The organism is Bradyrhizobium icense, from assembly GCF_001693385.1.
Lineage (GTDB): Bacteria > Pseudomonadota > Alphaproteobacteria > Rhizobiales > Xanthobacteraceae > Bradyrhizobium > Bradyrhizobium icense.
Genome location: NZ_CP016428.1, coordinates 3,954,299 through 4,010,177 on the forward strand (window position 1 = coordinate 3,954,299; position 55,879 = coordinate 4,010,177).

53 protein-coding genes, 3 tRNA genes and 1 pseudogene (2 of these 57 cut by a window edge) are annotated in these 55,879 nt (G+C 62.5%); 46 read left to right on the forward strand and 11 right to left on the reverse strand.

The genetic code is table 11. The features are described 5' to 3' along the window. Positions 1-1,062 carry the 5' portion of a multicopper oxidase family protein gene (locus tag LMTR13_RS18645; protein WP_236843431.1) on the reverse strand. It extends 282 nt beyond the left edge of the window, so only the first 1,062 of its 1,344 coding nucleotides appear in the window; the start codon lies at positions 1,060-1,062; its stop codon lies off the left edge, out of view. 121 nt (positions 1,063-1,183) lie between these two features. Between LMTR13_RS18645 and LMTR13_RS18650 the strand changes: the two genes are divergently transcribed. The 9 genes from LMTR13_RS18650 to LMTR13_RS18690 all read left to right on the forward strand — a co-directional run bounded on the left by LMTR13_RS18650 (position 1,184) and on the right by LMTR13_RS18690 (position 10,520). Further along, positions 1,184-1,268: transfer RNA gene (locus LMTR13_RS18650), tRNA-Leu, on the forward strand. 171 nt (positions 1,269-1,439) lie between these two features. Then, entirely contained in the window at positions 1,440-2,804 is a 1,365-nt protein-coding gene (gene tig, locus LMTR13_RS18655) for a trigger factor (protein ID WP_065732798.1), read from the forward strand. Positions 2,805-3,101: 297 nt separating this feature from the next. Continuing rightward, entirely contained in the window at positions 3,102-3,737 is a 636-nt protein-coding gene (locus LMTR13_RS18660; protein ID WP_065729103.1) for an ATP-dependent Clp protease proteolytic subunit, read from the forward strand. A gap of 426 nt (positions 3,738-4,163) precedes the next feature. Next, a complete protein-coding gene (gene clpX / locus LMTR13_RS18665) occupies positions 4,164-5,438 on the forward strand; it encodes an ATP-dependent Clp protease ATP-binding subunit ClpX (protein WP_028345767.1) in 1,275 nt (424 codons plus the stop codon). A 310-nt stretch (positions 5,439-5,748) separates the two neighbouring features. Further along, positions 5,749-8,175: an endopeptidase La gene (gene lon / locus LMTR13_RS18670; RefSeq protein WP_065729104.1), complete on the forward strand. Its 2,427-nt coding sequence runs from the start codon at positions 5,749-5,751 to the stop codon at positions 8,173-8,175. Between the two features lie 126 nt (positions 8,176-8,301). Further along, positions 8,302-8,706 (forward strand): GFA family protein, encoded by a 405-nt coding sequence (locus LMTR13_RS18675; RefSeq protein WP_065729105.1) that lies wholly within the window; start codon positions 8,302-8,304, stop codon positions 8,704-8,706. A gap of 67 nt (positions 8,707-8,773) precedes the next feature. Next, positions 8,774-8,850: transfer RNA gene (locus tag LMTR13_RS18680), tRNA-Val, on the forward strand. 65 nt (positions 8,851-8,915) lie between these two features. Next, on the forward strand, positions 8,916-9,233 hold the full coding sequence (locus LMTR13_RS18685) for a c-type cytochrome (RefSeq protein ID WP_065729106.1): 318 nt from the start codon (positions 8,916-8,918) through the stop codon (positions 9,231-9,233). Between the two features lie 426 nt (positions 9,234-9,659). Then, complete coding sequence (locus LMTR13_RS18690) at positions 9,660-10,520, forward strand: class I SAM-dependent methyltransferase (RefSeq protein WP_065729107.1); 861 nt, start codon at positions 9,660-9,662, stop codon at positions 10,518-10,520. 134 nt (positions 10,521-10,654) lie between these two features. On the opposite strand, the gene pepT is transcribed toward LMTR13_RS18690, so the two are convergent. Further along, complete coding sequence (gene pepT, locus LMTR13_RS18695; RefSeq protein WP_065729108.1) at positions 10,655-11,914, reverse strand: peptidase T; 1,260 nt, start codon at positions 11,912-11,914, stop codon at positions 10,655-10,657. Between the two features lie 102 nt (positions 11,915-12,016). Then, complete coding sequence (locus LMTR13_RS18700) at positions 12,017-12,316, reverse strand: HU family DNA-binding protein (protein WP_065729109.1); 300 nt, start codon at positions 12,314-12,316, stop codon at positions 12,017-12,019. Positions 12,317-12,635: 319 nt separating this feature from the next. Between LMTR13_RS18700 and LMTR13_RS18705 the strand changes: the two genes are divergently transcribed. Beyond that, positions 12,636-12,712 (forward strand) — tRNA-Asp (locus tag LMTR13_RS18705). 95 nt (positions 12,713-12,807) lie between these two features. Here the strand turns inward: LMTR13_RS18705 and LMTR13_RS18710 are convergent. Both LMTR13_RS18710 and LMTR13_RS40850 read right to left on the reverse strand, forming a co-directional pair. After that, complete coding sequence (locus tag LMTR13_RS18710) at positions 12,808-13,002, reverse strand: hypothetical protein (protein ID WP_065729110.1); 195 nt, start codon at positions 13,000-13,002, stop codon at positions 12,808-12,810. Between the two features lie 370 nt (positions 13,003-13,372). Further along, positions 13,373-13,495, reverse strand: a pseudogene (locus tag LMTR13_RS40850) (aromatic ring-hydroxylating dioxygenase subunit alpha); the annotation flags it as partial. Positions 13,496-13,667: 172 nt separating this feature from the next. Here LMTR13_RS40850 and LMTR13_RS18720 point away from each other — a divergent pair. The 25 genes from LMTR13_RS18720 to LMTR13_RS18840 all read left to right on the forward strand — a co-directional run bounded on the left by LMTR13_RS18720 (position 13,668) and on the right by LMTR13_RS18840 (position 38,108). Next, positions 13,668-14,183, forward strand: coding sequence for a MarR family winged helix-turn-helix transcriptional regulator (locus LMTR13_RS18720; RefSeq protein ID WP_065729112.1), 516 nt, complete (start codon positions 13,668-13,670; stop codon positions 14,181-14,183). Between the two features lie 198 nt (positions 14,184-14,381). Beyond that, the gene (locus LMTR13_RS18725; RefSeq protein ID WP_065729113.1) at positions 14,382-14,747 is read left to right on the forward strand and encodes an NADH-quinone oxidoreductase subunit A; all 366 of its coding nucleotides are present in this window, start codon (positions 14,382-14,384) and stop codon (positions 14,745-14,747) included. Beyond that, positions 14,738-15,328 (forward strand): NuoB/complex I 20 kDa subunit family protein, encoded by a 591-nt coding sequence (locus tag LMTR13_RS18730; RefSeq protein WP_065729114.1) that lies wholly within the window; start codon positions 14,738-14,740, stop codon positions 15,326-15,328. The genes LMTR13_RS18725 and LMTR13_RS18730 overlap by 10 nt, the downstream gene beginning before the upstream one ends. 10 nt (positions 15,329-15,338) lie before the next feature. Beyond that, positions 15,339-15,950, forward strand: coding sequence for an NADH-quinone oxidoreductase subunit C (locus LMTR13_RS18735; RefSeq protein ID WP_065729115.1), 612 nt, complete (start codon positions 15,339-15,341; stop codon positions 15,948-15,950). A 2-nt stretch (positions 15,951-15,952) separates the two neighbouring features. Then, the gene (locus LMTR13_RS18740; protein WP_065729116.1) at positions 15,953-17,149 is read left to right on the forward strand and encodes an NADH-quinone oxidoreductase subunit D; all 1,197 of its coding nucleotides are present in this window, start codon (positions 15,953-15,955) and stop codon (positions 17,147-17,149) included. Next, positions 17,149-18,108, forward strand: coding sequence for an FkbM family methyltransferase (locus LMTR13_RS18745; RefSeq protein ID WP_065729117.1), 960 nt, complete (start codon positions 17,149-17,151; stop codon positions 18,106-18,108). Before LMTR13_RS18740 ends, LMTR13_RS18745 begins: the two co-directional genes overlap by 1 nt. 11 nt (positions 18,109-18,119) lie before the next feature. Further along, positions 18,120-18,731, forward strand: coding sequence for an NADH-quinone oxidoreductase subunit NuoE (nuoE, locus tag LMTR13_RS18750; protein ID WP_057844282.1), 612 nt, complete (start codon positions 18,120-18,122; stop codon positions 18,729-18,731). Positions 18,732-18,849: 118 nt separating this feature from the next. Then, positions 18,850-20,175, forward strand: coding sequence for an NADH-quinone oxidoreductase subunit NuoF (nuoF, locus tag LMTR13_RS18755; protein ID WP_065729118.1), 1,326 nt, complete (start codon positions 18,850-18,852; stop codon positions 20,173-20,175). A 5-nt stretch (positions 20,176-20,180) separates the two neighbouring features. Next, the gene (locus LMTR13_RS18760) at positions 20,181-20,669 is read left to right on the forward strand and encodes a hypothetical protein (protein WP_156795673.1); all 489 of its coding nucleotides are present in this window, start codon (positions 20,181-20,183) and stop codon (positions 20,667-20,669) included. Positions 20,670-20,676: 7 nt separating this feature from the next. Further along, the gene (gene nuoG / locus LMTR13_RS18765) at positions 20,677-22,755 is read left to right on the forward strand and encodes an NADH-quinone oxidoreductase subunit NuoG (protein WP_065729120.1); all 2,079 of its coding nucleotides are present in this window, start codon (positions 20,677-20,679) and stop codon (positions 22,753-22,755) included. Positions 22,756-22,765: 10 nt separating this feature from the next. Beyond that, positions 22,766-23,836 (forward strand): NADH-quinone oxidoreductase subunit NuoH, encoded by a 1,071-nt coding sequence (nuoH, locus tag LMTR13_RS18770; protein WP_065729121.1) that lies wholly within the window; start codon positions 22,766-22,768, stop codon positions 23,834-23,836. A 7-nt stretch (positions 23,837-23,843) separates the two neighbouring features. After that, positions 23,844-24,338: an NADH-quinone oxidoreductase subunit NuoI gene (nuoI, locus tag LMTR13_RS18775; RefSeq protein WP_028345787.1), complete on the forward strand. Its 495-nt coding sequence runs from the start codon at positions 23,844-23,846 to the stop codon at positions 24,336-24,338. Between the two features lie 9 nt (positions 24,339-24,347). Further along, on the forward strand, positions 24,348-24,986 hold the full coding sequence (locus LMTR13_RS18780) for an NADH-quinone oxidoreductase subunit J (RefSeq protein WP_065729122.1): 639 nt from the start codon (positions 24,348-24,350) through the stop codon (positions 24,984-24,986). Beyond that, positions 24,983-25,291 carry an NADH-quinone oxidoreductase subunit NuoK gene (gene nuoK, locus LMTR13_RS18785; protein ID WP_065729123.1) on the forward strand — a complete coding sequence of 103 codons (309 nt, stop codon included), beginning with the start codon at positions 24,983-24,985 and terminating at the stop codon, positions 25,289-25,291. The genes LMTR13_RS18780 and nuoK overlap by 4 nt, the downstream gene beginning before the upstream one ends. A 9-nt stretch (positions 25,292-25,300) precedes the next feature. Then, on the forward strand, positions 25,301-27,373 hold the full coding sequence (nuoL, locus tag LMTR13_RS18790) for an NADH-quinone oxidoreductase subunit L (RefSeq protein WP_065729124.1): 2,073 nt from the start codon (positions 25,301-25,303) through the stop codon (positions 27,371-27,373). Beyond that, positions 27,373-28,884: an NADH-quinone oxidoreductase subunit M gene (locus LMTR13_RS18795; RefSeq protein WP_065729125.1), complete on the forward strand. Its 1,512-nt coding sequence runs from the start codon at positions 27,373-27,375 to the stop codon at positions 28,882-28,884. The genes nuoL and LMTR13_RS18795 overlap by 1 nt, the downstream gene beginning before the upstream one ends. 68 nt (positions 28,885-28,952) lie before the next feature. Further along, entirely contained in the window at positions 28,953-30,389 is a 1,437-nt protein-coding gene (gene nuoN, locus LMTR13_RS18800; RefSeq protein ID WP_065729126.1) for an NADH-quinone oxidoreductase subunit NuoN, read from the forward strand. Then, positions 30,390-31,202 (forward strand): biotin--[acetyl-CoA-carboxylase] ligase, encoded by an 813-nt coding sequence (locus tag LMTR13_RS18805; protein WP_065729127.1) that lies wholly within the window; start codon positions 30,390-30,392, stop codon positions 31,200-31,202. Further along, positions 31,202-32,872, forward strand: coding sequence for a ribonuclease J (locus LMTR13_RS18810; protein ID WP_065729128.1), 1,671 nt, complete (start codon positions 31,202-31,204; stop codon positions 32,870-32,872). Before LMTR13_RS18805 ends, LMTR13_RS18810 begins: the two co-directional genes overlap by 1 nt. A 67-nt stretch (positions 32,873-32,939) precedes the next feature. Then, on the forward strand, positions 32,940-33,344 hold the full coding sequence (mce, locus tag LMTR13_RS18815; protein WP_065729129.1) for a methylmalonyl-CoA epimerase: 405 nt from the start codon (positions 32,940-32,942) through the stop codon (positions 33,342-33,344). A gap of 6 nt (positions 33,345-33,350) precedes the next feature. Beyond that, positions 33,351-33,626, forward strand: a complete 276-nt coding sequence (locus LMTR13_RS18820; protein WP_065729130.1) for a DUF1467 family protein — start codon at positions 33,351-33,353, stop codon at positions 33,624-33,626. A gap of 193 nt (positions 33,627-33,819) precedes the next feature. Continuing rightward, positions 33,820-34,428 (forward strand): class I SAM-dependent methyltransferase, encoded by a 609-nt coding sequence (locus LMTR13_RS18825; RefSeq protein ID WP_065729131.1) that lies wholly within the window; start codon positions 33,820-33,822, stop codon positions 34,426-34,428. 144 nt (positions 34,429-34,572) lie between these two features. Beyond that, a complete protein-coding gene (mtnK, locus tag LMTR13_RS18830) occupies positions 34,573-35,880 on the forward strand; it encodes an S-methyl-5-thioribose kinase (RefSeq protein ID WP_065729132.1) in 1,308 nt (435 codons plus the stop codon). A 122-nt stretch (positions 35,881-36,002) separates the two neighbouring features. Further along, positions 36,003-37,202 (forward strand): adenylate/guanylate cyclase domain-containing protein, encoded by a 1,200-nt coding sequence (locus LMTR13_RS18835; RefSeq protein WP_065729133.1) that lies wholly within the window; start codon positions 36,003-36,005, stop codon positions 37,200-37,202. Between the two features lie 366 nt (positions 37,203-37,568). Further along, positions 37,569-38,108, forward strand: a complete 540-nt coding sequence (locus tag LMTR13_RS18840) for a hypothetical protein (protein WP_065729134.1) — start codon at positions 37,569-37,571, stop codon at positions 38,106-38,108. Here the strand turns inward: LMTR13_RS18840 and LMTR13_RS18845 are convergent. From LMTR13_RS18845 to LMTR13_RS18860, 4 genes are all read right to left on the reverse strand, one after another. Beyond that, positions 38,065-39,102, reverse strand: coding sequence for an ABC transporter permease (locus tag LMTR13_RS18845; RefSeq protein WP_065729135.1), 1,038 nt, complete (start codon positions 39,100-39,102; stop codon positions 38,065-38,067). The genes LMTR13_RS18840 and LMTR13_RS18845 overlap by 44 nt on opposite strands. A 10-nt stretch (positions 39,103-39,112) precedes the next feature. Beyond that, entirely contained in the window at positions 39,113-40,615 is a 1,503-nt protein-coding gene (locus LMTR13_RS18850) for a sugar ABC transporter ATP-binding protein (protein ID WP_065729136.1), read from the reverse strand. Between the two features lie 6 nt (positions 40,616-40,621). After that, entirely contained in the window at positions 40,622-41,641 is a 1,020-nt protein-coding gene (locus tag LMTR13_RS18855; protein WP_065729137.1) for a sugar ABC transporter substrate-binding protein, read from the reverse strand. Between the two features lie 151 nt (positions 41,642-41,792). Beyond that, positions 41,793-42,194, reverse strand: a complete 402-nt coding sequence (locus tag LMTR13_RS18860) for a globin (protein ID WP_065729138.1) — start codon at positions 42,192-42,194, stop codon at positions 41,793-41,795. Between the two features lie 465 nt (positions 42,195-42,659). On the opposite strand from LMTR13_RS18860, the gene LMTR13_RS18870 reads away from it, so the two are divergent. From LMTR13_RS18870 to LMTR13_RS18905, 8 genes are all read left to right on the forward strand, one after another. Further along, complete coding sequence (locus LMTR13_RS18870; protein ID WP_083219474.1) at positions 42,660-43,034, forward strand: DUF2946 domain-containing protein; 375 nt, start codon at positions 42,660-42,662, stop codon at positions 43,032-43,034. 93 nt (positions 43,035-43,127) lie between these two features. After that, positions 43,128-45,515 carry a TonB-dependent receptor family protein gene (locus LMTR13_RS18875; protein ID WP_065729141.1) on the forward strand — a complete coding sequence of 796 codons (2,388 nt, stop codon included), beginning with the start codon at positions 43,128-43,130 and terminating at the stop codon, positions 45,513-45,515. Between the two features lie 29 nt (positions 45,516-45,544). Beyond that, positions 45,545-46,759, forward strand: coding sequence for a sialidase family protein (locus LMTR13_RS18880; protein WP_065729142.1), 1,215 nt, complete (start codon positions 45,545-45,547; stop codon positions 46,757-46,759). Continuing rightward, entirely contained in the window at positions 46,756-47,265 is a 510-nt protein-coding gene (locus LMTR13_RS18885; RefSeq protein WP_065729143.1) for a TlpA disulfide reductase family protein, read from the forward strand. The genes LMTR13_RS18880 and LMTR13_RS18885 overlap by 4 nt, the downstream gene beginning before the upstream one ends. A 112-nt stretch (positions 47,266-47,377) precedes the next feature. Beyond that, positions 47,378-47,902, forward strand: a complete 525-nt coding sequence (locus LMTR13_RS18890) for a copper chaperone PCu(A)C (protein ID WP_065729144.1) — start codon at positions 47,378-47,380, stop codon at positions 47,900-47,902. 286 nt (positions 47,903-48,188) lie between these two features. Next, positions 48,189-49,508 (forward strand): proline--tRNA ligase, encoded by a 1,320-nt coding sequence (gene proS / locus LMTR13_RS18895; protein ID WP_065729145.1) that lies wholly within the window; start codon positions 48,189-48,191, stop codon positions 49,506-49,508. Between the two features lie 69 nt (positions 49,509-49,577). Next, positions 49,578-50,858: a lipoprotein-releasing ABC transporter permease subunit gene (locus LMTR13_RS18900; RefSeq protein WP_065729146.1), complete on the forward strand. Its 1,281-nt coding sequence runs from the start codon at positions 49,578-49,580 to the stop codon at positions 50,856-50,858. Between the two features lie 7 nt (positions 50,859-50,865). Next, on the forward strand, positions 50,866-51,564 hold the full coding sequence (locus LMTR13_RS18905; RefSeq protein WP_065729147.1) for an ABC transporter ATP-binding protein: 699 nt from the start codon (positions 50,866-50,868) through the stop codon (positions 51,562-51,564). 6 nt (positions 51,565-51,570) lie between these two features. On the opposite strand, the gene LMTR13_RS18910 is transcribed toward LMTR13_RS18905, so the two are convergent. Further along, positions 51,571-51,834 carry a DUF3551 domain-containing protein gene (locus LMTR13_RS18910; RefSeq protein ID WP_065732799.1) on the reverse strand — a complete coding sequence of 88 codons (264 nt, stop codon included), beginning with the start codon at positions 51,832-51,834 and terminating at the stop codon, positions 51,571-51,573. Between the two features lie 167 nt (positions 51,835-52,001). Further along, entirely contained in the window at positions 52,002-52,295 is a 294-nt protein-coding gene (locus LMTR13_RS18915; protein ID WP_065729148.1) for a DUF3551 domain-containing protein, read from the reverse strand. A gap of 299 nt (positions 52,296-52,594) precedes the next feature. On the opposite strand from LMTR13_RS18915, the gene LMTR13_RS18920 reads away from it, so the two are divergent. The 3 genes from LMTR13_RS18920 to dnaE all read left to right on the forward strand — a co-directional run. Then, the gene (locus LMTR13_RS18920; RefSeq protein WP_065729149.1) at positions 52,595-53,341 is read left to right on the forward strand and encodes an outer membrane protein; all 747 of its coding nucleotides are present in this window, start codon (positions 52,595-52,597) and stop codon (positions 53,339-53,341) included. Between the two features lie 160 nt (positions 53,342-53,501). Next, on the forward strand, positions 53,502-53,753 hold the full coding sequence (locus LMTR13_RS18925; RefSeq protein ID WP_065729150.1) for a hypothetical protein: 252 nt from the start codon (positions 53,502-53,504) through the stop codon (positions 53,751-53,753). A gap of 580 nt (positions 53,754-54,333) precedes the next feature. Next, on the forward strand, positions 54,334-55,879 hold the beginning of the coding sequence (dnaE, locus tag LMTR13_RS18930; RefSeq protein ID WP_065729151.1) for a DNA polymerase III subunit alpha. The gene runs 1,964 nt beyond the window's last position; 1,546 of the gene's 3,510 nt are visible here — the first part of the coding sequence; it begins with the start codon at positions 54,334-54,336; its stop codon lies off the right edge, out of view.

The window sequence follows — 55,879 nt, forward strand, 5'->3', positions numbered from 1 at the left end:
ACTCAAGACAAAATTGGCCGGCGTCACCCAATCAGCGGAAGGTCCGCCCAGCACAACATCGATCCGGGTTGCCCCCTTGAGGTCGAGCCGCTCGGGCAGGCCGTTGGAGGGTAGCGGCGGGGCGGGTGGCAGCGGGGCCGCGCGGACCGGTGGTTCGCTTGAGACGATAAGCTTGCCGATCGGGCGGGCTTCCTTGCCATCATGCAGCAGGATCGCATTGGTCGTGCCCGCCGGAGCGGTCAAATCGATGAAGGCGTCGACCCGCCCGCCCGGCGCCAGCACCAGCGCTCCATTGCGGGCCAGGAACGGCTCCGATGGCTGGCTGTCGATGGCCATGACCCGGACGTCGAGCCCTTCCAGTTTGACAGCGATAACAGAGCGTTGGCAGCCGCTGATGATGCGGAGCCTGATCCGTTCGTTGGTCTGCCCTGAGAGTTCGAACGAAGTCCGGCCGTTAATCGTATGGAGGGACACGGTGTCCTTCGGATCGATGCCCGGGGGCATCGCTGTTCCATCGGGCCTTGCCTGCCAGTCCTCGATCAGGAGGACCTCGTCGCGGCCGACAGCGACCGGCTCGGTTTCGCGAACGATCAGCGGCCGTGCCCGCGTTGGTAGTGCCTGCAGGTCGCCAAGCAGCCCGGAGTCGCAGAGGAAGGTCCCGGCGTGGCGCAGGGGAAGCTGCAAGGTGGCCTTGCCGCCGCTTGCGAGGGCTGAGCGGGCCGTGAGCGGGGCGTCAGCCGGAATGCCATCTATGCCCCGCCAGTTGAGGACGACCGGCACCGGCAGCTCATTGGCAAAGGCGATTTGGGCCGTCTCGCCACGCTTGAAGATGAGGTCGGGTCCTTGCAGCGACCAGACCGGCGCGGCCGCGCCGCCCGGCCGGAGTGCGAGGGTCTCCGGTGTGGCCTGTAACGTCAGCGGGGGACGCCCTTGGGCTGTGCCGGAAACCGGCCATATCGGGGCCAGCGCTGCGGCGCCCAGCCCGGTCATCAGCTCGCGCCTGTTCAGCGGAAATTTGGGGCTTGCCATCGGACCGATGCGGACCATTTCTGATGTATCCATGCTAGCTGTGACGCCTTGCCCCGGTGCTGTCAAAAAAGGCCATTTTTTTGCTGCGGAGGTGTAGGCTCATGTTATAAGCCCGCCGCCCGCGGCATCGCGGCCGGGTATGGATGCTTTTCACGCGGGCGTGGCGGAACTGGTAGACGCGCTGGATTTAGGTTCCAGTGACGAAAGTTGTGGGGGTTCGAGTCCCTCCGCCCGCACCAAGCGCTCTATCCAAGCGTTTGCATGACGAATACTGGAAGGCCTGCTTTCCCTATGGGGAGGCCAAGGTCAGCCGAACCACCGGCGCAGGGGCTGCAAGGCTTGCGCGTCGAACATAATTAGACACTGCCGGGGCTATTTTGGTCCGGCGCAAGCGGAAGAAGATTGACACCATGCAGGTCACCGAAACCCTCGCCGAGGGATTGAAGCACGAGTTCAAGGTCAGCGTTCCCGCATCGGATCTCGATGCCAAGGCGGATGCCAAGCTGGTCGACCTCAAGGACAAGGTGAAGCTCAACGGCTTCCGTCCCGGCAAGGTGCCGGTCAGCCATCTGAAGAAGGTGTATGGCCGCTCGGTGATGGCCGAGACCATCGACCAGACCATCCGTGACACCAACACGCAGATCTTCACCGACCGCGGTTTCCGCCTCGCGACCGAGCCCAAGATCACGTTGCCGACCGAGCAGAAAGAGGTCGAGGAGCTGCTCGCCGGCAAGAGCGATCTGACCTACACGGTCGCGATCGAGGTGGTGCCGACGATCCAGCTCGCCGATTTCAAGACCTTCTCGGTGGAGAAACCGGTGGTGGACGTGACCGACGCCGAGGTCGACGAGGCGATCAAGCGCATCGCCGAGCAGAACCGTCCCTATGCGGCGAAGGCCGAGGGCGCCAAGGCTGAGACCGGCGACCGCGTCACCATCAGCTTCAAGGGGACCATCGGCGGCACCCCGTTCGACGGCGGCACCGGCGAGGGCATTCCGGTGGTGATCGGCGCAGGCCAATTCATTCCGGGTTTTGAGGAACAACTCGTCGGCATCGGCGCGGGGGAAACCCGCACGTTGAAGGTGTCGTTCCCGAAGAACTACGCCAGCGAGAAACTGGCCGGCCAGCCGGCCGAGTTCGAGACCACGGCAACCCTGATCGAAGCCCCAGGCGAGACTGAGATCAACGACGAGTTCGCAAAAACGCTCGGCCTGGAATCGCTCGACAAGCTGAAGGAGGCCGCGCGCGAGCGGCTGGTTGCCGAATGCGCCGGCGCCACGCGCCAGCGCGTCAAGCGCGCGTTGCTCGACCGTCTCGACGACAGCCACAAATTCGAGGCACCGCCGTCGCTGATCGAGGAAGAGTTCAATCTGATGTGGAACTCGATCAAGGCGGAGATGGAATCCTCCGGCAAGACCTTTGCCGACGAGAACACCACCGAGGAAGCCGCGAAGGAAGAGTACAAGAAGATCGCCGACCGCCGTGTCCGGCTCGGTCTCGTGCTCTCGGAGATCGGCGAAAAGAACAAGATTACGGTGACCGATGACGAAGTCGGTCGCGCGGTGATCGAGCGGGCGCGTTCGATGCCCGGCCGCGAGAAGGAAGTCTGGGACTACTATCGCAACAATGCCAATGCGCTGGCCCAGCTTCGTGCGCCGATTTATGAAGACAAGGTGGTCGATTTCATCCTCGAACTCGCCAACGTGACCGAGAAGAAGGTTTCGCGCGAGGACCTGTTCAAGGACGACGAGGCCGACGAGAAGAGCGCAGCCTGATCAATTTGGTCAGTCTGACGTTAATGATGAACGGCGATAGCGGCGCGGTGACGGCACCCGCCGCTATGAGATCGGTTGCGAATCAGTTTGAACTTCTCTCATTCGGCCTGCAATTCTCCCGGCCTTGTCGTCGGGAAATTGGCTCATATCTGTGAGCGGCTCGCATACGCGAGTTCTGAGTTGAAGTCTTGCATCACGGGACGTTCGTCCGCGCGCGGCAATCATGCCTGCCTTGTCGATGGATGTTCGCCGCCGTCTGTTCCGTACCTAACCGTCTACGAACCTTTGGGGTAACTAATGCGCGATCCCGTTGAAACCTACATGAACCTCGTTCCGATGGTGGTCGAGCAGACCAACCGCGGCGAACGCGCCTACGACATCTTCTCGCGCCTTCTGAAGGAGCGCATCATCTTCGTGACCGGCCCGGTCGAGGACGGCATGTCGACCCTAACAGTCGCGCAGCTTCTGTTCCTCGAGGCGGAAAATCCCAAGAAGGAAATCTCGATGTACATCAACTCGCCGGGCGGCGTGGTGACATCGGGTCTTGCGATCTACGACACCATGCAATTCATCCGTCCGCCGGTGTCGACGCTGTGCACCGGGCAGGCGGCCTCGATGGGCTCGCTGCTGCTCGCGGCCGGCGAAAAGGACATGCGCTTCTCGCTGCCGAATTCGCGCATCATGGTGCATCAGCCGTCTGGCGGCTTCCAGGGCCAGGCCACCGACATCATGCTGCACGCGCAGGAGATCCTGAATCTCAAGAAGCGCCTCAACGAAATCTACGTGAGGCACACCGGCCAGACCTACAAGGCGATCGAGGACGCGCTCGAGCGCGACAAATTCCTGACCGCCGACATGGCCCGCGACTTCGGGATCGTCGACAAGGTGATCGACAAACGCCCCGAAGAAGTGACGCCGGTGAAAGTCCCGTAAGGTAACGGATAGCGACACTCCGTGTTGACCTTAACGGCTGGTTGAATCGGCAAATCTGGCCGAAAGCCGCGCCTATGCCCCCGCATAGGCCGAAAGTTCCGCTTTCGTGCCGGTCTTGCGGCGTGGCACAAGCGCAACGCTCGGTCGATTTCGTCAACTTCTCCCCGTGCGAAAGCCGCAAATCACGGTATTGTCACGGGTAGCCAATCCGGCCCCGATTAGCGAATTCTTGATAGTCGGGTGTCAGCATGGTTGGCTGTGTGGGTTGGATTAAGATCGCGGGGGATTCGAGCAGCCGTGATTCGCACGGTGTGTAATTGAGTTAGGGTCTTTTCTGGTACGGAATTTGCTCTATCTACCTTCAGGCCGGTGCAGTGCCGGAATGGGTCGATCGGGTAACGGATCGAACGGCGGACGGAGACAGGAATGAGTAAGGTTGGCACGAGCGACTCCAAGAACACGCTGTATTGCTCGTTCTGTGGAAAGAGCCAGCACGAAGTCCGCAAACTCATCGCGGGTCCCACCGTATTCATCTGCGACGAATGCGTCGAACTCTGCATGGACATCATCCGCGAGGAGAACAAGTCTTCGCTGGTGAAGTCGCGCGACGGCATCCCGACGCCGAAGGAAATCTGCAAGGTGCTGGACGACTACGTGATCGGCCAGAGCCATGCCAAGAAGGTGCTCTCGGTTGCCGTCCACAACCACTACAAGCGCCTCAATCACCAGACCAAGCACAACGACGTCGAACTCGCGAAGTCGAACATCCTGCTGATCGGTCCGACCGGTTCGGGCAAGACGCTGCTGGCGCAGACGCTGGCGCGCATTCTCGATGTGCCGTTCACGATGGCGGATGCGACGACGCTGACCGAAGCCGGCTATGTCGGCGAAGACGTCGAGAACATCATCCTGAAGCTGCTGCAGTCGGCCGACTACAATGTCGAGCGCGCGCAGCGTGGCATCGTCTATATCGACGAAATCGACAAGATCAGCCGCAAGTCCGACAACCCGTCAATCACCCGCGACGTCTCGGGTGAGGGCGTGCAGCAGGCGCTTCTGAAGATCATGGAAGGCACGGTCGCCTCCGTTCCGCCGCAGGGCGGCCGCAAGCACCCGCAGCAGGAGTTCTTGCAGGTCGATACCACCAACATCCTGTTCATCTGCGGCGGCGCCTTCTCAGGCCTCGAGAAGATCATTTCCGCGCGCGGACGTTCGACCTCGATCGGTTTCGCCGCCCAGGTTCTGGCGCCGGAAGACCGTCGCACCGGTGAAATCTTCCGCCACGTCGAGCCGGAAGACTTGCTGAAGTACGGCCTGATCCCCGAATTCGTCGGCCGCTTGCCTGTTGTCGCGACGCTGGAGGATCTCGACGAGACCTCTCTGAAGAAGATCCTGACCGATCCGAAGAATGCGCTGGTGAAACAATACCAGCGGCTGTTCGAAATGGAGAACATCGAGCTCACCTTCGCCGACGAGGCGCTTGGCGCGGTTGCCCGCAAGGCGATCGAGCGCAAGACCGGCGCGCGCGGACTGCGTTCGATCCTCGAAAGCATCCTACTGGAGACCATGTTCGATCTGCCGGGCCTGGAAGGCGTCGAAGAGGTCGTGATCTCGCGCGAGGTGGTCGAGGGAACCGCCCGTCCGCTCTACATCTATGCGGACCGTTCGGACCGGGCCGTCGAGAGCAGCGCCAGCGCCTGATCGCGCTCGCCAGAGCTCGCTTGGATTACCCCCAGATAACCGGCTGCCGGATATTCCGGCGGCCGCTGTTGCGTAGCGTTTTCCGCGTGTTAGCCCGAAATAATGGGCATTTTTCCGTGACTTGACACCCCCATACCCGATAGCCACCTTATGCCCATGGTGGCGGAAATCACGTTCGAGATTCGTCGCAAAATCATCCGGTGAGAGGCGGCAGCCAAGGCGGTCGACCGGCCCGGAACTCCCAGCACCTTGTGGCGGTTGCGCAAGCTTGCGGACTGCGTGCAAGGGGGCAAAACAGAAGGAATAGGCCATGACGACCCCAAAAACCCGGCCAACCATCATTCTCGGCGAAAGCCACTCTTATCCGGTGCTGCCGCTCCGTGACATCGTCGTATTTCCGCACATGATCGTGCCGCTGTTCGTCGGCCGCGAGAAGTCGATCCGCGCCCTCGAAGAGGTGATGAAGAACGACGCGCTGATCCTGCTGGCGACGCAGAAGAACGCGTCCGACGACGATCCGAGCCCGGAGTCGATCTACGAGGTCGGTACGCTCGCCAGCGTGCTGCAGCTCCTGAAGCTTCCCGACGGCACCGTGAAGGTGCTGGTCGAAGGGCTCGAGCGCGCGCGCGTGCAGAAATATTCCGACCGCACCGAATATTACGAGGCGACCGCGATCGCGCTCGCCGATACCGACGCCAACTCGGTTGAAGCCGAGGCCCTGGCGCGCTCGGTCGTGTCCGACTTCGAAAGCTACGTGAAGCTGAACAAGAAGATCTCCGCCGAAGTCGTCGGCGTGGTTCAGGCGATCACTGACTTCGCCAAGCTGAGCGATCAGGTGGCCCAGCATCTCGCCGTCAAGATCGCCGATCGTCAGGGCATCCTGGAGACGTTGTCCGTCACGCAGCGCCTGGAGAAGGTGCTGGGCCTGATGGAGAGCGAGATCTCGGTGCTGCAGGTCGAGAAGCGCATCCGCTCGCGCGTCAAGCGCCAGATGGAGAAGACCCAGCGCGAGTATTACCTGAACGAGCAGATGAAGGCGATCCAGAAGGAGCTCGGCGACGACGAAGGCCGCGACGAGCTGGCCGATCTGGAAGAGAAGATTGCCAAGACCAAGCTTTCCAAGGAAGCGCGGGAGAAGGCGCAGCACGAACTCAAGAAGCTGCGCCAGATGTCGCCGATGTCCGCGGAAGCGACCGTCGTGCGCAACTATCTCGACTGGCTGCTGTCGATTCCGTGGAACAAGAAGTCCAAGGTCAAGAAAGACCTCGAGCAGGCCCAGGCCGTGCTGGACTCCGACCACTACGGGCTCGAAAAGGTCAAGGACCGCATCGTCGAGTATCTCGCCGTGCAGTCGCGCGCCAACAAGCTGACCGGACCGATCCTGTGCCTGGTCGGGCCTCCCGGCGTCGGCAAGACCTCGCTCGGCAAGTCGATCGCGAAGGCGACCGGCCGTGAGTTCGTGCGCGTGTCGCTCGGCGGCGTGCGGGATGAAGCGGAAATCCGCGGTCACCGCCGCACCTATATCGGCTCGATGCCCGGCAAGATCATCCAGTCGATGCGCAAGGCCAAGACCTCGAATCCGCTGTTCCTGCTCGACGAGATCGACAAGATGGGCGCCGATTTCCGCGGCGATCCGTCGTCGGCGCTGCTCGAGGTTCTCGACCCCGAGCAGAACTCGACCTTCAACGACCACTACCTGGAGGTCGATTACGACTTGTCGAACGTCATGTTCATCACGACCGCGAATACGCTCAATATTCCCGGCCCGCTGATGGACCGCATGGAGATCATCCGGATCGCCGGCTATACCGAGAACGAGAAGGTCGAGATCGCGCGCAAGCACCTGATCCCGAACGCCATCTCCAAGCATGGCCTCGATTCCAAGGAATGGTCGATCGACGACGATGCGCTGCTGTTGATGATCCGCCGCTACACCCGCGAAGCGGGCGTGCGCAACTTGGAGCGTGAGCTCTCCACACTCGCCCGCAAGGCGGTGAAGGAGCTGATGATCTCCAAGAAGAAGTCGGTCAAGGTCACCGAGAAGACTCTCGAGGACTTCCTCGGCGTGCCGAAATACCGTTTCGGCGAGATCGAGAGCGAGCCGCAAATCGGTATCGTCACCGGCCTGGCCTGGACCGATGTCGGCGGCGAGCTGCTGACCATCGAAGGTGTCATGATGCCCGGCAAGGGCAAGATGACGGTCACGGGCAATTTGCGCGACGTGATGAAGGAGTCGATCTCGGCGGCGGCGTCCTACGTCCGCTCGCGGGCGATCAACTACGGCGTCGAGCCGCCGCTGTTTGACAAGCGCGACATCCACGTCCACGTGCCGGAGGGCGCAACCCCGAAGGACGGACCGTCGGCGGGTGTCGCGATGGCCACCGCGATCATCTCGGTCATGACCGGCATTCCGGTCCGGCACGATGTGGCGATGACCGGCGAAATCACGCTGCGTGGCCGCGTGCTGCCGATCGGCGGTCTGAAGGAGAAGCTGTTGGCTGCCGCCCGCGGCGGCATCAAGACGGTGCTGATCCCCGAGGACAACGCCAAGGATCTCACGGAGATTTCCGATGCGATCAAGGGCGGCATGGAGATCGTCCCGGTTGCTCGGCTCGATGACGTCGTTGGCAAGGCGCTGGTCCGCGCTCCAGTCCCGATCGTCTGGGAAGAAGACACCAAGGTGCCGGTCAAGCAGGATGCCGCGGACGAAGCGGCCGGTGGCCTGACGGCCCACTGAGCCCGATCAGTCACCACTGATCGTCGAACTTGAAACTGACAGAACGGCGCCTTCGGGCGCCGTTTTTGTTCGGTGCAGACGGAAGCTCGGATTGAACTTCGGCCCCGCGGACGGAGTTGATGATGCATGGAAATCGACGGGCAATGCCATTGCGGGCGGGTGACCTATCGAGCCGATATTGACCCGGCGAAAGTCTCGATCTGTCACTGCACCGATTGCCAGAACCTGACGGGATCGCCGTACCGGGTGACGGTGATCTGTTCCGGTGATCAGATCCGGATGACCGGGAAAGCGCCGAAAGTCTATGCCAAGACCGGCGATAACGGCAGCACGCGCTTTCAGCATTTTTGCGACACGTGCGGTTCGCCGCTGTTCACCAGCGGCGAGGGTGGTGGCCCAGACGATTGGGGCATCCGCTGGGGCAGTATACGCCAGCGCGGCGAACTCAAACCGGCGCGGCAAATCTGGTGCAAGTCCGCGGCGCCCTGGATCAACGATGTCAAGGAGTTGCCGGGACGGCCGGGCGATTAGCGCAACCGGGCGCGGCGATATCCCAGCTTGCACCAAGGGGGGCCGCGGGGCTAAACAGGCGGCCTACGGGCGGCTAGCTCAGCTGGTTAGAGCATCTCGTTTACACCGAGAGGGTCGGGAGTTCGAATCTCTCGCCGCCTACCAGCCTTCGCGGCAGGGTGGCCAAGTTGTGCGCCGAGGGCCAGGATCGCTCAGGCGCGCAGACACCGATGGAATCGCCGATGAAGCAGGGCTGCTTGCGCGCGTTCGCCATGCTGCTCACCTGCGTGGCCAGTTCGGCACTTGCAGCCGATCCGAGCCACGGAGAAGCAGTCGTGAAGCGCTGGTGCGCCGGCTGTCATCTGGTGGAGCCCGGACAAAGAAGCTCGACCGAGGCGCCGCCATTCTCTGCCATCGCGAAGCGACCTGACTTCGACGCATCCAAGGTCGCATTTTTCCTCCTCGAGCCTCACCCAAAGATGCCGAACATGCAGTTGACGCGCACCGAGGCGGCCGATATCGCCGCCTATATCGCAACGCTCAAGTAGCTGCCTGATGCGCAGTAACGATCCATCGTTTCTTGCGCAGGATCAATTTGCCTGCACTGCCTTCCTCGTAGTCTCTCGACGTAACCGAACAGCCTGCCATCAGGCTGCTGAGGTTATGGGGTCGGGCTCCTAGGCACTCCGGCCCCGCTTTGTTGAGCATGGCTGTAGACACAGCCTCGCTTTCGCTCCTCTCATGAAGCGAGAGGTTCGCAGGTTGACAGGCTTTCTTTCGCCGAACTTGCCAGCTCTGTTCACGTTGGCCAGCCTGTTTGCATTCGCGTAAAAGGGCGACCGCAGGACAGCCCAAGCGTTTGCTGTTGACGTGTGGTGGTGAAATACTGGCGGCTCCGACGTCCATGATCGCCATCACGCTGGCTGGCGTCGGGTGAATTTATCCGCTGAGCCGGCTGCGAAAGTTCCAGGCACATGAATGCACCTCACTCTCATAATGCAAACGCCGACCAGGTTGCCTACTGGAACGGTCCTGCCGGCCAGCGCTGGGCCGATCGTCAGGCGGCGCAGGACGTGTTGCTCAAGCCGGTGGCCGACCTTGTCGTCGACCGGGCCAGGCTAGCGCCCGGCGAGCGCGTCATCGATGCCGGTTGCGGCAGCGGCGCCACGGCGATTGCGTTTGCACGAAAGGTCGCGCCGTCGGGCCATGTGCTCGGCATCGATGTGTCCGGCCCGATGCTGGAGCGGGCGCGACATGCTGCGCCGAAGGATCTGCCGATCGATTTCGTTCTTGCCGACGCCACCGTCTATCCGTTCGAGCCTAAAAGCTTCGATGTGCTGGCCTCGCGGTTTGGCGTGATGTTCTTTGCCGATCCCGCGCTGTCGTTTGCCAATATGCGGAAGGCGCTGAAGCCTTCGGGGCGCATGGCCTTTGCCTGCTGGCGCGAGCCGCGCGAGAATCCGTTCTTCATGGCGCCGCTGCAGGCCGCCTACAAGCACGTGCCAAAACTGCCGCAGCTTGGGCCGGAAGACCCTGGGCCGTTTGCGTTTGCCTCGGAGGCGCGGGTGCGCCGCATTCTCGACGAGGCTGGCTTTGCCGGAGTCGAGATGGAAGCTTGTCCACTGTTGCTGGACGCTGCGATCGGGCGCGGTCTCGATGGGGCGGTGCAGGGCGCGCTCGAAATCGGCCCGGTGAGCCGTGCGCTGGAAGGGCAACCGGAAGACGCTCGCGCAGCCGTCGCCGCTTCCATTCGCGAGGCGCTGATGCCGTTTGCGAAGGACGATGCCGTCTTGCTGCCGGCGTCGGTTTGGATCGTAACCGCGCGGGCGTCGTAATTGGTGCGCGCGATGCCTGCTACATCGTCATTGCGAGAAGCATAGCGGCGAAGCAATCCATGCTTCCGCGTGCTCTGACAGATGGGTTGCTTCGCTGCGCTCGCAATGACGGGGAGAGAGCGGTGCGACGATTACTAAGCCGCCCGCTCTTCCCAGATCATCGCCAGATGCACGATGGTCTCGGCGGCCTTTTCCATGTCCTGGCGGCTCACCCATTCCAGCCGTGAGTGGAAGGCGTGTTCGCCGGCAAAAATGTTGGGGCAGGGCAGGCCCATGAACGACAGGCGTGAGCCGTCGGTGCCGCCGCGGATCGAGCTTCGCACTGGCGTCAGCCCCGCGCGCTTGATCGCTTCGATGGCGTACTCGACCGTCTCGGGATGGCGGTCGATCACCTGTTTCATGTTGCGGTATTGCGGCCTGACCTCCATCCGATAGGTCGAGCGCGGATAGTCCTTCATCACGTCCTTGACGATGTTTTCGAGCAGCGCTTCCTTTTGCTGCAGGCCCTCGTCAGTGAAATCGCGCACGATGAAGCCGATGGTGGCCTTCTCCAGCGCACCCGAAATGCCGATCGGATGCAGAAAACCTTCTTTGCCTTCCGTCGTCTCGGGCGAGCAGGTGTCCTTCGGCAGGCGGTCGATGATGGCCGCCGCGATCTTGATGGCGTGCTCCATCTTGCCTTTGGCAAAGCCTGGATGGGTCGAGACGCCTTCGATGGTGATGGTGGCGCCGTCGGCTGAAAAGGTTTCATCCTCGATGTGCCCGGCGCTCTCGCCGTCCATCGTATAGGCGAAGTCGGCGCCGAGCTTTTTCAGATCGACCTTGTCGACGCCGCGCCCGATCTCTTCGTCGGGCGTGAACAGGATCTTGATGGCGCCGTGCTTGATTTGCGGGTTCTCGATCATGAATCGCGCCGCATCCATGATCTCGGCGAGGCCGGCCTTGTTGTCGGCGCCGAGCAGCGTGGTGCCGTCGGTCGTGATGATGTCGTGGCCGATCTGGCCGGCGAGCGCGGGGTGATCGGCAAAGCGGATCACCTGCGTCGGATCGGCCGGCAGCACGATGTCGCCGCCACGATAGTTCCTGGCGATCTGCGGCTTGACATTGGCGCCGGTGCAATCCGGTGACGTATCCATGTGCGAGCAGAAGCAGATCAATGGAACCTTCTTCTCGGTGGTCGATGGGATCGTCGCATAGACATAGCCGTGCTCGTCGAGATGGGCGTCCTTCAGCCCCATCGCCTGCAGCTCCGAAGCCAGCAGACGGCCCAAATTCTTTTGCTTCTCGGTAGAAGGACAGGTCGGCGAGGCCGGATCTGACTGGGTGTCGATCACGACATAGCGCAGGAAGCGCTCGGTGACATCGTGGGTGAAGGCTATGGGCGAGGGCGGCATGACGATCCGGAAAAGATGAGCAAGGAACGCGCTCTATAACAGAAAAGCGCCATTCCGGGTCCCCGCCGGAATGACGCTTCTGGTGCGACCAGGGGGCGTCGGTCAGACGGCTTCCTTGAGCTCCTTGGCGGCGCGGAACGCGACCTTCTTGCTGGCCTTGATCTGGATCGGTTCGCCGGTGGCGGGGTTCCGCCCGGTGCGGGCCGCGCGCTTGCGGACCTGAAGGATGCCGAGGCCAACGATCCTGATGCGCTCGCCCTTCTTCAGGTGCTTTGTGATCTTGCCGACCGTGTCGGTCAGGATCGCTTCGGCGGCCTTTTTCGACAAGTCATGTTCCTCGGCGAGAGCTGCTGCCAGATGCTTCAGTGTGATGGTGGCTGGAGCCGCCGCTTTCTTCGCCATGTCTGGCCCTCCTCGTTGGTTGAATGGCTTTGAGCGCGTCGATACCGGTACGCGCCGTGAAAATGCGTTCGTGGTGACCTCGAAACCCGCGGTTCCGGTACAACCGGAGCGGTGAGGATTTCAAGAAACCAAGACGTAGCAGGCCTTAAACGATTCGGATAATCGGCCCGGACGCTGTTTTACCTGAAAACAGGCCGTTATCTGCATCACAATCGTAGAAGTGCCCGTCTGGCGCGGGGATTCGCAACGTCCTTGACTAAGCGGGAGCGGGCCTTTATGCCCTCGGTTCTGCGCGGATCAGGATCTGATTACGGCATCCGCGGGAGTAGCTCAGTTGGTTAGAGCGCCGCCCTGTCACGGCGGAGGCCGCGGGTTCGAGTCCCGTCTCTCGCGCCAGTTTTTTCAATGGCTTGACCGATCCTTAAGAGAACGCCGCAAACAAAAAGGCCGCCCGAGGGCGGCCGTTTTTATTCCAACGATATCGATATCGTTTAACGGACCGTCGAGGTGTTCGAGCTGGTGACGACCACCGGCTTGCCCGCTTTTACGACCTGGGCAGTCTGGCTGTACTCAGAACCGGTCCGAGCCGATATGCCGAAAGCCGCAACCGCGATACCGGCCACCAGCGCGACAACCACGATCTTCAGGTGGGTACTGCGATCCGCCGAGTGAATGGAGTGGTTCATGTGATGCCTCCCGGACGCCTTTGGCGTCCTGTGTTGGGAAGAGACGTACGCCCTGTCTGTTTCAGGATCGTTTCGCGGTTTCGGCAAATGGTTTCATTCGGCCGGTTTGTGGCCGGCTTTTTGCCTATGTATCTGTGATGTATATCACATAAAGCCATGCCGGATCGAACGCGTCTCACGCCGGAGCCGCAACGGGATCGAAACAACAATGAAAATAAAGGGAAGAGCCGGCGGCGAGCAGATCGGATCAGCTCGCCCGCTGGATATCGCCGTGAACCTGCCGCCTCACGCGTCGCGAATGAATTCCCCGCCTCGAATTCGACCGGTGGCGCGGTATCGGCGCGTCGGACGCAAGCCCAATCGGATGTCAGTAGCGCCGCAGCAGTTCGCGCATCGGCGTGCCGCGGCCGACCGCCGTGAGCTCCGTCCGGGTCGTCGACGGCTTCATGGCGTAGCCAGTCCCGAGATCGCGATCCCGCTGCGTAATGGTCATGCCATTTCCTCCCGCCCCGGCTTTGGCGCCGCGGTCATTTGGCTTGTTCTCGGAAGTAAAATGCAGATCGATGACAATGTCGACGATCTGCATTTCGTATTGGCTCATTAAGTTGTTTGATCGCGATTGCCGACGATATTGGCATCGGCCCTTTGTTGGCAGAGCATTGAGGATGAGCCAGAAGCCGGGAAAGCAAACTGCGCCTCCGCCCGTTGCAGTGAGGGATGGGGAGCTGGCGCCGATCACCGCGATGATGTCGTCGCGGCTGATGGTGCTGGCCAATCTGCTCAAGCGCGGCGCGATCCTGCGCTACAAGCGGTTGGCGGGCCTGTCCTCGGTCGAGTTCGGCCTGGTGGCCTCGCTGGGGCGGCGGCCGCCGATGAGCGTTATCCGGCTTGCGGAGGCGGTCGGCATGGACAAGAGCCAGATCAGCCGGGCGCTGGCGGAACTGGTCTCGCGCAAGCTGGTCGCCAAAGCGGTCAACCCGCGGGACAACCGCGAGACGCTGGTTTGCCTGACCAAAGCGGGGCTGGCCGCCCATGATGCAATTGTGGCAGGGGCGCAGGAGCGTAACTGGCGCCTGCAGGAACAGCTGGGCAAGGAAGAGCTGGCGGTGTTGTTCGACCAGATCGATCGCCTGACCGACACGGCCGCCCAAATGCTCGCGGACGAAAAGGATTTGAAGTGAAAATTCGGGCACCATGCGGCCCGGCCCGCGTTGGTCGGCGAGGCAGGAACGCAACACTTTTTCGGGTTCTGCCGACGCGTCCCGCGTGGATGGAGACGTGAAACCGGCTTGTCTTGCGCCCTCTGTTGCGCTGCGCTAAGGCAAGAACAATTCCAATCAACGAATCTGCGGCTAAATCCGCAGCAAAAGGCACCGCCGATGAACGGCATCCTGCAAGATTACCTTCCGCTTGTCGTGTTTATCAGCGTGGCGAGCCTGATCGGTCTGGCGCTTCTGATCGCCCCGTTCCTGGTCGCGTTCCAGCAGCCGGACCCCGAAAAGCTCTCTGCCTATGAATGCGGATTCAACGCATTCGACGACGCCCGCATGAAGTTCGACGTCCGCTTCTACCTGGTCGCGATCCTCTTCATCATCTTCGACCTGGAAGTGGCGTTCCTGTTCCCGTGGGCGGTCGCGTTCGGCAAGTTAGGGGCCACGGGCTTCTGGTCGATGATGGTATTCCTCGCCGTCCTCACGGTCGGCTTTGCTTACGAGTGGAAGAAAGGCGCGCTCGAATGGGATTGAGCCATACAGCTTTAGGCTCTTCGCCTGATATCGCGCAGGCGCCGAAGGGCATTCTCGATCCCTCGACCGGGAAGCCGGTCGGGGCCAATGACCCTTTCTTCCTCGAGGTCAACCACGAGCTTTCCGACAAGGGTTTCTTCGTTGCCGCTGCCGACGACCTGATCACCTGGGCGCGCACCGGCTCGTTGATGTGGATGACGTTCGGTCTCGCCTGCTGCGCGGTCGAGATGATGCAGGTGTCGATGCCGCGTTACGACGTCGAACGCTTCGGCTTTGCGCCGCGCGCTTCGCCGCGGCAGTCGGATGTCATGATCGTCGCCGGCACGCTGACCAACAAGATGGCGCCGGCGCTGCGCAAGGTCTACGATCAGATGCCGGAGCCGCGCTACGTGATCTCGATGGGGTCGTGCGCCAATGGCGGCGGCTACTATCACTATTCCTACTCGGTCGTGCGCGGCTGCGACCGCATCGTGCCGATCGACATCTACGTGCCCGGATGTCCACCGACGGCGGAGGCGCTGCTCTACGGCATATTGCTGCTGCAGAAGAAGATCCGGCGCATCGGGACCATCGAACGCTAAGGTTTAGGTAATGGACGACGGCAAGCTCGACGCCCTTGGGCAGACGATTGTTAGCGCGCTTCCGGGCGCGGCCACTGCCCATGCGGTCGCGTTCAACCAGCTCACCGTCACGGTCGAGGCCGGCAAGATCGTCGAGGTGATGAAGCACCTGCGCGACGATCCCGCGCTGCGCTTTATCAACATCACCGACGTGACGGCGGTTGACTATCCCAGCCGCGAGAAGCGTTTCGATGTGGTATATCATCTGCTGTCGCCGACGCTCAACGAGCGCATCCGCGTCCGCGCCGAAGCCGACGAGACCACGCAGGTGCCCTCGATCATCGACGTGTTTCCCGGCGCCGACTGGTTCGAGCGCGAAACCTACGACCTCTACGGCGTGATCTTCACCGGCCATCCCGACATGCGCCGGCTGCTGACCGACTACGGCTTCGACGGCCACCCGCTGCGCAAGGATTTCCCGCTCACCGGCTTCGTCGAGGTCCGCTACGACGACCAGGAGAAGCGGGTGCTCTACGAGCCCGTCCGCCTCAACCAGGAATTCCGCAAATTCGATTTCCTCTCGCCCTGGGAAGGCGCGGACTATCCGCTGCCCGGCGATGAGAAGGCTGAGCCGAAGGCCTGACCATGAAAGAGCAAAGCCAGAACCTCCGTAACTTCACGATCAACTTTGGGCCGCAGCATCCGGCGGCGCATGGCGTGCTTCGTTTGGTCCTTGAATTGGACGGCGAGGTTGTCGAGCGTGTCGATCCGCATATTGGCTTGCTTCATCGCGGCACCGAAAAGCTGATCGAGGCAAAAACCTATCTGCAGGCGATCCCGTATTTCGATCGGCTCGATTACGTCGCGCCGATGAATCAGGAGCACGCGTTCTGTCTCGCGGCGGAAAAGCTGCTCGGCATCACGGTGCCGCGCCGCGGTCAGTTGATCCGCGTCCTCTACTGCGAGATCGGCCGTATCCTGTCGCATTTGCTCAACGTCACCACGCAGGCAATGGACGTCGGCGCGCTGACCCCGCCGCTGTGGGGATTTGAAGAGCGCGAAAAGCTCATGCAATTTTACGAGCGCGCCTCCGGCTCGCGCATGCATGCGGCCTATTTCCGCGTCGGCGGCGTGCACCAGGATCTGCCGCAGAAGCTGATCGACGATATCGATGCCTGGTGCGATCCGTTCCTGCAAGTCGTCGCCGACCTCGACACGCTGCTGACCGGCAATCGCATCTTCAAGCAGCGCAACGTCGATATCGGCGTGGTGACGCTGCAGCAGGCCTGGGAGTGGGGCTTTTCGGGCGTGATGGTGCGCGGCTCCGGCGCGGCCTGGGACCTGCGCAAGTCGCAACCCTATGAGTGCTATGCCGAGATGGATTTCGACATTCCGATCGGCAAGAACGGCGACTGCTACGATCGCTACCTGCTGCGCATGGAAGAGATGCGCCAGTCGGTCCGCATCATGAGGCAGTGCATCGCGAAGCTGAACTCGCCGGACGGCCAGGGGCCCGTCGTGGTCGAAGACAACAAGATCGCGCCGCCTCGCCGCGGCGAGATGAAGCGCTCGATGGAAGCCCTCATCCACCACTTCAAGCTCTACACCGAAGGCGTGCATGTGCCGGCCGGCGAAGTCTATGCCGCCGTCGAAGCGCCCAAGGGCGAGTTCGGCGTCTATCTGGTCTCGGATGGCACCAACAAGCCCTACAAATGCAAGATCCGCGCGCCGGGTTTTGCTCATCTACAGGCGATGGATTTCATCTGCCGCGGCCATCTGCTCGCCGACGTCTCGGCCATTCTCGGCTCGCTCGACATCGTGTTCGGAGAGGTCGATCGGTGATGGCGCAGGCGCCCATCCAGTTTGACCGGGCTTCGGGCGTACTCGAGGGAGCGAACGCGTGGGAGCGTTTGGCTGCGTTGGCGCTGGTGCTGGGGTCGAAGGTGGCGTCCAACTTCTCCCATCGCGGCTACAATATGTGCGCCAACCTGTTGCGCACGACGCTGTCCGAGCGTGGCATCCAGGTCAGACTCAATCCCGACGCCGTGTTCGAGTTTCCCTATGGCGACGGCTACTGGAGCAAGCTGCTCAATCGCAGCTTCCATTACGAGGACGAGCTCGAGCTGTTGTTCCAGGATTCCGCCGACGTCGACTATACGCTGCTCGATTGCGGCGCCAATTACGGCTACTGGTCGGTGTTGGTGTCGAGCAAGCCGTTCGGTTCACGCAAGGCGATCGCAATCGAGCCCTCGGGGCAGAATTTCCCGAAGCTGGCCAACAACGCCAAAATCAACGGCAATCGTTTCGAAGTGATGAAATGCGCGATCGGCGCCGCGCGCGGCACCGCGCGCCTGTCCGGCACCAAGCACGAGGCCTTCAGCATCGCCGGCGAGCAATCGGACGGCGAGGAAGTGCCGGTGATCGCACTCGATAACCTCCTGGATGACGGCAAGATCGCACCTGGCGGAAAGTACCTGGTCAAGCTCGACGTCGAAGGCGTCGAGATCGAGGCCATGAAGGGTGGCGCGCGGCTGATGCAGGGCGACAGCGTGTTGCTCTGTGAGGAGCACGGCAACGATCCCCAGCATACCGTGTCGCGCTACATCCTCGAACAGACCCCGCTGACGCTGATCGTCTACGATCCGCGCAGCAATCGCCTTGAAACCGTGACCGACCTTTCGATCCTGGACCGGATCAAGGTTTCAACCCATGTCGGCTACAACGTGTTTGGCACCGCAAGCGCCTTCTGGCTCGCCCGGATCGATGCGCTCAATGCGAAAGCCGGGCGCCGCGTGCAATGAGAGACTGAACGATGTCCGTCCGCCGCCTTGCACCGAAGGAATTGCAGCCCGCGAGCTTCACGTTCACGGATGAGAATCTTGCCTGGGCCAAGGCGCAGATCGCAAAATATCCGCCGGGTCGTCAGGCCTCCGCTGTGATCGCGATCCTGTGGCGCGCGCAGGAGCAGCATGAGGGATGGGTGTCGGAGGCCGCGATCCGCGTCGTCGCCGATCTGCTCGACATGCCCTACATCCGCGTGCTGGAAGTGGCGACCTTCTATACCATGTTCCAGTTGCAGCCGGTCGGCAAGAAAGCCCATGTGCAGGTGTGCGGTACCACCCCGTGCCGCCTGCGCGGCGCCGGCGACCTGATCGAGGTGTGCCAGAGCCGCATCCATCACGAGCCCTTCCATCTGTCGAAGGACGGCAATTTCAGTTGGGAAGAGGTCGAGTGCCTGGGCGCCTGCGTCAATGCGCCGATGGTGCAGATCTGGAAGGATACTTACGAGGATCTGACCAAGGAAAGCTTCGGCAAGGTGCTGGACGGCTTTGCCTCTGGCAATCCGCCGAAGCCCGGACCGCAGATCGACCGTCAGTTCTCGGCGCCCGTGGGCGGGCCGACGACGCTGAAGGAATCTACATGAGGCGTGACGTTACATTGTCCGTAAACCGGCCGGAGAGGGGCTGCGTGATGGAGAAGTCACGCGGTGCCGGGGCTCGCCTGCGCGCAGTCCAATCGCTGATCTGAGGAAGCTTCAAGTCATGCTCGACGACAAGGATCGCATCTTCAAGAACCTTTACGGCCTCCACGATTGGGGTCTGGAGGGCGCGCGCCGTCGCGGCGCGTGGGACGGCACCAAGGCGATCATCGACAAGGGCCGCGACTGGATCATCAACGAGATGAAGGCGTCAGGCTTGCGCGGGCGCGGCGGGGCGGGTTTCCCGACCGGCCTGAAATGGTCGTTCATGCCGAAGGAGTCCACCGACGGCCGGCCGAGCTATCTCGTGGTCAATGCCGACGAATCCGAGCCAGGCACATGCAAGGACCGCGAGATCATGCGGCACGATCCGCATCTCCTGGTCGAGGGCTGCCTGCTCGCAAGCTTCGCGATGGGCGCGCATGCCTGCTACATCTATGTGCGCGGTGAATTCATCCGGGAGCGCGAGCGCCTACAGGCCGCGATCGACCAGGCCTATGACGCGAAACTGGTCGGCAAGGAAAACGTCAACGGCTGGCCGTTCGACATCTATGTCGCGCACGGCGCCGGCGCCTATATCTGCGGCGAAGAGACCGCGCTGCTGGAAAGCCTCGAAGGCAAGAAGGGTCAGCCGCGGCTGAAGCCGCCATTCCCGGCCAATGTCGGCCTCTATGGCTGCCCGACCACCGTCAACAACGTCGAATCCATCGCGGTGGCGCCCGACATCCTCAGGCGCGGGGCGGCGTGGTTTGCCGCAATCGGCCGGCCCAATAATGTCGGCACTAAACTCTTCTGCGTCTCCGGTCATGTCGAGCGGCCCTGCAACGTCGAAGAGGAAATGGGGATTCCGTTCCGCGAATTGATCGAGCGGCATTGCGGCGGCATTCGTGGCGGCTGGGACAATCTGAAGGCCGTGATCCCCGGCGGCTCGTCGGTGCGCATGGTGCCGGCCGAGCAGATCATCGACACGCCGATGGATTTCGACAGCCTCGGCAAATTGCGCTCCGGCCTCGGTACCGCCGCCGTGATCGTGATGGACAAGTCGACCGACCTGATCCGGGCAATCGCGCGCATCTCCTATTTCTACAAGCACGAGAGCTGCGGCCAGTGCACGCCGTGCCGCGAAGGCACGGGGTGGATGTGGCGGGTGCTGACGCGCATGGCCGAGGGCCGGGCGCACAAGCGCGAAATCGATATGCTGCTGGAGGTGACGAAGCAGGTCGAGGGCCACACCATCTGCGCGCTCGGCGACGCCGCGGCATGGCCGATCCAGGGCCTGATCGCGCATTTCCGTCACGAGATCGAGGCACGCATCGATCAGTATTCGCATAAGGCCGATATCGACGATACCGGCGTGCGCGATCCCGTGAACATGGTGGCGGCGGAGTGATCGCGATGTCGCAACCGAGCTTCTGGTGGCAGAGATACGGGACGCTGGCGCAGATGGCGCAGGCGGCCGTGGCGCTGCTCGGCTTTGTTGCGATCCTGTTCCAGATCAACGAAATCCGCACCAACAACCGCGCTGCCAGCGCGCGTCAGGCGTTTCTGGGCTACACCGATCTCGCGTTCAAGAATCCGAAATTCGCGCAGCCGGACTACGAGAAGATCAAGGCCGCGGGCGGCGACGAACAGGTCCAGTACGAGAGCTTCGTCACGTATTTCCTCTACGCCTGCGAGGAAGCGATCGGCGCCTTCGCGGGAAAGCGCGAGTGGCTGGCCTCTTGCGACTATGACGTGAAGCCGCATCTGCCGTTCCTGTGCGAGAAGAGCGCGGCGCAGCCAGCCTATCTCGCCACCTATGGCGCCGAGACCCAGCGATGGATCAAGGCGTCGATGAAGACCGCCAGCGTTACACCGCCAGACTGCAAGCTGGGAAAGACTTGAGACAGCAATGACCAAACTCATCATCGACGGCAAAGAGATCGATGTGCCCCCAGAGTACACGCTGCTGCAGGCGTGCGAGGCTGCGGGCGCCGAAATTCCGCGCTTCTGTTACCACGAGCGGCTGTCGATCGCCGGCAATTGCCGGATGTGCCTCGTCGAGATCAAGGGCGGCCCGAAGCCGGTCGCAAGCTGCGCCTGGGGCGTGCGCGACTGCCGGCCCGGCCCGAAGGGCGAGCCGCCGGAAATTTCCACGCGTTCGCCGATGGTGAAGAAGGCACGCGAAGGCGTGATGGAATTTTTGCTGATCAACCACCCGCTGGATTGCCCGATCTGCGACCAGGGCGGCGAGTGCGATCTGCAGGACCAGGCGATGGGCTATGGCGTCGACACCTCGCGCTTTGCCGAGAACAAGCGCGCGGTCGAGGACAAATATCTGGGCGCGCTGGTCAAGACCTCGATGAACCGCTGCATCCAGTGCACGCGCTGCGTCCGCTTCTCCGCCGAAGTCTGCGGCACGCCGGAAATGGGCGCGACCGGGCGTGGCGAGGACATGGAGATCACGACCTATCTGGAGCAGGCGCTGACTTCCGAGCTGCAGGGCAACCTCGTCGATATCTGTCCCGTGGGCGCGCTCACCTCCAAGCCGTATGCCTTTGCCGCGCGTCCGTGGGAGCTAGGCAAGACGCAGTCGGTGGACGTCATGGATGGCGTCGGTTCCGCGATCCGCGTCGATACCCGCGGCCGCGAGGTGATGCGGATCCTGCCGCGCATCAACGAGGCGGTGAACGAGGAATGGATTTCCGACAAGACCCGTCACGTCGTCGACGGCCTGCGCACGCAGCGGCTCGACCGGCCCTATATCCGCGAGAACGGCAAGCTTCGCGCCGCGTCGTGGCCGGAGGCTTTCGCGGCGGTCGCCGCCAAGGTCCGGATGAGCGACGGCAAGCGGATGGGGGCCATCGCCGGCGATCTCGCCGCGGTCGAGGAGATGTTTGCGTTCAAGGATCTGTTGGGCCGATACGGCTCCAGCAATCTGGCGGTGCAGGGCGGCGACGCCTTCGATCCCAAGGCGGGACGGGCGACCTACATCTTCAATCCGACCATTGCCGGGATCGAGCAGGCTGATGCGCTCCTGATCATCGGCTCCAATCCGCGCAAGGAAGCCGCCGTTCTCAACGCGCGGATCCGAAAGCGCTGGCGCACGGGCCAGCTCAAGGTCGCTCTCGTTGGCGCCAAGGCCGATCTCACCTATGATTACGACTATCTCGGCGCGGGCACCGATACGCTCGCCGAACTCGCCAGCGGCAAGCATTCCTTCGCCGAGGTGCTGAAGGGCGCCAAGAACCCGATCGTGCTGGTCGGCGCCGGTTCGCTGGCGCGTCATGACGGCGCGGCCGTGCTTTCGCTGGCGGCCAAGGTCGCGGCAGGCGCAGGCGCGCTCAAGGACGGCTGGAACGGCTTTGCCGTTTTGCAGGATACCGCCTCGCGCGCGGGCGCGCTCGATGTCGGCTTTGCGGCAGGCGCAGGTGGCCTCAACCTCGCGCAGATGACGACCTTTGGCACGCTCGACGTGCTGTTCCTGTTGGGGGCGGATGAGGTGAAGGTGCCAGACGGCACGTTCGTGGTCTATATCGGCACCCATGGCGACCGCGGCGCGCACCGCGCCGACGTCATCCTGCCGGGCGCGGCCTATACCGAAAAATCCGGCCTCTACGTCAACACCGAGGGCAGGGCGCAGATCGCCAGCCGCGCGGCGTTTCCGCCCGGCGAGGCGCGCGAGGACTGGGCGATCGTTCGCGCGCTGTCGGACGTGCTCGGCAAGAAGCTGCCCTATGACTCCCTGCAGGCGCTGCGCCAGACGCTGTTCAAAGCCGTCCCGCATCTGATGCGGATCGACCAGATCGAGCCTGGCAAGGCCAGTGACGTCAAGGCGCTCGCGGGCAAGAAGGGCGGCAAGCTCGACAAGACCCCGCTCAAGAGTTCGGTCGAGGATTTCTATCTGACCAACCCCATCGCACGGGCATCAGTGGTGATGGCGGAATGTTCCCGGCTGGCGTCCGGGCGAATGCTGACGGCAGCGGAGTAAGCGTGATCTGATGGCTGATTTGTTCGCAAGCTCGTTCTGGACCGGCTTTCTCTGGCCGCTGATCGTCATGGTCGCGCAGAGCCTGTTGCTGCTCGTCGTGCTGCTGATCGCGATCGCCTACATCCTGCTCGCCGACCGCAAGATCTGGGCGGCGGTGCAGATCCGCCGCGGCCCCAACGTGGTCGGCCCCTGGGGCCTGCTGCAATCCTTCGCGGACCTTTTGAAGTTCGTGCTGAAAGAGCCGATCATCCCGTCCGGCTCCAACAAGGGTGTGTTCCTGCTGGCGCCTTTGGTGTCCTGTGTCCTGGCGCTCGCCGCCTGGGCCGTGATCCCGATGGATCTCGGCTGGGTGATCGCGGACATCAACGTCGGCATTCTCTACATCTTCGCGATCTCGTCGCTGTCGATCTACGGCATCATCATGGCCGGCTGGTCGTCGAACTCGAAATACCCGTTCCTGGCGGCGCTGCGCTCGGCTGCGCAGATGGTGTCCTACGAAGTCTCGATCGGTTTCGTCATCATCACGGTCCTGCTGTGCGCCGGCTCGCTCAACCTCACGGCCGTGGTGGAAGCGCAGAATGCCCGCGGTTTCGCCAGCCTGATCGGGCTGCCGCAGCTCACCATCCTGAACTGGTATGTGTGGCCGCTGTTCCCGATGTTCGTGGTGTTCTACGTGTCGGCACTGGCCGAGACCAACCGTCCGCCGTTCGATCTGGTGGAAGCGGAATCCGAACTGGTCGCCGGCTTCATGGTCGAATACGGCTCGACGCCGTATTTGCTCTTCATGCTCGGCGAATATGTCGCGATCACCACCATGTGCGCGCTGGCGACGATCATGTTCCTCGGCGGCTGGCTGCCGCCGGTGGCGCTGCCGCCGTTCACCTGGATCCCGGGCGTGGTGTGGTTCGCGCTGAAACTGTTCTTCATGTTCTTCCTGTTCGCGATGGCGAAGGCGATCGTGCCGCGCTACCGCTACGATCAACTGATGCGGCTCGGCTGGAAGGTGTTCTTGCCGCTGTCGCTGGCGATGGTGGTGATCGTGGCCGGGGTGCTGCAGTTCGCCGGCATCGCGCCGAAGTGAGGCCATCATGAGTGTCAACGTCAACGCAACAGCCCGAGCGCTTCTCTTGAGCGAATTCGTATCGGCGTTCTTTCTCGCCATGCGCTATTTCTTCAAGCCGAAGCCGACGATCAATTATCCATTCGAGAAGAACCCGATCTCCCCGCGCTTCCGCGGCGAACATGCGCTGCGCCGCTACCCGAACGGCGAAGAGCGCTGCATCGCCTGCAAGCTGTGCGAGGCGATCTGCCCGGCGCAGGCGATCACGATCGAGGCCGGCCCGCGGCGCAACGACGGCACCCGCCGCACGGTGCGCTACGACATCGACATGGTGAAATGCATTTATTGCGGCCTGTGCCAGGAAGCCTGCCCGGTCGATGCCATCGTCGAGGGACCGAATTTCGAATTCGCGACCGAGACCCGCGAGGAACTCTACTATGACAAGGCGAAACTGCTCGCCAATGGCGACCGCTGGGAGCGCGAGATTGCGAAAGCCATCGAACTCGACGCTCCGTACCGGTGAGGTGAGGATATGATCCTTCCCGCACTGTTCTTCTACCTCTTCGCCGGCGTCTGCGTGGCCTCGGCTGTGATGGTGATTGTCTCGCGCAACCCCGTGCACTCGGTGCTGTATCTGATCCTGGCCTTCGTCAACGCGTCCGGCCTGTTCGTGCTGATGGGCGCCGAATTCCTCGGCATGATGCTGATCGTGGTCTATGTCGGCGCGGTCGCGGTGCTGTTCCTGTTCGTGATCATGATGCTCGATGTCGATTTCACCGAGTTGCGCGAGGGCTTCATCGAATATCTGCCGATCGGTCTGGTGATCGGCGGCATCTTCCTCGCCGAGCTGCTGCTGGTTGTCGGCGGTTGGGTCATGAGTCCCGGCACGGCGAAATCGATCACGGCGGCGATCCCGGCCAATGTCAGCAACACCGAGGCGCTCGGGCTGGTGCTGTATACGAAGTACATCCATTACTTCCAGATCGCAGGCCTCGTGCTTCTGGTCGCGATGATCGGCGCCATCGTGCTGACGCTGCGCCACAAGGCCAAGGTCAAGCGGCAGGACATCAACGTGCAGAACGCGCGAACGCCGGAACTCGCGATGGCCGTGCGCAAGGTGGCGTCGGGGCAGGGGCTGCAGGATACGGACGCAGCGGAGTGGGTGAAATGACGATCGGTCTGGGACACTATCTCGCGGTCGGCGCCACCCTGTTCACGCTCGGGATCCTCGGCATCTTCCTGAACCGCAAGAACATCATCGTCATTCTGATGTCGATCGAGCTGATCCTGCTCGCCGTCAACATCAACCTCGTGGCGTTCTCGACCTTCCTCGGCGACATCGTAGGCCAGGTGTTCGCGCTTCTGGTGCTGACGGTTGCAGCCGCAGAGGCGGCGATCGGTCTTGCGGTTCTCGTGGTCTATTTCCGCAACCGCGGTTCGATCGCGGTTGAAGACGTCAATCTGATGAAGGGCTAGGGCTCAGCTATGGTTCAGGCAATCGTCTTTCTGCCGCTGCTGGGCGCCATTCTGGCTGGCCTGATCGCGATCTTCGGGGCGCATGCGCGCAACCCGAGCGGCGATGAGGTCAAGCATCACGACCACGGACATCACGATCAAGGCCTTGGCGATCATGCGCGCGCTGCCGCAGCCCATGACGATCACGGCCACGACGACCATCACGTCTCCGAGCCGCCGGCCCAGGGTTCGCGCGCGGCTGAACTGATCACCACAGGACTTCTGTTCGTGTCCGCCGCGCTTTCCTGGGTGACGCTGGTCGATGTCGGCTTCTTGCACCATGACGCCCGGATTGCGCTGTTCCCCTGGATCAATTCCGGCGATCTGCAGGTGTCGTGGGCGCTGCGCGTCGATACGCTGACCGCCGTGATGCTGGTGGTGGTCAACACCGTCTCCTCGCTCGTGCATCTCTATTCCATCGGCTACATGGACGAGGACCCGTATCGGCCGCGCTTCTTCGCCTATCTGTCCCTGTTCACGTTCGCGATGCTGATGCTGGTGACCGCTGACAACCTGGTCCAGCTCTTCTTCGGCTGGGAGGGCGTCGGTCTGGCGAGTTACCTCCTGATCGGGTTCTGGTACCAGAAGCCGTCGGCGAACGCGGCGGCGATCAAGGCCTTCGTGGTCAACCGCGTCGGCGATTTCGGCTTTGCGCTCGGCATCTTTGCCGTCTTCATGCTGCTCAACACCACCGATTTCGAGACCATCTTTGCCGGCGCGCAGGGGCTCTCGGGCAAGACCATCAATTTCTTCGGCTGGCACGCCGATGCGCTGACGCTGATCTGCCTGCTGTTATTCATGGGCGCGATGGGGAAGTCTGCCCAGTTCCTGCTGCACACCTGGCTGCCGGACGCGATGGAAGGCCCGACGCCGGTCTCGGCGCTGATCCACGCTGCGACCATGGTGACGGCAGGCGTGTTCATGGTGGCGCGGCTGTCGCCACTGTTCGAACTGGCGCCCAACGCGCAGGCCGTCGTGATGTTCTTCGGCGCCACCACCGCGTTCTTTGCGGCGACCGTCGGCCTCGTTCAAAACGACATCAAGCGCATCGTCGCCTATTCGACCTGTTCGCAGCTCGGATACATGTTCGTGGCGATGGGAGCAGGGGCCTATTCGGTCGGCATGTATCATCTGTTCACCCACGCCTTCTTCAAGGCGCTGCTGTTCTTAGGGTCAGGCTCGGTGATCTACGCGATGCACCACGAGCAGGACATCCGCAACATGGGCGGGCTGTGGCGCAAGATACCCTACACCTATGCGGTGATGGTGATCGGCACGCTTGCGCTGACCGGCTTCCCACTGACTGCGGGCTATTTCTCCAAGGACGCGATCATCGAGTCGGCCTATGTCGCGCACAACCCGTTCGCGTATTACGGCTTCGCGATGACGGTGATCGCGGCTGGCCTGACCTCGTTCTATTCGTGGCGCTTGATCTTCAAGACGTTCCACGGCGAGCCGCACGACCAGCACCATTACGAGGCCGCCCATGAGTCGCCGCTGTGGATGCTGATTCCGATCGGCATCCTCGCCGCCGGTTCGATCCTGGCCGGTTTCCCGTTCTACGAACTGTTTGCCGGCCACGGCGTGGGTGAGTTCTTCCGCGAATCGCTGAAGATGCATCCGAACATCATCGACGAGATGCACCATATTCCGAAGACCATCGTCTATCTGCCGACCGTCATGATGGGGATTGGCCTTTATATCGCTTATGTCTTCTACATCCGCCGGCCGTATCTGCCGGTCGAACTCGCCAATCAGCATCAGATGCTCTACCATTTCCTGCTCAACAAATGGTATTTCGACGAGCTCTATGAAATCATCTTCGTTCGCCCGGCGAAGTGGCTCGGCCGCTTCCTGTGGAAGAAGGGCGATGGCTTCGTCATCGACGGCTTCGGTCCGGATGGTGTCTCGGCGCGCGTGCTCGATGTCACCCGCAACGTGGTGAAGATCCAGACCGGCTATCTCTATCACTATGCCTTTGCGATGCTGATCGGGGTCGCAGGGTTGATCACCTGGTTCATGTTCGGCTTGGGAGGCCAGTAATGACAACCTGGCCGATACTCTCCGTCGTCACCTTTCTGCCGCTGCTCGGCGCGCTGGTGGTCTATCTCAGCCGTGGCGACGACGAAGCCGCACAGCGCAATGCGCGCTGGATCGCGCTGTGGACCACGCTGGTCACATTCGCCGTGTCGCTGATCCTCGTCTGGCGTTTCGATGCCGCAAGTGCGGACTTCCAGTTCGTCGAAAAGGCGAACTGGCTCGCCAGCGGCATCAACTATCACATGGGAGTCGACGGCATCTCGCTGCCGTTCGTGATCCTGACCACCGCCTTGATGCCGTTCTGCATCATCGCGAGCTGGAAGTCCGTCACCAACCGCGTGCGCGAATACATGATGGCGTTCCTGCTGCTGGAAACGCTGATGGTCGGCACGTTCTCGGCGCTCGACCTCGTGCTGTTCTATCTGTTCTTCGAAGGCGGCCTGATCCCGATGTTCCTGATCATCGGCGTCTGGGGCGGCCCGCGGCGGGTCTACGCGTCGTTCAAGTTCTTCCTCTACACGCTGCTCGGCTCGGTCTTGATGCTGCTGGCGATCATGGCACTGTACTGGAATGCCGGCACCACCGACATCCCGACCTTGATGCAAACCGCCGTGCCGCGCTCGTTGCAGACCTGGGCCTGGCTGGCATTCTTTGCGTCGTTTGCGGTGAAGATGCCGATGTGGCCGGTGCACACTTGGTTGCCCGACGCGCACGTCGAGGCGCCGACGGCAGGCTCGGTGATCCTGGCCGCGATCCTGTTGAAGATGGGCGGCTACGGCTTCCTGCGCTTCTCGCTGCCGATGTTCCCGCTGGCGTCGCATGACTTTGCGCCGCTGATCTTCTCGCTGTCGGTGATCGCCATCGTCTACACCTCGCTGGTGGCGTTGATGCAGGAAGACATCAAGAAGCTGATCGCCTATTCGTCGGTGGCTCATATGGGCTTCGTCACCATGGGCATCTTCGCCGCGACCACGCAAGGCGTCGCCGGCGGCGTGTTCCAGATGGTGTCGCACGGCATCGTCTCCGGCGCGCTGTTCCTGTGCGTCGGCATCGTCTACGACCGCATGCATACCCGCGAGATCGTGGCCTATGGAGGCCTCGTCAACCGGATGCCGCTCTACGCGCTGGTGTTCATGGTGTTCACCATGGCCAATGTCGGGCTGCCCGGCACGAGCGGCTTCGTCGGCGAGTTCATGACGCTGCTCGGCACCTTCAAGGTCTCGATCCCGACAGCGACCTTTGCCACCCTCGGCGTCATCCTGTCGGCGGGCTATGCGCTGTGGCTCTATCGCAAGGTCGTGTTCGGCGCGCTGACCAAGCCGTCGCTCGCCAGCATCAAGGACCTGACGCCCCGCGAAAGCCTGACGCTGTTCCCGCTGGTCGCGCTGACCATCCTGTTCGGCGTCTATCCGAAGCCGGTGCTCGACATGTCGGCGGCCTCGGTTCAGCAACTCGTCAACAATTACAATGCCGCCGTGACTGCCGTGAAGGCAGCCGCGCTGGTCGCGCAATAACGTAGCGTTTTCAAGCGAAGTGGAGAAGCCGGTTCGCATGAAGAAGACGCGCCAAGGATAAGAACGTCATGAGCTTTTCGAGTGCAGGTTATCAGTTGCTACCGGTATTGCCGGAGCTGGTGCTCGCCATCGGCGCCATGGCGCTGTTGATGCTCGGCGCGTACCGAGGGCAGGAGACGACCCGTCTGGTCACCAGCCTCGCGGTGGTGCTGCTGGTCGTCACCGGCGCGCTGGAACTGATGTTGCCCGCCGGCAAGCTCACGACCTTCGGCGGCAGCTTCATCGTCGACGACTTTGCGCGCTTCCTGAAGATCCTTGCGATCATCGGCTCGGCGGTTACGCTGATCCTGTCGACGGAGTTTCTGTCCGATCCGTCGCGGCGGATTTTCGAATATTCGATCCTGGTGCTGCTCTCCACGCTCGGCATGATGGTGCTGATCTCGGCCGCCGACCTGATCATGCTCTATCTCGGGCTCGAGCTGATGTCGCTCGCGCTTTACGTGGTCGCGGCAAGCAACCGCGACAACGCGAAGTCGACCGAGGCCGGCCTGAAGTATTTCGTGCTCGGCGCGCTGTCCTCCGGCATGCTGCTCTATGGCGCCTCGCTGATCTACGGTTTCACCGGCACGGTCGATTTTGCGGGCATCGCTGCGGCGGTGAAGACCGGCAGCGTCGGCATCGTCTTCGGCCTCGTGTTCCTGCTGGCCGGGCTCTGCTTCAAGGTATCCGCCGTGCCGTTCCATATGTGGACGCCCGATGTGTATGAGGGCGCGCCGACGCCGGTTACGGCGTTCTTTGCCTCGGCGCCGAAGGTCGCAGCCCTTGCGGTGTTCACCCGGGTGACGCTGACCGCTTTCCCGGGCATCGTCCCGCAATGGCAGCAGATCCTGGTGTTCGTCGCGATCGCCTCGATGGCGCTCGGTTCGTTCGCCGCGATCGGGCAGCGGAACATCAAGCGCCTGATGGCCTATTCGTCGATCGGCCATATGGGATTTGCGCTGGTCGGGCTCGCGTCGGGCACGGTGGAAGGCGCGCAGGGCGTGCTGGTCTATATCGCGATCTACGTCGCGATGACGCTGGGCTCGTTTGCCGTCATCCTGACCATGAAGCGCAACGGGCAGGCGGTCGAGCAGATCAGCGATTTCGCAGGCCTGTCGCGCACCAATCCGATGCTGGCGTTCTTCTTTGCGATGCTGCTGTTCTCGCTGGCCGGCATTCCGCCGCTGGCGGGCTTCTTTGCCAAATGGTACGTGTTCGTCGCCGCGATCAAGGCGGGCCTGTTCACGCTCGCCGTCATCGGCGTGCTGACCAGCGTCGTGGGCGCGTTCTACTATCTCACCATCATCAAGGTGATGTATTTCGACGAGCCGGCCGGCCAGGTTGAGCCGATGCGCATCGAACTGCGCACGGTGCTGGCGGTTGCCGGCATCTTCAACATCTTCTTCTTCGTCTACCCGGGGCCGCTGGTCAGCGTCGCCACGGCGGCGGCGAAGTCGTTATTCTAGATGACGTTCACGCTCGGACCGCGAGCCACCGCGGCGGGCTACAAGCTCGCCGCCTTCGACCGGATCGGCTCGACCAATGCCGAGGCCATGGCGCGCGCCCGCGAAGGCGAGCGTGGACCGACGTGGTTCGTCACGACGGAGCAGACGGCGGGGCGCGGCCGCCGGCAGCGCGCCTGGAGCGCGCCGCGCGGCAACCTCGCCAGCAGCATTCTCGAAGTCATGGATGTGTCGCCGGCCGTGGCAGCGACGCTTGGCTTTGCCGCCGGACTTTCGCTGGAAAGCGCGCTGCAGAAACTCAGCCTGGAGGCCAATATGCGCCGGGCCGGCGCGGACCCCCTGAAATTCACCCTGAAATGGCCGAACGACGTGCTGGCGGAGCGGCAGAAGCTCGCCGGCATCCTGCTGGAGGCTGAAGCTGTGGCGGGCAACCGGCTCGCCGTGGTGGTCGGCATCGGCACCAATGTCATTGCCGCGCCCGAGGGCACGCCGACGCCGGCGACCTCGCTCGCCGCGCTCGGCGTCCATGTCGGCGCGGAGGAGCTTTTCACGGCGCTGTCGGAGGCCTGGGTTGAATTCCGCGGCATTTGGGACAACGGCCGCGGCTTCGCCGACATTCGGAAAGCCTGGCTGGAGCATGCCTTCGGTCTCGGCGAGCGGGTCGCGATCAACACGGGAACCGCGACCGTCGAAGGCACGTTCGACACCATCGACGAGAGCGGCTGCCTGATCGTTCGCAATGCCGAGGGCAAGCGCGCAGCCGTCACGGCGGGCGAGGTCTATTTCGGTGCGGCAGCGTCAGTAGGAGCAGCCTGATGGCGCGGCCGGATGAACTGACCTTTGCGCCGCTCGGCGGCGTCGGCGAGATCGGCATGAACCTGTCGATCTATGGGCTCGGCAACCGCCACCAACGGTCCTGGCTCGCGGTCGATCTCGGCGTCTCCTTCGGTGACGAGGAGCATCTGCCGGGCATCGACCTGATCATGCCCGATATCCGCTTCCTGGAGAAAGAGCGCAACAACCTGATGGGCCTGGTGCTGACGCACGCCCATGAGGATCATTTCGGCGCCATCATGGATCTCTGGCCGAAGCTGCAATGCAAGGTCTATGCGACCCAATTCAGCGCTGCGCTGTTCGAGGCCAAATGCGCCGCCGAGCGCAACCCGCCGAAAATCCCGGTAACGGTGGTGCCGTCGGGAGGCCGCGTCGAGCTTGGGCCGTTCACCATCGAGTTCATTCCGGTCGCGCATTCGATTCCGGAATCGCATGCGCTGGCGATCCACACTTCGGTGGGCACCGTGCTCCATACCGGCGACTGGAAGATCGATCCGACGCCGATCATCGGCCTGCCGACCGACGAGCGGCGGCTGCGCGAACTAGGCGATGAGGGCGTGCTGGCGCTGGTCGGCGATTCCACCAACGCGGTGCGGGACGGACGCTCGCCGTCGGAAACCGAGGTCGCCGCCACCATCAAGAAGCTGGTCGGCGCCGCCAAGGGCCGGGTCGCCGTCACCACCTTTGCTTCCAACGTCGCGCGGGTCAAAGCCGTGGCGGACGCCGCCAAGGCCGCCGACCGCGAGGTGGTCGTGGTCGGCCGCGCCATGGAGCGCGTGGTGCAGGTCGCCCGCGAGACCGGCTATCTCGATGGCGTGCAGAACTTTCGCGGCGCCGATTATTACGGCCATTTCCCGCCCGACAAGGTGCTGGCGCTGTGTACCGGCAGCCAGGGCGAGCCACGCGCCGCGCTGGCCCGCATCGCCAACAACGACCATCCGCAGGTGACGCTGAACAAGGGCGACAGCGTGATCTTTTCCTCGCGCACCATTCCCGGCAACGAAAAGGCGGTCGGCTCCATCATCAACGGGCTGATCGTCCAGGGCATCGAGGTAATCACCGACCGCAACGATCTCGTCCACGTCTCCGGCCATCCGCGCCGCGACGAGCTGCGCGACCTGATCTCATGGGTGCGCCCGCAGATACTGATCCCCGTCCATGGCGAGGCGCTGCATCTGTCGGAGCATGCCAAGCTGGCGCGTGCCGCCGGCGTGCCCAAGGTCATGACCTGCCGCAATGGCGACCTGGTCAAGCTCGGGCCCGGCGACCCCGGCATCATCGACGAACTGCCGGCGGGCCGGCTCTACAAGGACGGCGCGATCCTGGAGGATTCCAAATCGCGCGCGGTCGTGGAACGGCGGCGGATGGGATTCGCCGGCTGCGCCTTTGTCGCCATCGCCATGACCGACAAGGGCGAGCTGGCCGACGATCCCGAGGTTGATCTCGTCGGCATCCCCGAGAAGAATGTGGCCGGCGAGCTCATCGACGAGATCGTGTTCGACGTGGTGGTCTCTACCGTTGAAGGCCTGCCGCGGGCGCGGCGGCGCGACGCCGACGCCACGGCGGAGTCGGTGCGCCGCGCGGTGCGGGCGGTCATTGCCGAGAACTGGGGCAAGAAGCCGATTTGCCTCGTTCACGTTCTGGCGGTTTGAGGTAGAGAGCGTTAGCGGACCGCGCGGGGTACGCCGGGAAACGCATCGAAGCAGGGAGTGGAGTGTCATGCTGGGCCGGCTCAATCACGTGGCAATCGCGGTCAAGGATGCGGAAAAGGCCGCAAAAATCTATGGCGGCGCGTTCGGCGCTGAAATTTCCGACGCCGTGCCGCTGCCGGAGCATGGTGTCATCACCGTGTTCGTGACGCTGCCCAACACCAAGATCGAGTTCATCCAGCCGCTCGGCGAAGCCTCGCCGATCGCCAAATTCGTCGAGCGCAATGCCGACGGCGGCATCCATCACATCTGCTACGAGGTGCCCGATATCGTTGCCGCGCGCGATACGTTGATTGCGCAGGGTGCGCGCGTGCTGGGCGACGGCGAGCCGAAGATCGGCGCGCACGGCAAGCCGGTGCTGTTTTTCCACCCCAAGGATTTTTCCGGCGCGCTCGTCGAAATCGAACAGGCTTGAACGCTGATGGCTTACAGCATCTCCACCGCGCTTGCGATCTACTTCGTGCTGTGGTGGGTCGTCCTGTTCACGACGCTGCCGTTCGGCGTCCGCAGCCAGCACGAGGACGGCGAGGGCGCTCCCGGCACCGATCCCGGCGCGCCGGTCATGGCGCGGATGGGCTGGAAGCTGCTCTGGACCACGATCGTTTCGGCCGTGATTTTCGGCATCGGGATGTGGGCGTATCACCAAGGCTATCTGAACATCGAGCGGCTCTCGAAGCTGATGGGGCTGCCGTTCTGACGCTTCGGGCCAGCAGACCGCCGTCATTGGGCTGACCTCGGTCAGGCTCAACACCATCATTCCGGGCTACACCCTGGTCGCCGAAAGCGTCTTTTGCGAATATGACCCCACCAAGATAAAGGCCGATATCGGTTCGAATTTCCTGGGACGGGAAACAGTGTAGGCTCAGCCTATGAGCCGTGTGAGTTCCTGAATGGCATCGGAGGAAGCCGGCCGGATCATCGATCTGTACCAGCGCAAGGCGCAGGACTGGATTGAGAGCCGCGCACGCGCCGGTCTGTTTGAAAAGCCCTGGCTTGAGCGTTTCCGATCGCTGCTTCCGCCCGCTGGCCCGATCCTCGATCTCGGTTGCGGCTCCGCCGAGCCGATGGCCGCGTATCTGATCGGGCTTGGTCATCCCGTCGTGGGCGTCGATTCCTCTCCGGCGATGATCGATGTCTGCCGAAAGCATTTTCCGGGGCAGGAATGGATCGTTGCCGATATGCGAACACTCGCCTTGCGGCGGCAATTTTCCGGCATCCTTGCTTGGGACAGTTTCTTTCACCTCGGCCACGATGACCAGCGCCGGATGTTTCCGTTGTTTCGCGAACACGCAGCGCCCAACGCGGCGCTGATGTTCACAAGCGGCCCCGCGCATGGCGAGGCGATCGGCAGTTTTAGCGGCGAGCCGCTGTATCATGCGAGCCTCGATGCGGCCGAATATCGTTCATTGCTCGATCGAAGCGGGTTTCGCGTGGTCTCGCATATCATGGAAGACCCCGACTGCGGCGGCCACACCGTCTGGCTCGCGCAGCTCATTTGAGACGTTTGGGCAAGTCGGGATGGCGGAGACACTGGCCGTCAGCAACGTCTTTTGGCTATGATCCAGTGAAAGAAAAAAGCCGGCTCCAAATTCCTGAAACGGGAGTGAACCGCGACTCCCGCGCCGGCACGGGGGGAGACCACGATGAGTTCACAGCGTCGACCATTGGCTGATCCGCGGCAGGACGAATATCGAATTCTTCATGAAGCCGACCTGCGGGACTACCTCGCAGGACTTCCCGAAGTCGCGGCCCGTCTTGGCGGCGCCCCGGCCTCGTGGTCCGTCGGCGAGGTCGGCGACGGCAACCTCAACCTCGTGTTCATCGTCAAGGGGACGGCGGCCGGCGTCGCGGTCAAGCAGGCGCTGCCTTACGTGCGGCTTGTCGGCGAGAGCTGGCCGCTGCCGCTATCGCGCTCGCACTACGAATATCTGGCGTTGACGCATCAGGCGCGGCTGGCGCCGGGACTGGTGCCTGATGTGCTGCACCACAACGAGGCGCTCGCGCTCGTCGTCATGGAGCTGCTCGAGCCGCACATCATCATGCGCAAGGGGCTGGTGGCCGGCACCACCTATCCGCGCTTCGTCGACGACATTACGACGTTTCTGGCGCGCACACTGTTCCTTTCATCCGATCTCGCAGTTTCCGCCGCCGAAAAGAAAGAGGGGATCGCCGCGTTCGCCGGCAACCATGCGCTCTGCAAGATCACCGAGGACCTGATCTTCACCGATCCCTACCGCGTGGCCGAGCAGAACCGCTGGACACAGCCCTGGCTGGATGCGACCGCGGCAGCCTTCCGCGAAGACCTCGACCTTCACGTCGCGGTCTCGCGGCTGAAGCTGAAATTCCTGAACGCGCCGGAAGCCCTGATCCACGGCGATCTCCACACCGGATCGATCATGGTGACGGAAGGCGAGACCAAGGTGATCGATCCCGAATTCGCATTCTATGGCCCGATGGGTTTCGATATCGGCGCCGTCATCGCCAATCTGCTGATGGCCTATCTGGCGTCCGCCGGCCATGAGCGTTCGCCGGGCGAGCGCCGCGCCTTCGAGACGTGGGTGCTGGAAACGGTCGAGAACGTCTGGAGCGACTTCGCCCGCGAGTTCCTGGACCTGTGGCGGACGCAAGCGGAAGGCGATGCCTATCCGCGGACGCTGTTCGAAGGCGATGCCGGTGCCGCGCGGTTGGAGGCCGAGCGGCAGGCCTATATGGCACGGCTGTTCGAGGATACCGTCGGATTTTCTGCCGCAAAGATCATCCGCCGCATTCTGGGGCTGGCGCACAATATAGATTTCGAATCGATCGAGGATCCAAAGCGGCGGGTGGTGTGCGAGGCGCGGAGCCTGCGGCTGGCGCGTGCGATGATGGTGGAGGCGGCCTCGTTTCCAACGATCAGCACCGTGACGAAAGCTGCGCGGGAAGCGCGCAACTGGCAGCCGGACTTCGCCTGATTGCTTCAGGTCCGTTCACGTTGCTTGCGGGCGAGACCCTGCCACGGACTCCATTGACGTCGTCGCGCCGGAACACGACATATCCTGTACCGTCGATCCAGAACACTGCTCAGGAGCAAGATATGAACGCGCCGCCAAAAATCGATCCCGTCGCCGCGCATCCTGACAGCGATGTTTTGCACTGGCTGACAAACGACACGCGCGATGAGCGCTTCATTGACAATATTTTCGCTGAGCTGTGTGTCCGGCTCCAGCGGGCGGGCATTCCTGTCAAGCGGGCGTCGCTTCATATCCTGATCCACCATCCGCAATGGCTTGGTGCACGGATCATGTGGGTCGATGGGATGCGCGAGGCAGAAATCGCGAGGGTCGACTACGATGTCAGGGAGCGATCCGAATACATCGGTAGCCCCGCCAACGAAATCCATGACGGTGCCACTGAGGTGCGCGAGAACCTCGAACGGGACCCGTCACCGGGCCGCAAGCACGCCGTCTATGACGAGATGCGGGAGAAAGGCCTGACCGACTATGTGGCGTGGCCGCTTTACCATACGCTCGGCAAGCGGCATATCGTGACCTTTGCAACCGACCGGCCCGGAGGTTTCGACGACGCGCATATCGGCTGCCTGTTGAAACTGTTGCCGATTCTGGCCCTGGTCAGCGAAATCCGTGTCAAGAACCGGCTGGCGCGAACCTTGCTCGAAACCTATGTCGGGTCCCACGCGGGCGAGCTGATTCTGGCCGGCGCCACCAGGCGCGGAAGCGGGACGACGGTACGCGCCGCGATCATGATCTGCGATCTGCGGGATTTCACCAGGATCTCCGACAACTGGCCGCGCGATGACGTCATTGATCTCTTGAACGGCTATTTCGACGCGATGTCGGAGCCGATTGCGCGACATGGCGGGGAAATACTGAAGTTCATTGGTGACGGTCTGCTTGCCATTTTTCCGCTGAGCCACCCGTCGGCCTGTGCAGATCTGCTGCATGCCGTGGCCGAAGCCCGTCAGGCCATGGTTGCTCTCAACGAAAAGAACAGCGAAGCCGGTCGTGCGCCGCTGAACTACGGCATTGGCGTCCACGTCGGAGACGTTATGTATGGCAATATCGGGTCGCGCAGCCGGCTCGACTTCACCGTCATCGGTCCTGCGGTCAACATGGCTTCGCGGCTCGAAACCCTCACCAAACAGTTGGGAAGAACTGTGCTGTTGTCCCGCGCATTCGCCGACTTCGTCGAGAGCGATTTCGATCTCGAGCGCGTCGGCGAATATCCGGTGCGCGGCTTCAGCGAGCCCATCGAGCTGTTTGCGTATCACGGCTAAAGGCCGATCTATCGTCAGTCCGCTTAGTCGGCCGTCCGCTTCCGCACTCGTTGCGCATAGCCGGGAGGCGGATGGCAACGCCCGTCGGGCGGTCCGCTCGGAAAAGCGCTGCGCATCGACGTTGATGACGAGCGCCGTCGGCAGGATCATACCGCCGCTCAATCTCTTCGAGCTGAATCGCGGACGCCCGCCGTGACGGCGATCTTCTCGATAGTTCCAGAATTAACCTTCGGCGCGGACATAAAGGTTAAATAGCAAGCTTACCCGAGGGATTTGGTTGCTCGCTTCCACAAGCAAGCTAACCGTCTAAGTCACATTTCGAGACATTTTGGTGTCTGTTCACATTTTCATTGAAGGAGCGCTGCCATGGCACGTTCAACAAACCCGCCGATTTTAGACGCGATCGATCTTGAGCGGGAGATCGAACAAGAGTTTCGCAAACTGCCAATTCACGAATCCCAGCCGACCGATTTCGCGCCGCCCTCCATACGCGCTCCGAATCTGGGGATGCCAGACTATGTGGAGCATAGCGACGGGGCCACGGAGATCGGCAAGCTGTCGGCTGAAGCTGTTGTCCGCGAATATGAAGCCGCGGCGAAAGACATCGAGGCGCTGGGCGTTGAGCTCATCGAGCGGGCCAGGCAGTGCGAGACCATGACGCGCGAAGCGCTGGCAGTGACCGAAGAACTGAAGGAAACCGCGGCGCGCTACCGCGCGGAGGCCAAACGCGTCTTCCTTCAAATCGAGAACTGCTCGTTGGTGACGGCGGAGGTCCGCAAGATCTGCGAAGAAATGCAGGAAAAGATCGCAGCTCCGGCCACGATCGAAGCCAAAGCCGGGAGTGAAGCGGAGCACCCCGGTCTTATTCAGCAGTCCGTTCCCGCAAGCGCTGCGCATAGACGTTGATGATCAGCGCCGCCAGCAGGATCAGGCCGCGGATTAATATCTTCAGGAAACTGTCGATGTTGACGTGGTCGAGTCCGTTGTTGAGGACGCCGAGCACGAACAGACCGACGATGGTGTTGCCGATGCCTCCACGGCCGCCGAACAGGCTGGTGCCGCCGACCACGACGGCGGCAATCGAATCCAGCAGGTAGGTGTCGAACTCGTTCTGCTGCGCGCTGCCGAAATGGGCAACGCCGAGCATGCCGCCGATGCCGGCGCAGACGGCTGATATCACCATGACGCTGCCGAGGATCAGCTTGACGTTGAGACCGGAGTATTCGGCGGCCTCGCGGTTGCCCCCGACCATGTAGACGTAGCGGCCGAAGCGCGTATAGGTCAGCACCAGATGGCCGCCGAGCAGCATCAGCGCGGCCACGATCACGATCCAGGGGATGCCCCCGATCGACGTTGATCCGAGCGTCGAGACCAGCGGGGGCACCTTGTAGGCGATCTGGCCGCGCACCAATAGCGCGGAGATGCCGGCCGCGATCTGCATCATCGCCAGCGTCATGATGAAGGAGGGGATGCCGATTACCGTCAGCCCGAACGCGTTGACGAGGCCGAGCAGGGCGCACAGCGCCAGCGCCAGGAGGATCGCGGCCCATCCGGGCATCGGGACGTTGGCAATGTTGACGTAGGATTCCTGCAGCGTGAAATAGGCGACCGCAATGCCGGTGACGTTGGCGATGGCTGCGATCGAGAGGTCGATTTCGGCGCACAGGATCACGAAAGTGAGGCCGACGGCGATGATGCCGGTGACCGATATCTGGGTCAGGATGTTACCGAAATTGTCCAGCGTTGCGAAAGAGGGACTGGCGGCGGCAAAGAAGCCGAACAGGCAGATCAGTGTCAGGAACGGGGCGATGTTGCGCATCTGAGAGCGCAGCATCACGGCGAACCGGTGCCGGCGTTTGCGATCCGAAGCGGGGACTGTCACGCTTTCACCTGAAGTCATGTCGGTCTCCTCACGCCGCTTCGAGCAGGCGGTCCTTGCTGATCCGTTCGTTGGAAAATTCCCGCACCACCGCGCCGCGCTTGAGAACGATGATGCGGTCGGCGAGCGACAGCACCGTCTCCGGCTCGGTGGAGAGCACGATCACGGCGAGCCCCTTGGCGCGCAAATCCCTGACGATGTGGATGACGTCGTCCTTGGCGCCGACATCCATGCCGCGGGTCGGCTCGCACAGCACCAGCAGCCGCGGCGGGTAGCTCAGCCACTTCGCCAGCGCCACCTTCTGCTGGTTGCCGCCCGAGAGCATGCCGAGATCGAGCTCGACGGCTGCGGGGCGGATCCGCAACTGGTCGACCTGCCGCGTGGCGATGGCGCGCTCGCGCGACGGCTTGAGCAGCAGGGATGAAATGCGGTCGAGGACGCTGATCGAGATGTTCTTGTAGACCGGCTCCTGGTGGAACAGCATGTCGCGCCGGCTCTCGGGCACGAAGGCTATTCCGGCACGGCGTGCGTCAGCCGTGCTGCGGAAGGTCTTCTGGTCGCCGGCGATCGCCAGCGTGCCCTGGTCGGGCTTGAGCTTGCCGAACAGGATCCGCGCCAGTTCGAGCTGGCCGCAGCCCATGAAGCCATAGATGCCGAGCACCTCGCCGGCGCGGACGTCGAACGAGACTTCGCGCAGGCTGCGGGCGAGCGAGAGCCCGCTGGCATTCAGCACCACCGCCTTCTCGGCGGGCGGCGGCAGCATGACGTCATGGGTGTAGGTCTCCTCCAGTGCCTCGCGACCCTTGCCGATCATGGCCTCGATCAGCGCGGGCTTGCTGGTCTCGGCGGCCCTGGTCTCCGCGACCTTCCGTCCATTGCGGAATACCGTCACGACGTCGGAGACGCGCAGGATGTCCTCAATGAAATGCGAGATGAAGACGATGCTGGTGCCTTCGTCGCGCAACCGCTTCAGGGTCGCGAACAGGCGCTCCACCTCGGGCGGCGACAGCGCCGAAGTCGGCTCGTCCAGGATGATGATGCGGGCCCCCGAAAACAGCACGCGGGCGATCTCGATCAGTTGCTGCAGGCCGATCGGAAGGTCGCCGAGCCGCGACATCGGGTCGACGTCGATGCCAAACCGCTTCAGTTGCTCGCCGGCCTCGCGCGCCATGCGCCGCCACTGCACGAAGCCGAAGCGGTTGGTCGGCTGGTTGCCGAGAAACACGTTTTCGGCGACCGTCAGGTCGGGTGCCACGCTGAGTTCCTGATGGACCATGGCGATGCCCGCCGCGTGTGCGTCGCGCACCGACCGAAAGCGGGTTTCCTTTCCGTCCAGGATGAAGCGGCCTGAGAAGTCCGCGTGCACGCCGGCGATGATTTTCATCAGCGTGCTTTTGCCTGCGCCGTTCTCGCCGACGAGACCGTGAATCTCGCCGGGAGAAAGCGCGAAGCCGACACCACGAAGGGCTTCGACGCCGCCGAAGGCCTTCGTGATCTCTTGCAGTTCGAGGATGGGCTTAAATCCCGCGGGCATGCTGGCTCAGATCAGGAAGTGGTCCTGCATCCATTGCATGCCCGCCGCGTTGGCCTTGGTCACGACCGGGCCGTCGGTGATGACGTGCTTCGGGATACCCTGTCCGCTCTTCTCGCCTGCGGTCACCGCGGCGACGCCGGCGACGATGGCGCCGCCATGGATGCGGCAGGAGGGATTGCGGACGGTCGCGAACATGCGGCCTTCGCTCACCGCCTGGATCGCCGGTGGCATGGCATCGACGCCGCCGATCAGGATATTGGTGCGGTTGCGCGCCTTCATGATGTTGTAGGCAGCCAGCGCCATGTCGTCATTGTGGAAGAACGCCGCGTCGATCTGCGGATGTTTGGTGAGATAGGTTTCCCACAGCCGTGCCGTCTTCGAGACATCCCAATCCGCGGGTTGCGTGTCCAGCACCTCGATGTTCGGGAACTGCTTCACCACCGTGTTGAAGCCCTTGGCTCTGCCCTGTGCGCCGGTATGGCCGAGCGCGCCCTGCGTCATGATGATCTTGCCCTTGCCGCCTATCGCGTTGCACAGCGCCTGGGTCACGGAAGCGCCCATGAATTCATTGTCGGGCGCCAGGAACGAATGCACCTTGATCTGGTCGAGCGGCGCGATCAGCGTGTCCATGTCGATCACGGGAATGCCGGCATCGATCATCTTCTGCACGGGCTGGGTCAGCGTGCCGATGCCAAATGCCTGGATGGCGACAAAGTCCCATTTTTGCGACGCCATGTTGTCGATCGCCGCGCGCTGCTTGACCGCGTCGAGCTGGCCGTCGAACCAGGTGACCTCGACGTTGAACAGCTTGCCCCACCATTCCGCCGCCTGCTTGCCCTGGGCGCACCAGGTCGCCTGCAGGCCTGCATTGGAGAACGCAGCCTTCAACGGTTTTTCCGAGCGTGCCGCTGCCGCCAGCGCTGGATTAATACCCAGTCCCCCGAGCAGGGCGGTGGCTGCGCCAGCCACGCCCGCGGCCTGAAGAAGGTCGCGCCTGGTCGTTGCCGTTTTGTCAGTTCCGGACATCGTTTGCTCCCTCGCTTATCGTTTGTTATCGCCGTCGGCGTCGATTGCACGCACCGCGGATCGAGGCAGTCTTTCACACCCAGCGCGTTTCCGCCACCGGATGACTTGATCGTCCGTCTCAATGAGCTCCAGGAGGCTTTGGTGCGCCGATTCACTGCGCTGCAACGAGACTTTCGATCTCGCCGAGCGATTTTTGCCACGCCGCATCGATTTCGTCCGACCAGTCTGCCCCGACCACATCGCGCAGCGTCTGCGCGATGATGCCGAAGAACGCGACGAACAATTCGCGCGGCGTGCCGAAACCGTCGTGCGACGAAACTTCCGATGCGATCAGGCGGAAATGGCCGCTGCGCTCGCCGGCAAAATCGAGAATGGCGTCGACCGCCAAAGCGAGCATCGAACCCTTGACGAGTTCGCTGCCCTCGGTGCGAAACATCGTCCGCGCTTCAGGATGCGACTCGAACAGGCGGCGATAGACCAGCGGCGTCAGATCTTCGCAGCGCTCGGCGGCCAGTGCAAAACTTCGCTCGATCGGATTTGACGATGCCGTCATTGTCGCTTGCGATCATCACGAAAAAAAAGAGCAGGGCACCAAGCCCTGCTCAAAAATTGTGTCGACCCTTAATTTCCTCGAAAATTTAGATTTGCTCTTGATTGACGAGGCGACGCTGCTTGTGCGCGTCAGGGCTCCTCCCGAGACTTGGACCACCAAGCTTTGCCTCTCGGCCAGCCTGAGCTTGAATTGGTAGACCATCTTTTTCGCCTTGTCACCATTTTCGGCAACGTTTGTTCAAAATTCCAGCACTCTGCGAAATGATTGGCAATCTGCTACTTTCAGTTGTGGATTTAGCTGCATTACCCCTGAGGCTTGGTATTATGGTAGGGGGGGCCTCCAAATGCTGCAAAACGCATCTCTTTTCGCCAAGTTTACTCCTTGAAGCCGCAACATAGTTCCAGGAACCTGATCTCGACTTCGGACTCCAGGGGTGATTAAGGTCTGAAGCGAATGGGTTTTGCGATGCGCCGCCGGCTGAGGAATTTCCTGCCAATCGTCCTGATTGCACTGGTGGTGCAGATTTTTGCACCGATCGGCGCATGCTGGGCGGCCAGCATCGCGGCCTCCGATCCGCTCGCCGGCGCCGTGATCTGCCACGGCAATGGCGCGCCTGGTGCCGGGCAGGCCGACCAGGCCGGCCACCGCGCCCATGACGGATGCTGTTCGGTTTGCAACGTGCTGCAGACCGGAGCCCCGGTCGACCCGCCGCAGATATCCGAGATCATCGCGATCGATCGCCAGGCCGAACGTGTGGTCTGGGTCGAGTTTACCCTCGACCGGTTCGCTTCCCGTGCCGGCTCGCATGCGCAGGCGCGCGCGCCTCCTGCCATTTCCTGACCTCACTTGACCTCCGTCAACCGGTGCGGCCGCCGCCGTGCCAGTTCGTTCAATTGAGCAAGCCGGCCAAAGAGCTGGCGTCAGGAATGTTCTATGTATCCTCATCGTGCCTTGGGGAGCGCGAGCCTGCTCGCGCTCGGCAGCGCGCTATCTCTCATGCCGTCGAATGCGACCGCCCAGACCGCACTGCCGGCGGTGACCATCGATGCGCCGCGCACCGCCACCCGGGCTGCGGCCCGCAAGCCGGTTGTTCGTGCGTCTGCCCGGACGCAGGCGAGGCCGCCTTCGGCGGACCCCGCGCCTGCTGCACCGCTAACCGCGGGCATCACCCCGAGCGTGGCGCGGGCTCTCCTTTACCAGGCGCCCAACGGCCAGACCGAGACGACCATCGACCGCAGCCGGTTCGAGAACCGGCCGGCGTTCTCCTTGGCCGACGTGCTGCGCGACAGCCCGGGTATCTCGGTGAAGCAGGGCAACGGGCCGCGCGATATCGGCATCTCGATTCGCGGTTCCAACGCCCGAAACGGTTTCGGCATCCGCAACCTCGTGATCTTTGACGACGGCTTTCCGGTCACGCAGCCGGACGGGCTTTCCCGCAGCGATCTGATCGACCCCAAGGCCTATGGCGCGATCGATGTCATCCGGGGTCCGTCGTCGGCGCTCTTTGGCAACTACGCGATCGGCGGCGCGCTTAATTTCCGCACCCGTCCGGGACGTACCATCGAGGGGGTCGAATACGGCGTCGATGGCGGCAGCTTCGGCTATCTCAACAACTACCTCGCCGCAGGCAAGAAGGTCGGCAATTTCGAGTATTCGCTGTTTGCCAGCGATGCGCGCGGCGATGGATTTATCGGCAATAGCTGGTTCAACACCCAGACGGTGAATTTCTTAGGCACGTTGCAGGCGACGCCCGATGACCGCTTCACCGTAAAATTCATCAACAACAATCTCGATACCCACCTTCCGCTCCGGTACACGCTCAACCAGTTCTACCAAAATCCGTTCCAGCAAGGCTGCGCGACGGGCGACGCCGCCGCAGTCGCACGTGGATGTGCAACGGTCTTGCTGAACAATAACGGCTTCAACACCGCCGCAGGAACCGATCGGGAAACGGCGCTACAGGCCGGCCTCGGGCGTAACGACCGCCGAACCATCGTCGGCGGGCGATGGGAGCACGATTTCGACAACACCACCACCTGGCGCAACCAGTTTGTGTTCGACGACCGCAACATCAATCAGCCGACCGGCGCCACCAGCGCGATCGGCGATTTTCCGTCGTACAACTACATGAGCGACATCACCAAGCGCGGCGAAATTTTCGGCTTGGAGTCCACTACCTATTTCGGCGCCTTCTACAACACGCTGACCGCGTCGAGCGATACGCGAATGCTGATGCCGGGCGGCAATGCGACGCTGGGCAGGCTGCAAAGCAATACCTGGAGCGAGACCACGAATTACGGCGTTCGTGCGCGCGAGGAATTGAAACTGACGCCGCAACTGACCGCCATTGCCGGCATCGGCTGGGAAACCACACATCTGAAGGGGATCAATACCGCTTACAATTACGGAACGTCGCCGGTTCCGAACCCGACGATCACCCCAACGACGGCCGACCGGCAATTCCAGAACACCGCGCCCGAGCTGGCACTTCTCTACAAGCTCAATCCCGAATGGCTGTTGCGCGCGCGCGTCGCCACCGGATATGGCACGCCGCAGGTCGGCAACCTCTTCAGTCTCTCTGACGGCACCAACGGCAACAATACGCAGCTAAGGACGCAGAGGAACATCGGCTATGATTTCGGCTTTGACTGGACGCCAAACACCACACTCAAATTCAGCGCGACCGCCTTCTATGAATTCTTCAAAGACGAACTTGTGACCCAGGCGACGCCGGCGGCAGGCATCACTTACACATTCAACGCGCCGCGGTCCGAGCATCGCGGGGTGGAACTCGCCGCCGACTGGAAATTCTATCCGGGCTGGCGCTTCACTGCAGCCTATACCTATCTCGATCAATTCTACACCGAATATACGGAAGACATCAGAAGCCAAGGCGCAGGCGGGACGGTCTTCAGCTTCAACCGCGCCGGCAACAAGATCCCTGGCATCTCGCCGCACGAACTGACGGCGCGGCTCGGCTATGAACAGATGTGGGGGCCGCTTGCAGGCCTCGGCGCGTTCGTCGAGGTGCAGTGGAAGGACTCGTTTTGGATGGACAACGCCAATCTGCAGAAGGCGCCCGGCTACGAACTGGTCAATCTCAACGTCCACTACAAGACGGACCTCGTGTCCGACTATTTCAAGTCGCTGAATCTCTACTTCGAGGTCAGGAACGTGTTCGACCGGACCTATGTGGCTTCCGCGAACAATATCGGAAACACGGTCACGGCCGCCGGCCTCCAAGGTCTCAGCACGGCCGGCTCGGTCTACGCCGGCTCGCCGCGCGCGTTCATTGCCGGAATGAAGCTGGCATTCAAATGACCGGACAACAACGCAGGAGGAGTAAAGCCATGCTGCGAATGAGCCTGCTCGCCACGCTCGCCTTCGCGCTTTGCCAAAGCGCAGCGAACGCACAAATGAGCCATCATCAGCATGCCTCGGAAGCGGCGTGCGAGGATGCCATCTTGCGCTGCGCGTCGAAGGTGACGCCGGCCTTCGCGCCGGACGGAACGCTGTGGCTCGCCTGGATGGCAGGCGGGCATATATCGGTAGCGAGTTCGAAGGATGAGGGCCGCAGCTTTTCTGCGCCGGTTCAGGTGACCAGGGAAAAACTCAACCTCGATTGGGGACCGGACGCACGGCCCCAGGTCGTCATCGAGAAGAATGGCGGCATTGCACTGGCGTTTTCGCGCTTCCGGGACAAGGCGTTCAATGGCCAGGTGCTGACCACCAGGTCGGCCGATGGCGGCCAGAGCTTTGCCGAGCTGCGGCCGATCACGTCGAGCAATGAGAGCCAGCGCTTCGTGGCGCTCGGTCTTGATGCGGACGGTTCGGTGTTTGCGGCCTGGATCGACAAGCGCAACCGTGTGCCGGCGCGTGAGGAGGGCAGGAAATACCAAGGCGCAGGGTTGTTCTTCGCGTCGTCGAAGGACGGCGGCGCGGTCTATTCCGAGACGCACCTGGCAGCCGACAACACCTGCGAATGCTGCCGGCTTGGCCTGGCGTTCGCAGGCCCGGGCCGCCCCGTGGTCGTGTTCAGGAACATCTTCGAAGGCGGCGTGCGGGATCACGCGATCATGACGTTCGCCGATCCGGATGCGCCGGGCGAGGTTCGCCGCGTCAGCAACGACGACTGGCAGATCGCCGCGTGCCCGCACCATGGGCCAAGCCTTTCCATCTCACCCGCGGGCACTTACCACGTGACGTGGTACACGAGCGGCAAGGCGCGCAAGGGGCTGTTCTACGCTCGCTCGCAGGACGAAGGCCGCACGTTTTCCGATCCGCTTCCGCTCGGCCGCGCCGATCGTAACCCGACACGGCCATACGTCCTTGCCGGTCCGCACGGCACCACCATGGTCTGGAAGGAGTTCGACGGCGAGAAGACGGCGATTAACGCGATGACGTCGCGCGACGAGGGCAAGAGCTGGTCAACGCCATCAGCGATCGCCACGACGACGGATACATCGGACCACCCGCTGCTGGTCAGCGATGGACGCAAGACCTACCTGTCCTGGATGACGAAGGCCGACGGCTATCGCCTTCTGCCGATCGGAGATGGATCATGAAACGCCTCCTGCTCGCCGCCATGTTCCTCCTAGCCTGTCTGGGCGCCGCGCCCGGCGCCGAGACGCCGTCCGGGCTTACGCTCAAGCCGTTTGTGCGCGGAAGCTGGCAGGACGTGCTGCGTTCGCATGCCGGGCGTCCGACTTTGGTGCATTTCTGGGGCGTTACCTGCGGTCCTTGCAAGGTCGAATTGCCGCTGCTCGGACAATTCATGAAGGACCATTCCGATAATATCGACGTCGTGATGATCAGCGCCGATCTGGTCCCGAACCTGGACAGCGCAACGCGTGCGATGCTGGAGAAGGCCGGGCTCGGGACAGTGGAGAACTGGATTTTCCGCGACGGCTTCGTCGAACGCCTTCGATTCGAGATTGACCCCGCCTGGCAGGGGGATATCCCACGCACGCTCCTGATCGGGCGGGATGGAACCGTCACCACGATCGAAGGTTCGGCAGAAATACCGGACATCGAAAAATGGTTGGTTCAGCAAAGGGCCGCGAACAAATAAGGATGCAATCCCGCTATTGTGAACACGAACGTAGCGTTCTCAAGTTAATGCGGCGGCGGCCCTCGGCCGTCCGTTGTGTGTCGGCCATACTTCATAAATCGAAAGACATCCGATGAAACGTGTCTTGCCATTCTTCGCCTTCGCCACCCTGTTTGCTCTCCTGGGCACGCCCACGCACGCCCAGGAGGTCAAGGCCGGAGACCTCGTCATCACGCAGGCCTGGAGCCGCGCGACGCCGAGCGGCGCAAAAATCGCCGGCGGGTATCTCACCGTCGAGAACAAGGGCAGCGCGCCGGACAGGCTTGTTGGCGGCTCGGGCGACAACATCGGCAAGGTCGAGATTCACGAGATGGCCATGAAAAACGGCATCATGACGATGCGGCCGCTCGACAAGGGCCTGCCGATCGAGCCGGGCAAGACCGTCAAGCTCGCGCCGGGCGGCTATCATCTGATGCTGATGGATCTGAAGCAGCCCTTCAAGCAGGGCAACAAGGTGCCGGTCACCCTCGAATTCGAGAAGGCGGGAAAGGTGACGTTGTCGCTCGACGTGCAGGGCGTTGGTGCGCAGGGGCCGGCGGGTGCGGATCATTCAGGCCACATGGGCACGAAGCACGATCATTCCGGCATGAAGAAATAGTGGGCGGCTTGCGTAGGCTTGTGTAGGGTGGGCAAAGGCGTATTTGCGCCGTGCCCACCATCTATCGGCAGATCGCTGGATATCGTGGGCACGCTTCCGCCTTTGCTCTTCGAGCTAGGCGGACAAGTCGCTTTGCGCACCCTGCAAAACCAACAGTTCACAGGCAAAACGACCTACAAATCCGCGTTTTCAGAGGCTTTTTCGCGGCTTCTGGCCTTGTGTTTTCGCACCCGATCCGGTTTCACTGCACCTCTTCCGGTAGCCCACTGATTCCTCGAGTTGTCCCATGCGGTTGTCGCGGTTTTTTCTACCCATCCTGAAAGAAAATCCGAAAGAGGCGGAGATCGTCTCGCATCGGCTGATGCTACGCGCGGGCATGATGCGGCAGGAGGCGGCCGGCATTTACGCCTGGCTGCCGCTGGGCTTCCGGGTTTTGAAGAAGATCGAGCAGATCGTCCGCGAGGAACAGGACCGCGCCGGCGCCCTGGAACTGTTGATGCCGACGCTGCAACTCGCCGACCTCTGGCGCGAGAGCGGCCGCTACGACGCCTACGGTCCGGAAATGCTCCGCATCAGCGACCGCCACAAGCGCGAACTGCTCTATGGGCCGACGAACGAGGAAATGATCACCGAGATCTTTCGCGCCTACGTCAAATCTTACCGGAACCTGCCGCTCAATCTCTACCACATCCAGTGGAAGTTCCGCGACGAGCAGCGTCCGCGCTTCGGCGTGATGCGCGGCCGCGAGTTCCTGATGAAGGACGCGTACTCCTTCGATATCGACGAGGCGGCGGCGCGCCGTTCCTATAACCGGATGTTCGTCGCCTATTTGCGCACCTTCGCGCGAATGGGATTGAAGGCGATTCCGATGCGCGCCGAGACCGGGCCGATCGGCGGCGATCTCAGCCATGAATTCATCGTGCTCGCGGAAACCGGCGAGTCCGGCGTATTCTGCAACAGCGACGTGCTGAACCTGCCGATCCCGCCCGACGACGTCGATTACGATGGCGATCTGACGCCGATTATCAAGCAATGGACGTCGGTCTATGCCGCAACCGAGGACGTCCACGATGCCGCTCGCTACGAGCGCGAAGTGCCGGCCGACAAGCGCGTCAACACGCGCGGCATCGAGGTAGGCCAGATCTTCTATTTCGGCACCAAATATTCCGATGCGATGAAGGCGCTGGTCGCCGGCCCCAACGGCGTCGACGTGCCGATCCATGGCGGCTCCTACGGTGTCGGTGTCTCGCGGCTCGTCGGCGCCATCATCGAGGCCTGCCATGACGATGCCGGCATCAAGTGGCCGGAAGCCGTGGCACCGTTCACGGCCGTGATCTTGAACCTGAAGCAGGGGGACGCTGCCGTCGATGGCGCCTGCGAGAAGCTTTATCGCGAGCTTCAGGCCAAGGGCGTCGATGTGCTCTATGACGACACCGACCAGCGCGCCGGCGCGAAATTCGCGGCCGCCGACCTGATCGGCATTCCCTGGCAGATTCTGGTCGGGCCGAAGGGCCTCGCCGAGGGCAAGCTCGAGGTCAAGCAGCGCAGCGACGGTTCGCGCGAGAACCTCAGCCCGGCGGAAGTGGTGGCGAAGATCGCGGGATAAGATATCCACCGCGGCTGTAATGTTGGCCAATAAGGCCACATTTGGCCCGAATCATGGGATTATCAAGTAATGGATGAGACCATGAACGAGACAGCTCGAACTCCGCCTTTTGCGCCCTTCGAATGGCTGCTGTCCGGGCGTTACTTGCGGGCGCGTCGCAAGGAAGGCTTCATTTCCGTCATCGCCGGCTTTTCGTTCCTCGGCATCATGCTCGGCGTCGCCACGCTGATCATCGTGATGGCCGTGATGAACGGCTTTCGCAAGGAACTCCTGGACAAGATCCTCGGGCTCAACGGTCATCTGTTGGTGCAGCCGCTGGAATCGCCGCTGACCGACTGGAAGGACGTCGCCGAGCGCATCAGCCAGGTCGACGGCATCCGCCTTGCCGCGCCGGTCGTGGACGGCCAGGCGCTGGCCTCCTCGGCCTTCAACGCCGCCGGCGTGCTGGTACGCGGCATGCGCTCTGCGGACCTGAACAACCTCACCTCGATCGCCAAGAACATCAAGCAAGGCACGATGGAGGGGTTTGACGAGGGGCAGGGCGTCATCATCGGACGGCGGCTCGCCGATCAATTGTCGCTGCATGCCGGCGACACCATCACGCTGGTTGCGCCCAAGGGCGCAGTGACTCCGATGGGCACGACGCCGCGCATAAAACCCTATAAGGTGGCGGCCGTGTTCGAGATCGGCATGTCGGAATATGACGCCAGCTTCGTGTTCATGCCGCTGCCGGAGTCGCAGGCTTATTTCAACCGCAAGGACGACGTCACTGCGATCGAGATATTCACGAGCAACCCCGATCGAATCGATGCGTTCCGCAAGAGCGTGACGGAGGCCGCAGGAAGACCGGTGTTTCTGGTCGACTGGCGGCAGCGCAACTCGACCTTCTTCAACGCGCTTCAGGTCGAGCGCAATGTGATGTTTTTGATCCTGACCATGATCGTGCTGGTTGCCGCGCTCAACATCGTCTCTGGGCTGATCATGCTGGTCAAGGACAAGGGCCAGGATATCGCCATCCTGCGCACCATGGGCGCCTCGCAGGGCTCGATCATGCGGATATTCCTGATCACGGGCGCTGCGATCGGCGTGGTCGGCACGCTGACCGGGTTTTTCGTCGGCATGCTGATCTGCCTGAATATCGAATCGATCCGGCAGTTCCTGTCCTGGATGACCAACACCGAATTGTTCTCGCCGGAACTTTATTTCCTCTCCCGGCTGCCGGCCGAGATCGATTTCGGCGAGACCACGGCGGTGGTGATCATGGCGCTGACGCTGTCGTTCCTGGCGACGCTCTATCCGTCCTGGCGCGCCGCGCGCCTCGATCCCGTCGACGCGCTCCGGTACGAGTGAGGACGAGATGGCCGAGGAGGCGGAAGATGTACCCGTTATCTATCTCCACGAGATAAAACGCGAGTACAGACAGGGCGAGGCGACGCTGACCATCCTCAACGGCGCCAAGCTTGCGCTGTGGGCGGGACAGTCGGTAGCGCTGGTGGCGCCGTCGGGGTCGGGCAAGTCGACGCTGCTGCACATCGCGGGCCTGCTCGAAAGCCCCGATGACGGCGAGGTCTATGTGGCGGGCACGCCGACCTCGCAACTATCCGACATCGACCGCACTCAGATCCGGCGCTCCGATATCGGCTTCGTCTATCAGTCGCATCGGCTGTTGCCGGAATTCACCGCGCTCGAAAACGTCATGCTGCCGCAGATGATCCGCGGCCTCAAACGTTCCGAGACGATCAAGCGCTCGCAGGAGATTTTGGCCTATCTCGGCCTCAGCGACCGCATCTCACACCGTCCGGCCGAACTGTCCGGCGGCGAGCAGCAGCGCGTCGCCATCGCGCGCGCGGTCGCCAATGCGCCGCGGGCGCTACTCGCCGACGAGCCGACCGGAAATCTCGATCCGCATACTGCCGATCACGTCTTCAAGGCGCTGATGCAACTCGTGAAGGCGACACAGGTCGCGATGTTGATCGCCACCCACAACATGGAGTTGGCCGGCCGCATGGACCGGCGGGTGTCGCTCGTCGACGGCCAGGTCGTCGAACTCGAATAACGGCGTTCAGTAAGCGTTGCGGTACCGTTTGTTGCGATATGCCGACGGTCCCTGAGCATGTGCGAAATAGGGGTTGATCACGCACTGTGCCGAGCGGCCCGACGCCGACATGTTGCATTGGGGTAGAGAAGTATAGGCACATTCGTAATAGCTGATCCGGCCATAGACATGCAGGCAGACCGGATAGCGGGGATCGTACGTCTGTGCTTGCGCCGGTGCAGCCGCCGAGGCTGCTCCGATTGCCAGAATTGCCAAAGCCAAAATGCGCATCAGAATCTCCTTGGGGACTGCATCGGTCCGCGTGTGCTGACGGCCAGCAGACATTCGACGCGTTCCGGCGTCAAATCACGTTCACGCGTTGGAAGTGCGGGCGCGCGGTGGCTCGCGTGCGGGATGTCTCGCGGGCGGGATGTCTCGCGGGCGGGCGGCTTCGCTACTCAGTATCTGCCGTAGCCGGGGGCCGGCGGCAGCGCGCGGCCGGGCAGCGGGCGATACGCGGCGGGCGGCGGTTCGCTCTCGCCGATATAATAGGGATTGGCAATGCAGGTGAGAAAGCGTCCCGAAGCGGTCGCCTGGCACTGCTCGTAACTCGTGAACGTGCAGTTGCTCAGGCCCGGCTGCTCGGTGCCTTGAATGCAGAAGGGATATCGTGTGCCGACCGCTTCGGCAGGCGCAGCACCGATAGCTGCCAATCCGATCGCAGTCAGCACGGCCAGAATCGCTCTACGCATTTCGAGTCTCCTTGATGGCGCATTGGCGCGTCACCGCTCCACTTCCATCGACACAAGCCGCACTTGCGCAATCTCGTCAACCCATTCCACCTCGCAATACCGCCGCAAGACAAATGTGAATTTTTTGCGGCGAGCTCTGGCGCAAAGTTTCGAAAAACGCCTGCAAGACAACATTAACTTACGTTCACACCAAGGCCGTTTGGTGTGTGCTGTTGCAGCGAGGTTACAGCAATTCGAGCGAACGATGCTATGAGCATGCCGCGGCCTTGGGGGCTGTCAAAAAAGGAACGGGAATAAGAATGAAGAAGGCTTTGCTTGTTACGGCCAGTCTGATCGCGCTCGGCGCGACTGCGCCGGCTGTTGCTGCGGATCTCGCTGCGCGTCCTTACACCAAGGCGCCCCCGATGGTTGCTGCTGTGTATGACTGGACCGGTTTCTACATCGGTGCGAACGGCGGCTGGGGTTCGAGCCGCAACTCCTGGGATTCGGTTCCACCAGCTTTTTTGGTTGGCCCCGAGGGCGCCCATGATGCGACCGGCGGCACGATCGGTGGCCAGGTCGGCTATCGCTGGCAGGCTGGCACCTTCGTGTTCGGCCTTGAAGCCCAGGGCAACTGGGCCGACTTCTCGGGCAGCAACCTGAGCCAGGTGTTTGCCAACTCTCGCAACCACACGAACGTCGATGCGTTCGGCCTGTTCACTGGCCAGGTTGGTTATGCCGTCAACAACGTCCTGCTCTACGTCAAGGGCGGTGCGGCTGTGACCTCGAACGAGTATCGCATCTCCAACCTTGCAGGCGCGACCATTGGCGTCACCGGCGATGACACCCGCTGGGGCGCCACGGTCGGCGCAGGCCTCGAATACGCCTTCGCCCCGAACTGGTCGGTTGGCGTTGAGTACAATCACCTGTTCATGCAGGACCGTACCTACACCTTCACCACGCCGGGCGGCGCCTTCTTGGGCACCGACCGCATCAGTCAGGACGTCGATCTCGTCACCGCCCGCCTGAACTACAAGTTCGGCGGCCCGGCCGTCGCGAGGTACTGATCTTCGCGAACTTGCGAAACGGAGAAGCCCCGGGTCATCCCCGGGGCTTTTGCGTTGTCGTGGGACGGCCAAATCAGGATAGCTCTTGAGTACACCGTCAGTTTGATTGTGGCAGCCTTTCTGCCTAGGAATCGACCCGTTTCGGGATCATATTTGGGGGATGGAAACCTTTGACAAATGCATGTCGGTCTTGCGTCCGCTCATCGCGGAGGGCGACACCAACGGCATTGCGGCGGCAGAACGGGCGGTCAACGAATACGTGGCCGCGACGCCGTCACCGGACCAGAAAAATGCCCTCGCCACCGTCCAGCAAGCCGTCCAGGCGCACAAGGAGGAATGTTCCGGTCTGGATTTGAGTTTTGCTGATGCGGTGAACGACTACATCGAGCGACTTATGAGGCGTTTCGAATAATCCTCCAACGCCTCGGGATTCTCCAGCCAGATTGCCAAGTCGGTCATCGCGCGCAGTGGGCAGGCTGCTCCGGGCTGGGAAGCGCCAGAGTCGTTAGCTGTCCTGAGAGGGCGGCCTTTTGTTCGACCGATTCGATGGCGAGTGCTTGCAATCAATTGGGCCTGGCTCCGAAATTAACCAAGCGATCTCTTCGGAGCGCACTTTACAACCCAAGCCGCTACGCCCCCTTGACTCCTAGAACAAAAAAGGAACAATGTTCCCTATACGTTCTCAACTCGTAGGGAGTCGGATCATGTTGCGGATGTTCGTGGAAGAGGCGGCGGCGCTGGCGTCGATTACGCTGTTTGTCGGAATGATCGCGGTCTGGGCGCAGGTAATTCCGCAGCTTTGAGGCGGGTGGAAAACTTGGTCCAAGCCCACGTGCGGACGGGTTGGGGAAAAGCCGGATGACGGGCGCGGAGCCTGCGTTCCGCGTGGACTCCGCAAGGCCAAGGCATCACCATTGCGGGTGGCGAGTCGGCGCGCACCCAGCGGCCGGCGATCGCTTCCCCACCACGATGCAAGAGCCTGTTAAGCGACCATGTCCAGTGCCGGATTCGTTCATCTCCACGTTCATTCGGCCTATTCGCTACTGAAGGGCTCCATCAAGATCGCCAAACTCGGCGAACTGGCGAAAGCCGACCGCCAGCCGGCGCTGGCGCTGACCGACACCGACAACATGTTCGGCGCGCTGGAATTCTCCGACAAGATGGCCGGCTACGGCATCCAGCCGATCGTCGGCTGTGAGCTCGCCGTCGATTTCGGCGACCAGGATCCCAACGCCCGTAATGCGCTGGCCGCCACGCCGTCGCGAATCGTGCTGCTGGCGGCGCGCGAGCGCGGTTATCGCAGCCTCATGCGGCTCAACTCGCGGGCGTTCCTGGAAACGCCGGTGCATCAATCCCCGCACATCAAGCTCGAATGGCTGGAAGGCGATGCCGAGGATTTGATCGCGCTGACCGGCGGCCCCGACGGTCCGATTTCGCTGGCGCTCAACGCCGATCACACAGCGCTTGCAGCAACACGTATCGACCGGCTGGCCGGCCTGTTCGGCGACCGCCTCTATGTCGAATTGCAGCGCCACGGCATCGACAAGGAGCGCCGCGTCGAGGCCGGCCTGATCGATCTCGCCTACGCCAAGGGCCTGCCGCTGGTCGCGACCAACGAGCCTTACTTTGCATCGAATGACGATTATGAGGCTCACGACGCGCTCTTGTGCATCGCCGGCGGCAAGCTGATCGCGGAGACCGACCGCGAGCAGCTCACGCCCGACCACCGCTTCAAGACCCGCGCCGAAATGGCGGTGCTGTTTGCCGACATTCCGGAAGCGCTTGCCTCCACCGTCGAGATCGCCGAGCGCTGCTCGTTCCGGCCGAAAACGCGAAAGCCGATCCTGCCGCGCTTCACCGTCGGCGCCGGATCGGGATCCGACGCGGCAACCGAAGAAGCCGCGGAGCTGAAGCGTCAGGCCGAGGAGGGGCTCGCACGGCGCCTGCAGGTGCATGGCCTGTCGCCTGGCGCCACGGAAGAAGACTATCAGAAGCGGCTCGCCTTTGAGATCGACGTCATCAACCGCATGAACTATGCGGGCTACTTCCTGATCGTTTCCGACTTCATCAAATGGGCCAAGGCCCACGACATTCCGGTCGGTCCGGGCCGCGGCTCCGGTGCCGGCTCGCTGGTCGCCTACGCGCTCACCATCACCGACCTCGATCCCATTCGCTTCGGGTTACTGTTCGAGCGCTTCCTCAACCCCGAGCGCGTCTCGATGCCGGACTTCGACATCGACTTCTGCCAGGACCGCCGCGGCGAGGTGATCGACTACGTGCAGCAGCGCTACGGCCGCGATCAGGTGGCGCAGATCATCACCTTCGGAACGCTGCAGGCGAGGGGCGTGCTGCGCGACGTCGGCCGTGTGCTGCAGATGCCCTACGGGCAGGTCGACAAGCTCACGAAACTGGTGCCGCAAAATCCCGCCGCGCCGGTGACGTTGGCGCAGGCGATCGAGGGCGAACCCAAGCTGCAGGCGTTCCGCGATGAGGACCCGGTGGTCGCGCGCGCCTTCGACATCGCCCAGCGCCTCGAAG

What these genes read in the sequence shown, in the direction of transcription:
- tig (WP_065732798.1), top strand. Translation starts at nt 1,440, where the DNA reads ATGCAGGTCACCGAAACCCTCGCCGAGGGATTGAAGCACGAGTTCAAG.
- LMTR13_RS18660 (WP_065729103.1), top strand. Translation starts at nt 3,102, where the DNA reads ATGCGCGATCCCGTTGAAACCTACATGAACCTCGTTCCGATGGTGGTC.
- clpX (WP_028345767.1), top strand. Translation starts at nt 4,164, where the DNA reads ATGAGTAAGGTTGGCACGAGCGACTCCAAGAACACGCTGTATTGCTCG.
- lon (WP_065729104.1), top strand. Translation starts at nt 5,749, where the DNA reads ATGACGACCCCAAAAACCCGGCCAACCATCATTCTCGGCGAAAGCCAC.
- LMTR13_RS18675 (WP_065729105.1), top strand. Translation starts at nt 8,302, where the DNA reads ATGGAAATCGACGGGCAATGCCATTGCGGGCGGGTGACCTATCGAGCC.
- LMTR13_RS18685 (WP_065729106.1), top strand. Translation starts at nt 8,916, where the DNA reads ATGGAATCGCCGATGAAGCAGGGCTGCTTGCGCGCGTTCGCCATGCTG.
- LMTR13_RS18690 (WP_065729107.1), top strand. Translation starts at nt 9,660, where the DNA reads ATGAATGCACCTCACTCTCATAATGCAAACGCCGACCAGGTTGCCTAC.
- pepT (WP_065729108.1), bottom strand. Translation starts at nt 11,914, where the DNA reads ATGCCGCCCTCGCCCATAGCCTTCACCCACGATGTCACCGAGCGCTTC.
- LMTR13_RS18700 (WP_065729109.1), bottom strand. Translation starts at nt 12,316, where the DNA reads ATGGCGAAGAAAGCGGCGGCTCCAGCCACCATCACACTGAAGCATCTG.
- LMTR13_RS18710 (WP_065729110.1), bottom strand. Translation starts at nt 13,002, where the DNA reads ATGAACCACTCCATTCACTCGGCGGATCGCAGTACCCACCTGAAGATC.
- LMTR13_RS18720 (WP_065729112.1), top strand. Translation starts at nt 13,668, where the DNA reads ATGAGCCAGAAGCCGGGAAAGCAAACTGCGCCTCCGCCCGTTGCAGTG.
- LMTR13_RS18725 (WP_065729113.1), top strand. Translation starts at nt 14,382, where the DNA reads ATGAACGGCATCCTGCAAGATTACCTTCCGCTTGTCGTGTTTATCAGC.
- LMTR13_RS18730 (WP_065729114.1), top strand. Translation starts at nt 14,738, where the DNA reads ATGGGATTGAGCCATACAGCTTTAGGCTCTTCGCCTGATATCGCGCAG.
- LMTR13_RS18735 (WP_065729115.1), top strand. Translation starts at nt 15,339, where the DNA reads ATGGACGACGGCAAGCTCGACGCCCTTGGGCAGACGATTGTTAGCGCG.
- LMTR13_RS18740 (WP_065729116.1), top strand. Translation starts at nt 15,953, where the DNA reads ATGAAAGAGCAAAGCCAGAACCTCCGTAACTTCACGATCAACTTTGGG.
- LMTR13_RS18745 (WP_065729117.1), top strand. Translation starts at nt 17,149, where the DNA reads ATGGCGCAGGCGCCCATCCAGTTTGACCGGGCTTCGGGCGTACTCGAG.
- nuoE (WP_057844282.1), top strand. Translation starts at nt 18,120, where the DNA reads ATGTCCGTCCGCCGCCTTGCACCGAAGGAATTGCAGCCCGCGAGCTTC.
- nuoF (WP_065729118.1), top strand. Translation starts at nt 18,850, where the DNA reads ATGCTCGACGACAAGGATCGCATCTTCAAGAACCTTTACGGCCTCCAC.
- LMTR13_RS18760 (WP_156795673.1), top strand. Translation starts at nt 20,181, where the DNA reads ATGTCGCAACCGAGCTTCTGGTGGCAGAGATACGGGACGCTGGCGCAG.
- nuoG (WP_065729120.1), top strand. Translation starts at nt 20,677, where the DNA reads ATGACCAAACTCATCATCGACGGCAAAGAGATCGATGTGCCCCCAGAG.
- nuoH (WP_065729121.1), top strand. Translation starts at nt 22,766, where the DNA reads ATGGCTGATTTGTTCGCAAGCTCGTTCTGGACCGGCTTTCTCTGGCCG.
- nuoI (WP_028345787.1), top strand. Translation starts at nt 23,844, where the DNA reads ATGAGTGTCAACGTCAACGCAACAGCCCGAGCGCTTCTCTTGAGCGAA.
- LMTR13_RS18780 (WP_065729122.1), top strand. Translation starts at nt 24,348, where the DNA reads ATGATCCTTCCCGCACTGTTCTTCTACCTCTTCGCCGGCGTCTGCGTG.
- nuoK (WP_065729123.1), top strand. Translation starts at nt 24,983, where the DNA reads ATGACGATCGGTCTGGGACACTATCTCGCGGTCGGCGCCACCCTGTTC.
- nuoL (WP_065729124.1), top strand. Translation starts at nt 25,301, where the DNA reads ATGGTTCAGGCAATCGTCTTTCTGCCGCTGCTGGGCGCCATTCTGGCT.
- LMTR13_RS18795 (WP_065729125.1), top strand. Translation starts at nt 27,373, where the DNA reads ATGACAACCTGGCCGATACTCTCCGTCGTCACCTTTCTGCCGCTGCTC.
- nuoN (WP_065729126.1), top strand. Translation starts at nt 28,953, where the DNA reads ATGAGCTTTTCGAGTGCAGGTTATCAGTTGCTACCGGTATTGCCGGAG.
- LMTR13_RS18805 (WP_065729127.1), top strand. Translation starts at nt 30,390, where the DNA reads ATGACGTTCACGCTCGGACCGCGAGCCACCGCGGCGGGCTACAAGCTC.
- LMTR13_RS18810 (WP_065729128.1), top strand. Translation starts at nt 31,202, where the DNA reads ATGGCGCGGCCGGATGAACTGACCTTTGCGCCGCTCGGCGGCGTCGGC.
- mce (WP_065729129.1), top strand. Translation starts at nt 32,940, where the DNA reads ATGCTGGGCCGGCTCAATCACGTGGCAATCGCGGTCAAGGATGCGGAA.
- LMTR13_RS18820 (WP_065729130.1), top strand. Translation starts at nt 33,351, where the DNA reads ATGGCTTACAGCATCTCCACCGCGCTTGCGATCTACTTCGTGCTGTGG.
- LMTR13_RS18825 (WP_065729131.1), top strand. Translation starts at nt 33,820, where the DNA reads ATGGCATCGGAGGAAGCCGGCCGGATCATCGATCTGTACCAGCGCAAG.
- mtnK (WP_065729132.1), top strand. Translation starts at nt 34,573, where the DNA reads ATGAGTTCACAGCGTCGACCATTGGCTGATCCGCGGCAGGACGAATAT.
- LMTR13_RS18835 (WP_065729133.1), top strand. Translation starts at nt 36,003, where the DNA reads ATGAACGCGCCGCCAAAAATCGATCCCGTCGCCGCGCATCCTGACAGC.
- LMTR13_RS18840 (WP_065729134.1), top strand. Translation starts at nt 37,569, where the DNA reads ATGGCACGTTCAACAAACCCGCCGATTTTAGACGCGATCGATCTTGAG.
- LMTR13_RS18845 (WP_065729135.1), bottom strand. Translation starts at nt 39,102, where the DNA reads ATGACTTCAGGTGAAAGCGTGACAGTCCCCGCTTCGGATCGCAAACGC.
- LMTR13_RS18850 (WP_065729136.1), bottom strand. Translation starts at nt 40,615, where the DNA reads ATGCCCGCGGGATTTAAGCCCATCCTCGAACTGCAAGAGATCACGAAG.
- LMTR13_RS18855 (WP_065729137.1), bottom strand. Translation starts at nt 41,641, where the DNA reads ATGTCCGGAACTGACAAAACGGCAACGACCAGGCGCGACCTTCTTCAG.
- LMTR13_RS18860 (WP_065729138.1), bottom strand. Translation starts at nt 42,194, where the DNA reads ATGACGGCATCGTCAAATCCGATCGAGCGAAGTTTTGCACTGGCCGCC.
- LMTR13_RS18870 (WP_083219474.1), top strand. Translation starts at nt 42,660, where the DNA reads ATGCGCCGCCGGCTGAGGAATTTCCTGCCAATCGTCCTGATTGCACTG.
- LMTR13_RS18875 (WP_065729141.1), top strand. Translation starts at nt 43,128, where the DNA reads ATGTATCCTCATCGTGCCTTGGGGAGCGCGAGCCTGCTCGCGCTCGGC.
- LMTR13_RS18880 (WP_065729142.1), top strand. Translation starts at nt 45,545, where the DNA reads ATGCTGCGAATGAGCCTGCTCGCCACGCTCGCCTTCGCGCTTTGCCAA.
- LMTR13_RS18885 (WP_065729143.1), top strand. Translation starts at nt 46,756, where the DNA reads ATGAAACGCCTCCTGCTCGCCGCCATGTTCCTCCTAGCCTGTCTGGGC.
- LMTR13_RS18890 (WP_065729144.1), top strand. Translation starts at nt 47,378, where the DNA reads ATGAAACGTGTCTTGCCATTCTTCGCCTTCGCCACCCTGTTTGCTCTC.
- proS (WP_065729145.1), top strand. Translation starts at nt 48,189, where the DNA reads ATGCGGTTGTCGCGGTTTTTTCTACCCATCCTGAAAGAAAATCCGAAA.
- LMTR13_RS18900 (WP_065729146.1), top strand. Translation starts at nt 49,578, where the DNA reads ATGGATGAGACCATGAACGAGACAGCTCGAACTCCGCCTTTTGCGCCC.
- LMTR13_RS18905 (WP_065729147.1), top strand. Translation starts at nt 50,866, where the DNA reads ATGGCCGAGGAGGCGGAAGATGTACCCGTTATCTATCTCCACGAGATA.
- LMTR13_RS18910 (WP_065732799.1), bottom strand. Translation starts at nt 51,834, where the DNA reads ATGCGCATTTTGGCTTTGGCAATTCTGGCAATCGGAGCAGCCTCGGCG.
- LMTR13_RS18915 (WP_065729148.1), bottom strand. Translation starts at nt 52,295, where the DNA reads ATGCGTAGAGCGATTCTGGCCGTGCTGACTGCGATCGGATTGGCAGCT.
- LMTR13_RS18920 (WP_065729149.1), top strand. Translation starts at nt 52,595, where the DNA reads ATGAAGAAGGCTTTGCTTGTTACGGCCAGTCTGATCGCGCTCGGCGCG.
- LMTR13_RS18925 (WP_065729150.1), top strand. Translation starts at nt 53,502, where the DNA reads ATGGAAACCTTTGACAAATGCATGTCGGTCTTGCGTCCGCTCATCGCG.